The 56,128-nt window shown below is 69.4% G+C and carries 54 protein-coding genes, 2 tRNA genes and 1 riboswitch (1 of these 57 cut by a window edge); of the genes, 40 read left to right on the top strand and 16 right to left on the bottom strand.

All coding sequences use genetic code 11. The features are described 5' to 3' along the window. The 3 genes in view from RJQ01_RS00320 to RJQ01_RS00310 are tightly spaced (at most 20 nt apart) and all read left to right on the top strand, a layout consistent with a single transcriptional unit that may run on beyond the window. Positions 1–985 carry the 3' portion of a phosphoenolpyruvate hydrolase family protein gene (locus RJQ01_RS00320; protein WP_350474702.1) on the top strand. It extends 842 nt beyond the left edge of the window, so only the last 985 of its 1,827 coding nucleotides appear in the window; its start codon lies off the left edge, out of view; the stop codon is at positions 983–985. Between the two features lie 20 nt (positions 986–1,005). Next, a complete protein-coding gene (locus RJQ01_RS00315) occupies positions 1,006–2,052 on the top strand; it encodes an NAD(P)-dependent oxidoreductase (RefSeq protein ID WP_350474701.1) in 1,047 nt (348 codons plus the stop codon). Continuing rightward, the gene (locus tag RJQ01_RS00310) at positions 2,049–2,825 is read left to right on the top strand and encodes an HpcH/HpaI aldolase family protein (RefSeq protein ID WP_350474700.1); all 777 of its coding nucleotides are present in this window, start codon (positions 2,049–2,051) and stop codon (positions 2,823–2,825) included. Before RJQ01_RS00315 ends, RJQ01_RS00310 begins: the two co-directional genes overlap by 4 nt. Before the next feature lie 128 nt (positions 2,826–2,953). On the opposite strand, the gene RJQ01_RS00305 is transcribed toward RJQ01_RS00310, so the two are convergent. Further along, positions 2,954–3,391: a VOC family protein gene (locus tag RJQ01_RS00305; RefSeq protein ID WP_350474699.1), complete on the bottom strand. Its 438-nt coding sequence runs from the start codon at positions 3,389–3,391 to the stop codon at positions 2,954–2,956. A 189-nt stretch (positions 3,392–3,580) separates the two neighbouring features. Here RJQ01_RS00305 and RJQ01_RS00300 point away from each other — a divergent pair, with 189 nt between their 5' ends. The 7 genes from RJQ01_RS00300 (at position 3,581) to RJQ01_RS00270 (ending at position 13,013) form a co-directional block, all read left to right on the top strand. After that, positions 3,581–5,065, top strand: coding sequence for a sugar ABC transporter ATP-binding protein (locus RJQ01_RS00300; protein ID WP_350474698.1), 1,485 nt, complete (start codon positions 3,581–3,583; stop codon positions 5,063–5,065). After that, positions 5,058–6,101, top strand: a complete 1,044-nt coding sequence (locus RJQ01_RS00295) for an ABC transporter permease (protein ID WP_350474697.1) — start codon at positions 5,058–5,060, stop codon at positions 6,099–6,101. Before RJQ01_RS00300 ends, RJQ01_RS00295 begins: the two co-directional genes overlap by 8 nt. Before the next feature lie 101 nt (positions 6,102–6,202). Next, positions 6,203–7,285, top strand: coding sequence for a sugar ABC transporter substrate-binding protein (locus RJQ01_RS00290; RefSeq protein WP_350474696.1), 1,083 nt, complete (start codon positions 6,203–6,205; stop codon positions 7,283–7,285). 134 nt (positions 7,286–7,419) lie between these two features. Then, a complete protein-coding gene (locus RJQ01_RS00285) occupies positions 7,420–8,196 on the top strand; it encodes an SDR family NAD(P)-dependent oxidoreductase (protein ID WP_350474695.1) in 777 nt (258 codons plus the stop codon). A 41-nt stretch (positions 8,197–8,237) separates the two neighbouring features. Further along, entirely contained in the window at positions 8,238–10,028 is a 1,791-nt protein-coding gene (locus RJQ01_RS00280) for a D-apionate lactonase family protein (RefSeq protein ID WP_350474694.1), read from the top strand. 237 nt (positions 10,029–10,265) lie between these two features. Beyond that, positions 10,266–10,985 carry an alpha/beta hydrolase gene (locus RJQ01_RS00275; protein ID WP_350474693.1) on the top strand — a complete coding sequence of 240 codons (720 nt, stop codon included), beginning with the start codon at positions 10,266–10,268 and terminating at the stop codon, positions 10,983–10,985. Positions 10,986–11,099: 114 nt separating this feature from the next. Next, the gene (locus RJQ01_RS00270; RefSeq protein ID WP_350474692.1) at positions 11,100–13,013 is read left to right on the top strand and encodes a heavy metal translocating P-type ATPase; all 1,914 of its coding nucleotides are present in this window, start codon (positions 11,100–11,102) and stop codon (positions 13,011–13,013) included. A gap of 21 nt (positions 13,014–13,034) precedes the next feature. Here RJQ01_RS00270 and RJQ01_RS00265 read toward each other — a convergent pair whose 3' ends face one another. From RJQ01_RS00265 to purU, 6 genes are all read right to left on the bottom strand, one after another. Continuing rightward, positions 13,035–13,457 carry an Hsp20/alpha crystallin family protein gene (locus RJQ01_RS00265; RefSeq protein ID WP_350474691.1) on the bottom strand — a complete coding sequence of 141 codons (423 nt, stop codon included), beginning with the start codon at positions 13,455–13,457 and terminating at the stop codon, positions 13,035–13,037. Between the two features lie 167 nt (positions 13,458–13,624). Then, positions 13,625–15,082 carry an FAD-dependent oxidoreductase gene (locus RJQ01_RS00260; RefSeq protein ID WP_350474690.1) on the bottom strand — a complete coding sequence of 486 codons (1,458 nt, stop codon included), beginning with the start codon at positions 15,080–15,082 and terminating at the stop codon, positions 13,625–13,627. Beyond that, positions 15,079–15,990: an FAD:protein FMN transferase gene (locus RJQ01_RS00255; RefSeq protein ID WP_350474689.1), complete on the bottom strand. Its 912-nt coding sequence runs from the start codon at positions 15,988–15,990 to the stop codon at positions 15,079–15,081. Before RJQ01_RS00255 ends, RJQ01_RS00260 begins: the two co-directional genes overlap by 4 nt. Position 15,991: 1 nt before the next feature. Next, positions 15,992–16,426, bottom strand: coding sequence for an FMN-binding protein (locus RJQ01_RS00250; RefSeq protein ID WP_350474688.1), 435 nt, complete (start codon positions 16,424–16,426; stop codon positions 15,992–15,994). Positions 16,427–16,559: 133 nt separating this feature from the next. Next, positions 16,560–17,717: an N-acetylglucosamine-6-phosphate deacetylase gene (nagA, locus tag RJQ01_RS00245; protein ID WP_350474687.1), complete on the bottom strand. Its 1,158-nt coding sequence runs from the start codon at positions 17,715–17,717 to the stop codon at positions 16,560–16,562. Positions 17,718–17,745: 28 nt separating this feature from the next. Further along, complete coding sequence (gene purU / locus RJQ01_RS00240; RefSeq protein WP_350474686.1) at positions 17,746–18,603, bottom strand: formyltetrahydrofolate deformylase; 858 nt, start codon at positions 18,601–18,603, stop codon at positions 17,746–17,748. Positions 18,604–18,733: 130 nt separating this feature from the next. On the opposite strand from purU, the gene RJQ01_RS00235 reads away from it, so the two are divergent. From RJQ01_RS00235 to RJQ01_RS00220, 4 genes are all read left to right on the top strand, one after another. Then, positions 18,734–20,035, top strand: a complete 1,302-nt coding sequence (locus RJQ01_RS00235) for an MFS transporter (RefSeq protein WP_350474685.1) — start codon at positions 18,734–18,736, stop codon at positions 20,033–20,035. A 2-nt stretch (positions 20,036–20,037) separates the two neighbouring features. After that, positions 20,038–20,121: riboswitch (ZMP/ZTP riboswitch) on the top strand. A gap of 51 nt (positions 20,122–20,172) precedes the next feature. Continuing rightward, a complete protein-coding gene (glyA, locus tag RJQ01_RS00230) occupies positions 20,173–21,450 on the top strand; it encodes a serine hydroxymethyltransferase (RefSeq protein WP_350474684.1) in 1,278 nt (425 codons plus the stop codon). Positions 21,451–21,452: 2 nt separating this feature from the next. Next, complete coding sequence (locus RJQ01_RS00225) at positions 21,453–22,364, top strand: bifunctional methylenetetrahydrofolate dehydrogenase/methenyltetrahydrofolate cyclohydrolase (protein ID WP_350474683.1); 912 nt, start codon at positions 21,453–21,455, stop codon at positions 22,362–22,364. Positions 22,365–22,491: 127 nt separating this feature from the next. Next, a complete protein-coding gene (locus tag RJQ01_RS00220) occupies positions 22,492–24,117 on the top strand; it encodes an ABC-F family ATP-binding cassette domain-containing protein (RefSeq protein WP_350474682.1) in 1,626 nt (541 codons plus the stop codon). A 12-nt stretch (positions 24,118–24,129) separates the two neighbouring features. Here the strand turns inward: RJQ01_RS00220 and RJQ01_RS00215 are convergent, their stop codons facing one another. Genes RJQ01_RS00215 through RJQ01_RS00205 form a run of 3 tightly spaced genes read right to left on the bottom strand, consistent with a single transcriptional unit; the run spans position 24,130 to position 26,410 of the window. Further along, positions 24,130–25,044: a 5-oxoprolinase subunit C family protein gene (locus tag RJQ01_RS00215; protein WP_350474681.1), complete on the bottom strand. Its 915-nt coding sequence runs from the start codon at positions 25,042–25,044 to the stop codon at positions 24,130–24,132. After that, positions 25,041–25,661, bottom strand: coding sequence for a 5-oxoprolinase subunit B family protein (locus RJQ01_RS00210; RefSeq protein ID WP_350474680.1), 621 nt, complete (start codon positions 25,659–25,661; stop codon positions 25,041–25,043). Before RJQ01_RS00210 ends, RJQ01_RS00215 begins: the two co-directional genes overlap by 4 nt. After that, positions 25,658–26,410 carry a LamB/YcsF family protein gene (locus RJQ01_RS00205; RefSeq protein WP_350474679.1) on the bottom strand — a complete coding sequence of 251 codons (753 nt, stop codon included), beginning with the start codon at positions 26,408–26,410 and terminating at the stop codon, positions 25,658–25,660. Before RJQ01_RS00205 ends, RJQ01_RS00210 begins: the two co-directional genes overlap by 4 nt. A gap of 100 nt (positions 26,411–26,510) precedes the next feature. Between RJQ01_RS00205 and RJQ01_RS00200 the strand changes: the two genes are divergently transcribed. From RJQ01_RS00200 to RJQ01_RS00180, 5 genes are all read left to right on the top strand, one after another. Next, entirely contained in the window at positions 26,511–27,614 is a 1,104-nt protein-coding gene (locus tag RJQ01_RS00200; protein ID WP_350474678.1) for an Rv2578c family radical SAM protein, read from the top strand. 96 nt (positions 27,615–27,710) lie between these two features. Beyond that, positions 27,711–28,898 carry a sensor histidine kinase gene (locus RJQ01_RS00195; RefSeq protein WP_350474677.1) on the top strand — a complete coding sequence of 396 codons (1,188 nt, stop codon included), beginning with the start codon at positions 27,711–27,713 and terminating at the stop codon, positions 28,896–28,898. Continuing rightward, positions 28,895–30,112, top strand: coding sequence for a hypothetical protein (locus RJQ01_RS00190; RefSeq protein ID WP_350474676.1), 1,218 nt, complete (start codon positions 28,895–28,897; stop codon positions 30,110–30,112). Before RJQ01_RS00195 ends, RJQ01_RS00190 begins: the two co-directional genes overlap by 4 nt. Beyond that, complete coding sequence (locus RJQ01_RS00185; protein ID WP_350474675.1) at positions 30,102–30,764, top strand: response regulator transcription factor; 663 nt, start codon at positions 30,102–30,104, stop codon at positions 30,762–30,764. Before RJQ01_RS00190 ends, RJQ01_RS00185 begins: the two co-directional genes overlap by 11 nt. Then, complete coding sequence (locus RJQ01_RS00180; protein ID WP_350474674.1) at positions 30,764–31,423, top strand: thymidine kinase; 660 nt, start codon at positions 30,764–30,766, stop codon at positions 31,421–31,423. The genes RJQ01_RS00185 and RJQ01_RS00180 overlap by 1 nt, the downstream gene beginning before the upstream one ends. Positions 31,424–31,470: 47 nt before the next feature. Here the strand turns inward: RJQ01_RS00180 and RJQ01_RS00175 are convergent. From RJQ01_RS00175 to RJQ01_RS00165, 3 genes are all read right to left on the bottom strand, one after another. Further along, positions 31,471–31,544: transfer RNA gene (locus RJQ01_RS00175), tRNA-Pro, on the bottom strand. A gap of 26 nt (positions 31,545–31,570) precedes the next feature. Then, positions 31,571–32,521 (bottom strand): metallophosphoesterase, encoded by a 951-nt coding sequence (locus RJQ01_RS00170; RefSeq protein ID WP_350474673.1) that lies wholly within the window; start codon positions 32,519–32,521, stop codon positions 31,571–31,573. After that, entirely contained in the window at positions 32,518–35,061 is a 2,544-nt protein-coding gene (locus RJQ01_RS00165) for a transglycosylase domain-containing protein (protein ID WP_350474672.1), read from the bottom strand. Before RJQ01_RS00165 ends, RJQ01_RS00170 begins: the two co-directional genes overlap by 4 nt. A gap of 51 nt (positions 35,062–35,112) precedes the next feature. Between RJQ01_RS00165 and sp36 the strand changes: the two genes are divergently transcribed. Beyond that, entirely contained in the window at positions 35,113–35,277 is a 165-nt protein-coding gene (gene sp36, locus RJQ01_RS00160; RefSeq protein WP_350474671.1) for a Sp36 family protein, read from the top strand. Continuing rightward, positions 35,274–35,735 carry a RidA family protein gene (locus RJQ01_RS00155; protein ID WP_350474670.1) on the top strand — a complete coding sequence of 154 codons (462 nt, stop codon included), beginning with the start codon at positions 35,274–35,276 and terminating at the stop codon, positions 35,733–35,735. Before sp36 ends, RJQ01_RS00155 begins: the two co-directional genes overlap by 4 nt. An 87-nt stretch (positions 35,736–35,822) precedes the next feature. Here the strand turns inward: RJQ01_RS00155 and acs are convergent, their stop codons facing one another. After that, positions 35,823–37,775 (bottom strand): acetate--CoA ligase, encoded by a 1,953-nt coding sequence (gene acs / locus RJQ01_RS00150; protein ID WP_350474669.1) that lies wholly within the window; start codon positions 37,773–37,775, stop codon positions 35,823–35,825. 428 nt (positions 37,776–38,203) lie between these two features. Between acs and RJQ01_RS00145 the strand changes: the two genes are divergently transcribed. The 12 genes from RJQ01_RS00145 (at position 38,204) to RJQ01_RS00090 (ending at position 49,674) form a co-directional block, all read left to right on the top strand. After that, on the top strand, positions 38,204–39,196 hold the full coding sequence (locus RJQ01_RS00145; RefSeq protein ID WP_350474668.1) for a TadA family conjugal transfer-associated ATPase: 993 nt from the start codon (positions 38,204–38,206) through the stop codon (positions 39,194–39,196). Further along, positions 39,193–40,092, top strand: a complete 900-nt coding sequence (locus RJQ01_RS00140; protein ID WP_350474667.1) for a type II secretion system F family protein — start codon at positions 39,193–39,195, stop codon at positions 40,090–40,092. The genes RJQ01_RS00145 and RJQ01_RS00140 overlap by 4 nt, the downstream gene beginning before the upstream one ends. 121 nt (positions 40,093–40,213) lie before the next feature. Next, positions 40,214–40,447 (top strand): DUF4244 domain-containing protein, encoded by a 234-nt coding sequence (locus tag RJQ01_RS00135; protein WP_350474666.1) that lies wholly within the window; start codon positions 40,214–40,216, stop codon positions 40,445–40,447. After that, entirely contained in the window at positions 40,444–40,767 is a 324-nt protein-coding gene (locus tag RJQ01_RS00130) for a TadE family type IV pilus minor pilin (protein ID WP_350474665.1), read from the top strand. Before RJQ01_RS00135 ends, RJQ01_RS00130 begins: the two co-directional genes overlap by 4 nt. Then, positions 40,764–41,156, top strand: coding sequence for an Rv3654c family TadE-like protein (locus RJQ01_RS00125; protein WP_350474664.1), 393 nt, complete (start codon positions 40,764–40,766; stop codon positions 41,154–41,156). The genes RJQ01_RS00130 and RJQ01_RS00125 overlap by 4 nt, the downstream gene beginning before the upstream one ends. Positions 41,157–41,236: 80 nt before the next feature. Continuing rightward, positions 41,237–44,071, top strand: coding sequence for a type I DNA topoisomerase (gene topA, locus RJQ01_RS00120; RefSeq protein ID WP_350474663.1), 2,835 nt, complete (start codon positions 41,237–41,239; stop codon positions 44,069–44,071). Between the two features lie 10 nt (positions 44,072–44,081). Continuing rightward, on the top strand, positions 44,082–44,702 hold the full coding sequence (gene tmk / locus RJQ01_RS00115; RefSeq protein ID WP_350474662.1) for a dTMP kinase: 621 nt from the start codon (positions 44,082–44,084) through the stop codon (positions 44,700–44,702). Between the two features lie 9 nt (positions 44,703–44,711). After that, a complete protein-coding gene (locus RJQ01_RS00110; RefSeq protein ID WP_350474661.1) occupies positions 44,712–45,875 on the top strand; it encodes a DNA polymerase III subunit delta' in 1,164 nt (387 codons plus the stop codon). Beyond that, positions 45,872–47,413: an alpha/beta fold hydrolase gene (locus RJQ01_RS00105; RefSeq protein WP_350474660.1), complete on the top strand. Its 1,542-nt coding sequence runs from the start codon at positions 45,872–45,874 to the stop codon at positions 47,411–47,413. Before RJQ01_RS00110 ends, RJQ01_RS00105 begins: the two co-directional genes overlap by 4 nt. 66 nt (positions 47,414–47,479) lie before the next feature. Further along, positions 47,480–47,552: transfer RNA gene (locus tag RJQ01_RS00100), tRNA-Thr, on the top strand. Between the two features lie 358 nt (positions 47,553–47,910). Then, positions 47,911–48,615 carry a slipin family protein gene (locus RJQ01_RS00095; RefSeq protein ID WP_350474659.1) on the top strand — a complete coding sequence of 235 codons (705 nt, stop codon included), beginning with the start codon at positions 47,911–47,913 and terminating at the stop codon, positions 48,613–48,615. 51 nt (positions 48,616–48,666) lie between these two features. After that, positions 48,667–49,674 carry a DMT family transporter gene (locus RJQ01_RS00090; RefSeq protein WP_350474658.1) on the top strand — a complete coding sequence of 336 codons (1,008 nt, stop codon included), beginning with the start codon at positions 48,667–48,669 and terminating at the stop codon, positions 49,672–49,674. On the opposite strand, the gene msrB is transcribed toward RJQ01_RS00090, so the two are convergent. Further along, complete coding sequence (gene msrB / locus RJQ01_RS00085) at positions 49,655–50,089, bottom strand: peptide-methionine (R)-S-oxide reductase MsrB (RefSeq protein ID WP_350474657.1); 435 nt, start codon at positions 50,087–50,089, stop codon at positions 49,655–49,657. The genes RJQ01_RS00090 and msrB overlap by 20 nt on opposite strands. 61 nt (positions 50,090–50,150) lie before the next feature. Between msrB and RJQ01_RS00080 the strand changes: the two genes are divergently transcribed. The 3 genes from RJQ01_RS00080 to RJQ01_RS00070 all read left to right on the top strand — a co-directional run bounded on the left by RJQ01_RS00080 (position 50,151) and on the right by RJQ01_RS00070 (position 52,519). Continuing rightward, the gene (locus RJQ01_RS00080; RefSeq protein ID WP_350474656.1) at positions 50,151–50,618 is read left to right on the top strand and encodes a GNAT family N-acetyltransferase; all 468 of its coding nucleotides are present in this window, start codon (positions 50,151–50,153) and stop codon (positions 50,616–50,618) included. A gap of 114 nt (positions 50,619–50,732) precedes the next feature. Beyond that, entirely contained in the window at positions 50,733–51,527 is a 795-nt protein-coding gene (locus tag RJQ01_RS00075; protein ID WP_350474655.1) for an HtaA domain-containing protein, read from the top strand. Continuing rightward, positions 51,524–52,519 carry a DUF2332 family protein gene (locus tag RJQ01_RS00070; RefSeq protein WP_350474654.1) on the top strand — a complete coding sequence of 332 codons (996 nt, stop codon included), beginning with the start codon at positions 51,524–51,526 and terminating at the stop codon, positions 52,517–52,519. The genes RJQ01_RS00075 and RJQ01_RS00070 overlap by 4 nt, the downstream gene beginning before the upstream one ends. On the opposite strand, the gene RJQ01_RS00065 is transcribed toward RJQ01_RS00070, so the two are convergent. Continuing rightward, entirely contained in the window at positions 52,501–53,604 is a 1,104-nt protein-coding gene (locus RJQ01_RS00065) for a heme/hemin ABC transporter substrate-binding protein (RefSeq protein ID WP_350474653.1), read from the bottom strand. The genes RJQ01_RS00070 and RJQ01_RS00065 overlap by 19 nt on opposite strands. A 137-nt stretch (positions 53,605–53,741) precedes the next feature. Between RJQ01_RS00065 and RJQ01_RS00060 the strand changes: the two genes are divergently transcribed. From RJQ01_RS00060 to RJQ01_RS00045, 4 genes are all read left to right on the top strand, one after another. Continuing rightward, on the top strand, positions 53,742–54,014 hold the full coding sequence (locus tag RJQ01_RS00060) for a DUF3263 domain-containing protein (protein WP_350474652.1): 273 nt from the start codon (positions 53,742–53,744) through the stop codon (positions 54,012–54,014). A 33-nt stretch (positions 54,015–54,047) separates the two neighbouring features. Next, entirely contained in the window at positions 54,048–54,623 is a 576-nt protein-coding gene (locus RJQ01_RS00055; protein ID WP_350474651.1) for a LytR C-terminal domain-containing protein, read from the top strand. Between the two features lie 129 nt (positions 54,624–54,752). Then, positions 54,753–54,956, top strand: a complete 204-nt coding sequence (locus RJQ01_RS00050; RefSeq protein ID WP_350474650.1) for a cold-shock protein — start codon at positions 54,753–54,755, stop codon at positions 54,954–54,956. 58 nt (positions 54,957–55,014) lie between these two features. Continuing rightward, on the top strand, positions 55,015–56,055 hold the full coding sequence (locus RJQ01_RS00045) for a DUF3048 domain-containing protein (protein WP_350474649.1): 1,041 nt from the start codon (positions 55,015–55,017) through the stop codon (positions 56,053–56,055). The last annotated feature ends 73 nt before the right edge of the window (positions 56,056–56,128 follow it).

The following is a 56,128-nucleotide window of genomic DNA, read 5'->3' as shown; positions in this document are numbered from 1 at the left end:
TGAATTGACGCTGCCCGACTATCTCGAGTCGCGCGGCCTGGTCGCCGACCGTTCGACGTTGCGGATCGACGCGCTCGGCGGGGGCATTTCCAACCTGCTGGTGCGCTTCCAATCCTCTGATGCACTCGGAGTGCTCAAGCAATCCCTGCCGCAGCTCCAAGTAGAGCAAGTGTGGATGTGCGACGTGCGCCGTATCATCGTGGAACGGAACGCCATCGAGGTATTCACGCCGTTGCTGCCCGACGGCGCGGTGCCCAAGGTCACCTACTTCGACGACGAGAACTATCTCTTCGTGATGGAGTCGGCTCCCGAGGGAGCGACACTGTGGAAGACCGACCTCCTCGCTGGCACGATACTGCAACCGCTCTTCACTCAGGCGGGGTCGTACCTCGCCGCCATGCACGCGGGAACCCACGATGATGAGGCTCTACGGCGCGGTTTCGGTGTCGGCATGATGTTTGACCTGCGCGTCGAGCCGTACTTCCTGTCGGCAGCGGCGCGGCATCCGGAATTCGCGAGCGCCTTCGACGCGGCGATTCGCGCCATGCTCACGGACCGTCAGTGCCTCGTGCACGGCGACTTCGTGCCTAAGAACATGCTGGTGGTCGATCAAGAAGACCTCGTGCTTCTCGACTACGAGATCGTCCACTACGGCAACCCCGCTTACGACCTCGCGACCTTCATGAACCACATCCTGCTGAAGTCGTTCGCGCTCGTGGACCACGTGGACGCGCTGTGCGACGACGTCGGTGCCTTCCTGCGTAGCTATCGCGATCACGGGGGTCTCGATGTGCCCGACCGAGACGTGCTGCTGCTTCTGGGGTGTCTCATGCTCGCGCGAGTCGACAGCAAGTCGCCAGTCGAGTACCTCGTCGACGAGGACACGAAGGAGAGCGTTCGCGGACTTGCCCGGCGAATCCTGTCGGGCGAGTTCAGCTCGCTGAACGATGTGATAGACGCGCGCCGACGGCGCGCTGTGGGGTAGACGACGAAAGGAGCTCGACGATGAGCACATTCAGAGTGGGAGTCGGACGTGATTTCCTCGACAAAGATGGAAAAGTGTCTTTTGGCGACATCGGGTTGGACAGACTCGATGCGGCGGGAGTGGAGTGGAGCTTCCTCGACACGGAGGAGCGGATTCTGACGCCGGGCGATATCGCCGAGTTCGATGCACTCTTTCTTCTGCTGAACGAGGTGACGGCGGAGACTCTGGTCGGCAATACGCGGCTGGCGCTCATCGCCCGCTTCGGAGTCGGCACCGACTCGATCGATCTGGCAGCCTGCACGGAAGCCGGTGTGGCCGTGTCGGTCACCCCGGATGGAGTACGCCGAGGCGTCGCGACGGCTCTGCTTACGGCCGTGCTCGCTCTCGCACATCGCCTTCGCGAGCGCGATCTGCTCGTGCGCGAGTCGCGGTGGTCCGAGAAGATGAACTACATCGGCACGGGACTCACGGGGCGCACGCTGGGCATCGCGGGAGTGGGCAACATCGGCGCGGACTTCTCCCGACTGGCGCAGCCCCTCGAGATGAGACACCTCGCCTATGACCCCTACGCCTCGGAGGACATGGCGCGGAAGGCAGGTGTCACTCTCGTCGACTTTGACACACTGCTGGCCGAGAGCGATTTCCTGTGCTTGTCGCTGCCGCTGACGGACGAGACGCATCACCTCGTGAACGCACGCGCATTCGCAGCCATGAAGCCCACGTCGTACCTGATCAACGCTGCGCGCGGCCCGATCGTCAACGAGGTCGAGCTCATCGAGGCTCTGCGCTCCGGCCAGATCGCGGGGGCGGCGCTCGATGTGTTCGACCCCGAGCCGCCCGCAGCAGACAACCCGCTGTTCACCATGGACAACGTTCTGCTCACCCCCCATGCGATTGCTCACACCGACGAGACGTTCACACGCACGGGCCACAGCGCCGTCGACAGCATCCTCGCGGTCATGAACGGGCAGGCTCCCAGCTTCGTAGCCAATCGTCAGGTCGTCGATTCGCCCGCTTTCGCGGCGCGCATCGCGGCACGACACACAACTAAAGGAGAGAAGCGATGAGAGACAACCCGGTCAAGAAGAGCATGCTGGCGGGTGAGATGACCATCGGCACCATGCTCATCGAGTTCAACACCAGTGGCATAGCGCAGCTCGCCGCGAATGCGGGAGCCGAGTGGGTTCTGTACGACATGGAGCACTCGGGGTGGAGCGTGAGCGATATCCGTCAGAGCATGAGCCATGCTCGCGCTTCGGGCGTCGTGCCGCTCATCCGACCGCCCGCCACTCAATACCACCTGCTCTCCGGCCCCCTCGATGTTGGTGCCATGGGGGTGATGGTGCCCATGGTCGAATCCGCGGAGCAGGCGCGCGCCATCGTCGAGTCGTGCAAGTACCCGCCTCTTGGCAAGCGAGGGGCAGTCTTCGGCGTCGCGCATGACGACTACTCCGCCGCAGACATCGGGGCGACCATTCGCTCGGTCAATTCAGAAGTGCTGTGCATCGCGCAGATCGAGACGCCAGACGGCGTCGCCAACGCGCACGAGATCGCTGCCGTCGACGGCATCGACGCGCTCTGGGTGGGGCACTTCGATCTGAGCAACTTTCTCGGTATTCCGGGCCAGTTCGACCACCCCGACTTCTTGGACGCCATCGCGACCGTCATCGAGGCCGCGCGCGCGAGCGGAAAGGTCGTCGGCATCCTTGCCGGCTCGGTCGATGAGGCACGCCTGCGCGTCTCGCAGGGGTTCGGCGCCCTCCTCTACGGGCTCGACAGCGCGGTGTACGGCGCCGCTCTTCAGTCCGGCATCTCGTCGTTGAAGGAATCGCTCTCATAGACACTGCACTCCGACAAGCGAAGAACCCGCCGGCAGTCGTCTGCCGGCGGGTTCTTCGCTTAGTACCGAGGCCGTGAACTGCTCGCTCGCCTGTGAGTGCAGCGACTGTCGGCTCCTCTCAGGGGAGGTCAGCGACGGGGCGCACCTTCTGCGAGCTCAATCGGCACTCCATTGGGCTTTTCCGCCAAATAGAAGGTGCGCCGCCCGAGGCCCCCGGGAAAGATGCGCTCGGCGTCTTCGTCGAGTGCATCGATCACGGGCTCGAGCTCGTGCACTCGGAAGCACAGGTGATGCAGTCCCTCGCCCTTGTCGTCGAGGTGGTCCTGCAAGGGGCCTGGGCCGGTCGGCTCGACGAGTTGAACGTCGATCGTGGAGGTCGAGATGCCGACGAGCCGAACGTTGAGGTGCTCGAGCACCTCGTCGGAGGTGACGGCCAGCCCGAAGCGCTCCCGATAATTCTCCGCAGTCGCGGTGGCATCGCGAACGATGATCGCGACATGATCGACCCCGCATCCCTCGAGCGCGCGCGGCGCGGACTGTGGGGTGGTGCTTTCTACAGAACTCATTTCCTCTTCCTTCGAGTCTCCGGGAAAAATGTGTATTGGCTTACCGGTGGACCAATTGCTACGCTAGTGCTCAGAATCGCGCCTGACAACCCATCAGTGGGGAAGAAGAGTGGGGCGCACGGTCAGTCCACAACGACGTGATAGAGGTGCTGTATGTCGCAAAACTCGACGGTATTGGCCGTTCGGGACATGTCGAAGTCGTACGAGAGCATTCGTGCGCTCGACGGCGCGACCATCGAGGTCCATGCCGGTGAAGTCACGGCTCTTGTCGGCCAGAACGGCGCAGGGAAGTCGACCTTGATGAAGATTCTGGCTGGGTCGGAGCACCCCGACGCGGGGGTCATCGAAATCGACGGCAAGCCCGTGACCCTGCACGATGCGCGGGCGGCTGCCGAGCTCGGAATCGGCATCGTGTACCAGGAGCTGACCGTCTATCCCGACCTGGATGTGCTCTCGAACCTCTTCCTCCAGCGCGAATCGGTGAAGTGGGGACTCGTCGATCGGCGCCCCATGGAGCGCAGGGCTCAAGTGGTGCTCGACGAGCTCGGGCTGCACGTGCCGCTTGACGCGCTCGTGTCGACTCTGACTCTCGGGCAGCGCCAGACGATCGAGATCGCGCGCGCACTGCTGCAGGATTCTCGAATCCTCATTCTCGATGAGCCGAACTCGGCTCTCAACGCCGAGGAGACTGAGCGCCTGCTGACGATCGTGAGCGAGCTCGCAGAGCGCGGAGTCGCGGTGATCTACATCTCCCACCGGCTCGAAGAGGTGTTCCGCATCGCTCATCGCGTGATCGTCATGGGTGACGGTGTCGTACGCAGCGAGCGCCTCATCTCGGAGACGACGATCAAGCAGGTCGTGCTGGAGATGACGGGTAAGGAGCAAGGAGAGGTGACTCTCAGCCCGCGCCGCCCACAGCCCGACCCGACTCGAAATCTCGAGTTCATCGACGTGTCAGTGCCCGACGAGTTGAACGATGTCTCGTTCACCGCCGAGCCGGGAGAGATCGTGGGACTCGTCGGCCTGGAGGGTTCGGGTCTCATGAGTGTCTACGATGTCGTCTTCGGACTCACGAAGCCCTCGACCGGTCGTTTTCGCCTCGGCGGTGAGGAGCGAGCGGGGTGGCACTCGATCGGGGCCGCCGTGCGGGCCGGCATCGCCCGCGTTCCCTCCGATCGCCGCAAGCTCGGCGCCATGCTCTCCCAGACCATCTGGGAGAACGTGTCGCTCATCAGCGGCGCTGTGGATCGCGCCAAGAGCACACCCCTCATGCGTGAATCGTTGTTGCGTCGACGGGCCGCCGAGCGCGCGACCGCGGTCGGCGTGAAGGCGGATTCTGTCGACACAGAGGTGCATCAGCTCTCGGGTGGAAATCAGCAGAAGGTCGTGCTCGCCAAGTGGCTCGAGGGCTCGCCGCACCTCATCCTGCTCGATGACCCGACCCGGGGAGTCGACATCGGCGCCAAGGACGAGATCTATCGACTGCTGGATCAGTTCGCGCGTCAGGGGCGCATCGTGCTCTTCAGCTCGAGCGAACTGCTGGAGTACGAGCTCGTGTGCGACCGGGTGATCGTGTTCTACAAGGGAAGCATCGTCATGGAGCTCGGTGAGGGCCAAATATCTGAAGCCCACCTGCTCGAAGCAATCAATACAGGAGGTCAGAAGAATGAGTAGCCCCACCCAGCAGCAGAGTCCCCAGGTGAGCGGTACGGGAGCAGGCAAGGTCGGCGAGGTGCGCGCTCGTGCGCCCAAGAGGCCGCTCTATCGCAGGGTGTTCGGCGCGAGCGAATTCGGCATCATCGCGACATTCCTCTTTCTCATCGCCGTGATCAGCGTGTTCAACCCGTCGTTCTTCCGCCTCAATGCGCTCACCAATATTGGCGAGCAGGCGGCCTTCTACGGGATCATCGCACTCGGCATGGTCTTCCTCTTGTCCATGAGGGAGATCGACCTGTCGGTCGGTTCTCTCTACGGGCTGTCCGTGGTCGTGGCCGCCGTCTCCATCCGAGCGGGGCTCGACCCCTGGCTGGCCGCGATCGTCTGCATTCTCGTCGGCATTGCAGGGGGCGCGCTCAACGGGATTCTGAGCAACCTGCTGCGCATTCCCAGCATCATCATCACGCTCGGTACCCTGTCGGTGTTCAAGGGCCTGACTCTCGTGATCTCGGGCAGCCAGACGGTCTCGGGTATGCCGCGGGAGCACCCGTTCTTCACCATCCTGGGAGCGGACTTCCTCGAGATTCCGATGATCATCTGGGCGTTCGCTCTGTTGACCGCGATCATGGCGATCGTCTATAAGCGCACGCGGTTCGGATTCATTGTGCGCGCGATCGGGTCGAACCCCGATGCTGCCCGCCTGACAGGCATCTCGCTGGAGAAGACGCGTCTGTTCGCGCTCATGCTCATCGGCGGGCTCGCGGGAGTATGCGGTGTCTTCACGCTCGCGTTCTTCGAGTCTGCCGACCCGGGCCTCGGCGGAGGGTTCGAGATTCTCGTGATCGCAGCCGCGATCATCGGTGGCACGACTCTCGCCGGTGGTGTCGGCAGCGTGGTGGGCGCCGCATTCGGAGCGCTCACCATCGGCGCGATCCGCAGCGGGCTCGTGCAGTTCGGCATCACCTCAGAGTGGACGCAATTCGCTACGGGCGTGGTCATCATCGGCGCTGTGGCGCTCGATACCTTCATCCGCATTCGCAACAAGCGTTCCTAGCCGGGACCGCGAAACAGGGGTTGACACCGCATCACGCGGCCCCTAATCTGAAATTGGTCGACCGGTCGACCATACTCATGCCCAACGAAGGGAATGCACACATGATTCATGCACAGCGTCGCGGCCGAGCAGCACTCGCTCTGGTCGCGGCATCATCTCTTGCAGTACTCGCTGGCTGCGCCACGGACGGCGATGGCGCCGATCCCGGTGACGGCACCGACCCCGTGAACGTCGCGATCGTCGTGCACTACTCGGGCCCCGCTCCCGAGGACAACAAGCGAGGCGGCCTGGCCGCAGGCGAGCAGCTGGGCGCCAACGTTCAAACGGCTTCTCCGCAGAACTTCGACGCTACCGAGCAGATCCAGCTCTTCAATGACGCCCTGGTCGCCGGGGCTGAGGGGATCGCGGTCGTGCCGTACCCGGAGGATGTCTGGCAGAAGACGATCAACGACACGATCGACGATGGAGTGCTCGTTGCCGGCTTCAACGTCGACGCGCTCACGACCAACATCCCGCTCTACGTCGGGGTCAACGAAAACGACTTCGGTCAGGCTCTGGGAGAGGTTACCCTCGAGCTGCTCGGTGGACCGGACGCTGAGGGTGAGATCGTCGTCGGCTCCTGCGCTCCCGGCGTCGGCGTTCTCGAGCGTCGCGTCGAGGGTGTTCAGGACTACATGGCCGCGAACGCCCCCGGCATTGAGGTGCTGGGTCAGTTCTCGACCGCAGGCGACCCCACGGCGAGCTTCGCTGCGTGGCAGGACCTCCGTACGAAGTACCCCGCCGCTGTGGCGCTTGTCGGCGTCTGCGCCGGTGATGGACCGAGCATCGCGCGCGTCCAGGCCAACGAGGGCGCAGGATCGTTCGTCGGAGTCACCTCCGACACCGGTCCCGACATCTACGAGGCGTTCCGTGAGGGAACGATCCAGGCGGCCGTCAGCCAGTCGCCGTGGCTACAGGGCTACCTGCCCGTGCGTGCCATCATCGAGTCGCTTCAGAACGACGCTCCCCTGCCCGAGGGCTGGATCGACTCCGGCATCTACACCTGGACCGCGGACAACTTCGAGGAGGACGCGGCCTGCAACGTGGACACCGCGGCTCAGTCGGCGTGCTACATCCCAGTCGGGGACTCGATTTTCGATGACCTCGACAATTACATTCGCCCCATGACGGATGTTCTCGAGTAACTAGGTACGACAGTCGACGCACTGCGTCGAACGCTGCGAGCCTTGGACCGGTTAAAACCTATCGGGACAAGGCTCGCAGCCGTCGATTCGAAGCGACGTGCGTGCACAGACGACGAGCGAGAAGGTGGATTCAGATGGCAGAGACGCGATCGGGCAGGCTTCAGGGCAAGCGGGCGCTGGTAACGGGAGCAGGTTCCGGAATCGGGCGCGCCACGGCGTTGAGGTTCGCGGAGGAAGGCGCTTTCGTAGCCCTCCTTGATGTGAATTCAACGAGCATCGAGGATGCGCGTCACTCCTTTCCTGACCCGGACAAGGCCTTGGCCCTCGAGGCGGACATCACCGATGAGGCGGCCATGGCCGCTGTTGTCGACACGGTGGTTTCCGCATGGGGCGGTCTCGATATCGCCATCGTCAATGCGGGCGTGCAGGACTTCGCCTCTGACGGCCCTGCCCACGAGCTCTCCATGGAGACGTGGCACCGCACGATCAACATCAACTTGACCGGTTCCTTCATCACGGCTCGCGCGTGCGTCTCCGCGATGCTTGCGACGGGTGGCGGAAGCATCGTTTTCACCCTGTCTCCGACGGGCAGCTACGGCATGGCCAAGGGCTTCGATGCGTATAGCGCGAGCAAGGGAGGCGTTGGCGCCTTGATGAGAGTGATGGCCAATGACTACGCCGAGCACGGCATCAGGGTCAACGGTGTCATGCCAGGTTTCACGGATACGCCGCTTGTCGCTGACATGACGAGCCAACCTGCCTCTACCGAGGCGTTCTTGGCCGGCAATCCCATCAAGCGGCCCGGGCGCGCATCCGAAGTGGCGAGCGCCATGGTCTTCCTGGCGAGTGATGAATCGAGCTACTCTGCCGGATCGGTCCTCGTGGTCGATGGTGGGCTCACCGCGGTCTGAGCGACGGCGACATGCGCGAGCACAGAGTAAGGAGAGACGAAATGACCGAGTCATTGACGCTGACCGCAGGTGACCTGACGATGGAATGGGACGGCTTCGCCCTGAGGCGGATTCGTCGCGGTGACGCCGAGCTCGTGCGTCGTGTCACGGTCGCTGTCCGAAATCTGGACTGGGCCACGATCGCCCCCTCGATCGAGGGGCTGCACGTGGAGAGCGAGGCAGACTCGTTCTCCATCACCTTCACAGCGACGCACGAGCTCGAATCGACGCGCTTCACCTGGCGTGGAACAGTCACGGGCACGAACGACGGCTCGCTCAGCTACGACATGAGGGGCGGGGCGCCCGACAGTTTCGAGTACAACAGGATCGGGCTCGTCGTCTCGCTCCCTGCTGATCACGCGGGCTACCCATATCGCGCCTCGTGGGAGGGGGCGGAATCTTCAGCAGGCTCCCTGCCGTCTCTCGTGGCGCCTCAGCTGTGGATCGACGGAACGGTGTACGGCGCGATCACCCATTTCGATGCTTTCGAGGTGAGTGCTGCGACGGGCGACACCTACCGCTTGTCGTTCGAGGGCGAGGAATTCGAGCTGGAAGACCAGCGCAATTGGGCGGATGGTTCCTTCAAGATCTACTCGACACCACTCCAGCTGGGTTGGCCCCATACCGCCGAGCCCGGCCAAGAGTTTCATCAACGGGTCACCGTGAACGTGACATCGCCCGGCCGCGATGCGTCTGACGCGCGACCTGCAGAGGCCGCGGCACGCGCTGAACGCCGTGGGTGGAGGGCCGGGGAGGACTTCGAGATGCCCGCCATCGGTGTTCGAGCCGGCGGGCTTGAGGGTGATCGGCCCTCCGAGGCGCAGTTCAGCCCGCAGTATGTGCGGGTCGACGTCGATTGCACGGCGTCGCCTTTCCACGCACCCGCGCTGCCGCAGGTGGCCGAGGGTCGTGGTGTGGAACTCGCCATGGTCGTGGATGCTCAGTCGCTCGCGCACTGCGAGAGCGTCATCTCGCAACTGCAGGCAGAGACCGCCCTCGCCCGGATTATCGTCATCGTCGACGGTCTCGACATTCCGAGCCGCGACCTCATCGAGAGCATCGCCGGGATGGCCTCGGGTGTGCCTGTGTTCGCCTCTACCAGGGGCAACTTCGCCGAGCTCAATCGCCGCGCCCCCGACCTGGGGGCGGGTGCCGGCGTCGCGATACCGTTCACTCCCACCTTCCACGACGTGGACGAGCAGTCGATTCTCGAGGGCCTGGAGGCTCTCAGCGCCGTCGTTCACTCGGGGCGCGACATCTCGTCCGGCAGGGTGTCGATCGGCGCGTTGAGTCTTCGTCCGTACTCCCACCTCCTCGCGCGCGAATGGAGCGTCGAGGATCAGACCGACGACCGCATTGATTCGCTCTTCGCCGCGGCGTGGTTCGTCGCCGCTGTCGCGCGACTCGGGGAGGCGGGAGCAGAGTCGGTCACGGCCTTCTCTGTGACGGGACCGCACGGACTGTGGGGTGAGGACGGCGAGGCCCGACGCATCGCGGCTGTGCACGGCACTCTCTCGTCCCTCGCAGGTAGACGCGCGGTGCGCATCTCGACGGCGTCTGCGCCTGTCGACGGAATCGAGGTGGCCACCGAAGAAGGATCGGTAGTCGTTCTCGTGAATCTCAGCCCCAGCGCCGTCGAGGTGCCCTGGGAGCGAGGAGAATTCGCGGAATGGCGCCTCAGCTCGACGCCGCGCGGCCCCGGGGGGATGGTGGACGGCGATGGAAGCGTCGTCGTCGCCGATCGCTTGCTGCTCGAGCCGTGGGAGACCATCGTGCTGCGCGAACGCGGCTGACGGTCCAGGGGCACTGCACCGATGCCCAGGGCTGCTCTCGACTCCGAGCTCGCAGCGGCGCTAGCCTCCCGCCGGCCCGTGCCCTTCACGACGGGGATTACTCCCGACAGCCTCGCGGCTGTTCGAGCCCGGCACCTCGCGATTCAACCGAGCATCCATCAGACGGTGGCGGCTCGGGCGGTGCGCTCGAGTCTCTCGACGACCTCCTCAGGACGCCGAGTGAGGGTTCTGAGACCGATGTCGAACCCGACCGCGACGATCGTGTTCCTGCACGGAGGAGGCCTCATACTCGGCAATCAGGACACGGGCATCGGGGAAGCGATCGACTGGGTGGAGAAGCTCGCCGTCGTGGTCGTGTCGATCGACTACCGGCTCGCGCCAGGTGCGCGGTACGCAGAGATCGTGGACGACTGCCTGGAAGGACTCGTCTGGACGGCGCAGCACGCCCGGGATTGGGGAGCGCAGCGCAAGCCGCTCGTGCTCGCCGGGATGAGCGCAGGCGGCGGCCTTGCCGTGGCGACGGCGATCCGAGCCCTCGAGGTGGGCGCGCCTCCGGTTGCTGGCCAGCTCCTGCTGTCTCCCATGCTCGACGATAGAACCGATGCCACCGTGCAGCCGCACGGTGGCGAGCTGCCGATCTGGGATGGCATCAGCAACGAGACGGGGTGGTCGGCCGCACTCGGCGCGCGCCGTCGTGTCAAGCGCGAGGTGACGCCCGCGCGCGCAACCGATCTGGAGGGGCTGCCGTCGACCTACCTCGAGGTCGGCTCTGTCGATCTCTTCCTGCGGGAGGATCTGCTGTTTGCGCAGCGACTCATCGACTCAGGCGTCTCGGTGGAGTGCCACGTGTGGCCAGGGGCTATGCACGGCTTCTCGACGATAGCTCCCGACGCTCGACTCTCTCGCCGAGCGCGGGAAGCGCGGCGGACGTGGCTGGAGCATCTCGTGTCGCGCTGATGCCGCGAGGACGCAGGGCGACGAGAGTGCCGGTCTGCTGTATTCCGGCGCGATACGGTGAGGCAAGCCTCGGCTTGCTGGCGCCGGGCCCTTCCGGGGAGTAGACCTGTCACCATGAGCAGAATTCTCGTGGCGGCGCGGCGCTACCCGCTCGTGGGGCTCGCGGTGCTCGTCGGCGCCGCGGGGCTCGCGCTGCTCGCCGCCGATCTTGAGCCTGTCGCTCGCTGGGGAGTGTCGGTCTTCGCGCTCGCAGTCGCCCTCAAGGAGGGCATCGGCATGGTGCGCAGCCTGCTCTCCGGCCAGTTCGGTCTCGACGTGCTCGCGATCATGGCGATCGTGAGCACCGTCGCCGTGGGCGAGTACTGGGCGAGCCTCGTGATCGTCATCATGCTCGCGGGTGGCGAAGCGCTCGAAGATGTCGCGGCGGGCCGTGCCCAGCGCGAGCTGCGGTCACTGCTGGGAAAGGTGCCGCAGCAGGCCCATCGACTGTCCGCCGAGGGCGATGTCGCGGATGTCGCGGTCGACGAGGTCTCGCCGGGTGATCGGTTGCTCGTGCGCCCCTCCGAGGTCGTTCCCGTCGACGGAGAGCTCGAGAGTGCCGCCGCGACCTTCGACGAGTCTTCCCTGACGGGGGAGAGCATGCCCGTCGAGCGGCAGCGCGGCGACGCGGTGCTCAGCGGCTCGCTCGCCGGCGCCGACGCGGTCGAGATCGTCGCCACGGCACGCGCCGCGGACAGTCAGTACCAGCGCATCGTGGCGCTCGTGCAGGAGGCCTCCCAGTCGCGCGCCCCCATCGTGCGCCTTGCCGACCGCTACGCCCTGCCCTTCACGGTCGTGTCGCTCGTCATCGCCGGCGTCGCTTGGGCGCTCAGCGGGGACCCCGTGCGCTTCGCCGAAGTGCTCGTCGTGGCGACGCCGTGCCCCCTGCTCATCGCTGCGCCGGTCGCGTTCATGGGCGGCATGTCGAGTGCGGCGAAGCACGGCATCGTCGTCAAGAACGCGGCCGCACTCGAGCGGCTCGCGCGAACACGCACGGTCGCCTTAGACAAGACGGGCACGCTCACGCAGGGGCATCCGCAGGTCGTCGCGGTGCACCCGGCGGGTGGTCTCGGTGAGGATGACCTGCTGCGGCTCGTCGGCTCGGCCGAGCTGTATTCCTCGCACGTGCTCGCCGCGGCGCTCGTCGAGGCCGAGACCGACCGCGGCCTCGCCCTCGGCAGCTCGGAGGATGCGCGCGAGGTGGCCACGCACGGTGTCGCGGCGACGGTCGACGGCCGCGTCGTCGTCGTGGGCAAGCCGGCCTTCGTGGCCGAGCATGCCTCCGACGTGGAGAGGCGGCAGTTGGCGAGCGGCGAATCCGCCGTCTACGTCGCGGTCGACGGGAGCTTCGCCGGCATCGTCGTGCTGCGCGACGAAGTGCGTGCGGATGCCGCGGCGACGCTGCGCGTGCTGGGCGAGCTGGGCATCCAGCGCACCCTCATGGTGACCGGCGACGTCGAGGCGACCGCGCGACCCATCGCCGCCGGGCTCGGCATTGACGAACTGCACGCGGAGTGCCTGCCGGAGGACAAGGTGCGCATCGTGCGCGACCTGCAGCCGCGGCCCGTCGTGATGGTGGGCGACGGCGTCAATGACGCTCCCGTGCTCGCGGTGTCGGATGTGGGCATCGCGATGGGTGCGCGCGGTTCGACCGCTGCCTCCGAGTCGGCCGACGTCGTCATCATGCTCGACGATGTCGCCCGCGTGGCGCGAGCCGTGAGCATCGGGCAGCGAACGGTGCGCGTCGCCCTGCAGAGCATCTGGATGGGCATCATCATCTCCGTCGCGCTCATGCTTATCGCCGCGGTAGGACTACTGCCGGCGATTGCTGGTGCGGCGCTGCAGGAGGTTGTGGACCTCGTGGCGATCCTCGGCGCCCTTCGCGCCGTGCGCGCGGGGGAGGCGAGGCTGCCGGGGCTCGATCGTGCCGGGCGCACGAGAACGGGCCCCGCATCCGACGATGCGAGGTCCGCGACTGTGGGCGCCTGAGCCGGCGGCCACGAGTCGTCGTTACGCAGAGACCTTCTTGCGGTCGCCCGCCGTGGCCACCGAGATCTTGCGCGGCTTGGCCTTCTCGGCCACGGGGATCATGACGCTCAGAACGCCGTTCTCGTAGTGGGCCGAGATGTTCTCGGTGTCGATGTCTTTGCCGAGCGTGAGCTGGCGCAGGTAGCTGCCGGTGCCGCGCTCGCGGGCGAGCCACTGCACGCCCTCCTCGGTGCGGGCCGAGCGCTCGGCGCGGATGGTGAGCAACTGACCGTCCACGTCCACGTCGACCGAGCCGGGGTCGACGCCCGGCAGGTCAGCGGTGAGCACGTAGTGGTCGCCGTCACGGAAAAGGTCCATGGGCATGAGACGCGGGCTCTGGCGCTGGTCGAGCAGGCTCGAGGCAACGCGGTCGAGCTCGCGGAACGGGTCGAAGAACATCGTCATCGCGGTACTCCTTGTCACGTCGCCCGCCGGGTGGCGGGAGGGTGGTCAAAACCTGAGTCGGGGTGACTCAAGTACTGCGATATTAGCACTCGGCAGGGGAGAGTGCCAAGTGTTCGCGCACGGCGAAAACCCTGGTGAGAGCCGCTTCTCACCGGGAGGAGGGGCGTTCAGTAGCCGACGAAGTAGTCGGTCTGCACGCGCCTCGCGCCCGCGGCGCGCAAGGCCGCGCGGCCGGCGGAGACCACCGCCGGGGCCCCCGAGACGAATCCTCGTCGAGAGGCGAGATCGGGCACGAGCTCGAGCAGGGCATCCCGCGTCAGTCTCTCGAGCGGCACCTCCACCACGCGCGCGCCCGACGCCTCGAGAACGTCTCGGTACAGCACCTCGCCGGGGTTCGACGGCACCACGAGCACGACAACGTCGCGCTTCTCACCACGGGCCGCGAGATCGGCGAGCTGGCTCGCGAAGGGCGTCACGCCGATCCCGCCGGCGAGCATCACGAGCGGGATGCCCGCGTCGCGAGGCAGCAGGAAGTCGCCGGCGACGAGTGTCGTCGCCACGCGGGCACCCGGCTCGAGCTCGCGCAGCGCCCGCTTGAGAGTGGAACCCGGCTCGGGCATCCGCATGCCGAGGCGCACGACCGGATCGCTCGGTGCCGACGCGATCGTGAAGCTGCGACGCATGCCGCGCTGGTCCGCCGCGTGCGGCACGTGCAGCTCGAGGTACTGGCCCGCCTCGAAGCGCAGCTGTCGCGAGGGCTCGAAACGCAGCTCCGTCGCGTGCGGCGAGAGCGGCGCCGACCCCACGAGCCGCAGAGTCACGCCGGGGCGCCGCGAGACGGCGAACGCCACGATGTTGCCCACCACGAGAGCGAGCTCGGGGGAGGTGTAGAGCGGACCGAGGCTGAACGGCACCGAGAACACGACGGCGACGACCGCCGCGGTGAGCCACTGCTGCCAGCGCCGGGGCGGCAGGGTGAGCGGCTCGGTGAGCATGAACCCAGCGAGGAAGACGATCGGGAACAGCAGCAGCACCGAGCTGTAGGCGTCGAACGGTGCCGCGCCCGTCAGGGTGATGCGAGTGCCGATGATGACGACCGTGAGCACGATCGCGATGAGCCCCACGTCGAGTCGGCGGGTGCGGTCGAGCAGCAGGAGCGCACCGAGCGCGACGACAGGCAGCATCGCGGGCGTCGCGATCCACCACGCACCGATCGTCAGCCCCGCGAGGCCCGCGACGAGCACGCCTGTCGCCGCGGGGTTGAGGATGTGCCGGCCTCGCCAGACGATCAGGTACTTCGAGAGGGCGGCGAAGATGCCCGCCGCCGCGGCTCCGACAAGCGCCATGGTGGCCAGGCTCGGCGGCACAAGGCACACGACGATGAGTGCGGTGATGACGCTCGATTCGCGGTGCGGCACGACGCGGGCGAGCCGAGCGGCGACCTCGTTCGCACCGAGGGTGGCCACGAGAACCACGCCCGCCGTGCCGAGGATCGCATAGGGGTCGGGACCGATGACGTCGAGGAAGGCGAGCACGAGCCCGAGCGTGAGCACTGCGACGAGGCTCAGCGTCGCCAATCGGTACATGCTCACGCGGCCGGTGACGGCGTCGATGGTCGCTCTCATGCGAACAGCTCTCCTGACAGGTCGGGGCTGCCCTCCAGGCGGCCGTCGTCGAACAATCGAACCCACTGGAAGGCGAAGCGCTCGGCGAGGCGCGCCGGTTCGGTGAGAAACAGCGCCGTCGCGAGACCGTCGGCGAGCAAAGCCGTCTCCGCGATCGCCCACGCCGCGATGACGCCGCCGACCGGTCGGCCCGTCGTGGCGTCGACGATGTGGTGCAGGCCGTCGCCCCACGCGCGCCGGTTCGTCGCCGACCCGCACAGGGCCTCGCCGCGCACCTCGACGACGCCGACCGCCTTCGCGGGGTTCGCGGGATTCTCGAGGGCGACGCGGATGCCGCGCCCACCCCATGCGCGCAGGTCGCCGCTCGCATCCACGATCGTCTCGATCGCACCGCGGGCCCGCAGCAGCTCTCCCACGAGGTCCACAAGATAGCCCTTGCCGGCCGCACCCACATCGAGCAGTACGGGGGCGGGGCACTCGAGCTCGAGCCCGGCAGCGGTCTCTCGCAGGCTCAGCGCATCCCCCCAGCGCGGCGCGGCGCGCGGGACTCCGCGCGGTTCGAGCCGATAGGCGGCGTCGTAGCCGAGCTGCTCGAGCGCGGCGCCGGCGAGCGGGCTGAGACGGCCGTCGGTGGGATCGTGAAGCTCGCGGTAGAGGTCGAGCAGGGGCGCAGCATCCTCGGGCAAAGGCCAGGTGCCCGCCTCGCGCGCCATCCGGCTCACGAGCGAGTCGTCGCGGAACCGCGACCAGTCCCGGTCGAACTGGTCGATGCGCGCGTGCACCGCCGCGAGGTCGTCGGCGCGAAGCTCGGCGCCGGCGTCAGCGTCGAGACCGCCTTCCACGGCGCCCCCACCATCCACGATGATGTGCCACGGCACGCCGATCGCGTCGAAGCGGCTCGCCGCCACGTCAGCCCTCGAGCGCGTCGGCCTTGATGCTCGCGATCGCCTCGCGGAATCCACCGCTCGTGAGGGACGAGCCGGAGACGACGGTCACGTCGAGCAGATCGAGGTCGACGCCCACTGCCTCGGCGGCGATGCCCTCGGCGAAGGCCGATTGGTAGAACTCCGTGGTCGGGTTGTTGGGGTTGGTCGTCACGGCGACATCCGTCACGACGTCGTCCTCGAGCGTCACGGCGACGATGATGTTCTCGCTGCCGTTCGGCGAGGTGTAGGTGCCGTTCGCCTGGTACGTGCCGTCGGCATAGCTCGCCGAGGTGTCACCGGGAGCCGGGCCATCCTCGGTCGCCCCGGCGTCGGCGCAGCCGGCGAGCGTGCCGAGCAGGGTAAGGCCGGCGGCCGACGCGTAGAGGGGCATGGCGGCGGGTCGTGTGCTGCGGTTCATGGGTCTCCTCGGGGGCTGCGGTGAGGGGCACGCGCTCAGACTCGAGCGCTCAGCGTGCATTCGGCACCCTGTCAGCCTGGTGCCTCTGCGTGAGTATTCGCTGTGGTGGCGCCGTGCGATTGCCCCCGCCGCGCTACGCGCAGACCTCGACGCCGTTCGCCCACACGCGCTCGGTGCGCCACTCCTCGTCGAGCACCACGATGTCGGCGGCGAAGCCGGCCGCGAGCGAGCCCCACTCGTCGTCGCGGCCCAGCACGCACGCGGGGGTGCGGGTGAGGGCCTCGACGGCACGTGCCTCATCGATTCCGGCGACAGTCACGGCCGTGCGCAGCGCGACATCCTGGGTGAGCGTGGAGCCGGCGATCGTCTGCGTGCCGTTGAGCACGGCGAGACCGTTCTGCACGGTGACGTTCAGCGACCCGAGCTGGTAGTAGCCGTCCTGCCCGCCCGCGGCCGCCATCGCATCGGTCACGAGCGCGACGCGGTGCGGTGCCGCGCGGAAGATCATCTGCGCCACGGAGGGGTGCACGTGCACGCCGTCGAGCACGAGCTCGAGGGTCACACTGTCGTTGTCGAAGCCGGCCACGATCGGGCCGGGATCGCGGTGGTGGATGCCCGGCATCGCGTTGAAGATGTGCGTCACGAGCGTGGCCCCCGCCTCGAAGGCCGCGCGCGCGAGGTACTCGTCGGCCTCCGTGTGCCCGACCGCGACGACGACGCCCGCGGCGACGAACTGCCGCACCGCGTCCAGCGCGCCGGGCAGCTCGGGCGCGATCGTGACCTGCCGAATGCAGCCGTCGCCGGCCTCGAGCAACGTCGCCACGGTGGCCTCGTCGGGGTCGCGGAGGAACTCCGGGGAGTGCGCGCCTCGTCGGCCGATCGCGAGGAACGGACCCTCGAGGTGCGCGCCGACGACGGTCGGGTCGCTCTCGCAGAGCGCAGCCACCACGCCGAGGCTCGCCACGACGTCGTCGAGCGGGTTGGCGACGAGCGAGATCACCGAGCGACTCGTGCCGTGCGCCCGGTGCGTGCCGAGCGCCTGGCGTATCTCGTCCGGCCCGTTGTCATACGCGGCACCGCCGCCGCCATGGCCGTGCAGGTCGATGAACCCGGGCGTCACGGTGCGGCCGGTGAGGTCGATCGTGGTCGCGGCCGGAGGCGGAGCATCCGAGCCGGAGGGAGCGACACCGAGGCCTGTCGCCGCGATGCGATCCCCCTCCAGCAGCACCCAGCCGTGCCGGGAGCCGTCGGCGTCGAGGAGGCGGCCGCCAGAGAGCAGTGTCGTGGTCATGCGAGCCCTTCGGGTGGGGAGCGTGCGACTACTGGAAGATGATGGTGCGCTGGCCGTCGAGCAGCACGCGGTCCTCCGCGAACCAGGTGACCGCCTGGCTGAGGGTGCGGCTCTCCTCGTCCTGACCGATCGCGACGAGCTCGGCGGGCGAGCGGGAGTGATCGACCCGCACCACGTTCTGCTCGATGATCGGGCCCTCATCGAGGTCGCTCGTGACGAAGTGCGCCGTCGCGCCGATGAGCTTCACGCCCCGCTGATGGGCCTGCCGGTAGGGGTTCGCCCCCTTGAAGCCCGGCAGGAACGAGTGGTGGATGTTGATGATGCGGCCCTCGAGCGCGGCGCACAGCTCGGGGGAGAGGATCTGCATGTAGCGGGCGAGCACGACGAGCTCAATGTCGTGCTGCTGCACCGCCTCCAGCACGCGCTGCTCGAACGCCGTCTTCTCTTCGGGGGTGGTCACGGGCCGAGACTCGAAGGGCACGTCGTAGAAGCTCGCGAGCTCGGCCAGGTCGGGATGGTTGCCGAGCACGAGCGGGATCTCCACCGGCAGCTGACCGCTGCGCTGGCGGAACAGTAAGTCGTTGAGGCAGTGGGCTGCCTTCGAGACCAGCACGAGCGTGCGCAGGGGCCGGCCTACGCGGTCGACGCGGCACTCCATGCCGTAGTTCTCGATCACCGGCTGCAGAGCGGCGAGAAGCCCATCGTGGTCGGTCGCCGTCTCGGTCTGCAGGCGCAGGAAGAACCGCCCGCTCTCGAGCCCCGAGAACTGCTGCAGCTCGGTGATGTTGCCCTGGGCCTCGACGATCGCTCCCGTCACGGCATGCACGATGCCGGGCCGGTCGTCGCAGACGATGGTCACGATCCAGTGGTGGAGGGGGCTGGTCACGCCTCCAGCCTACGGTTGCCGTCGCCCGCGAGTGGTCACCCAACGCGGGTAGAGTGGCGCGCGGCCCGTCGTCACGGCGCGCCCCGGGACAGTCGGCCCGTCGCGCCGACCGCGAAAGCTCTTGCCACACATGACTCATCCTTCGCCGCCCTTTCCCTGGGTCGGGCTCCTCACTCTCTCCACCGCCATCTTCGTCATGGTCACGAGCGAGTTCCTTCCCACCGGCCTGCTGCCGCAGATCGCCTCTGACCTCGATGTCAGCGAGGCCCAGGTGGGTCTGCTCATCACGATCTTCGCCGGCACCGTCGTGCTCACGACGGCACCGCTGGCCGCCCTCACCCGGCGCTTCGAGCGCAAGCAGCTGCTGCTGGCCGTGCTCGTTCTCTTTGCGGTCGCGAACGTCGGCGCGGCGATCGCCCCCGACTACGCGCTCCTCGTCGTCGCCCGTGTGCTTGGCGGACTCGCGCACGGTCTGTTCTGGGCGATCGCCGGCGCCTACTCGGGTCACCTCGTGCCGAAGCACCAGATCGCCCGGGCCGTCGCGGTCACGAGCGGCGGCGGCACGGCGGCCTTCGTCCTCGGCGTGCCGGCCGGCACGGCACTGGGCACCGCACTCGGGTGGCGCGCCGCGTTCGGTGTCATCGCCGCTATCGTGCTCGTGCTGCTGGTGCTCGTCGTGCGCTTCCTGCCGGCGGTTCAGCACCGCCCTACTCTCGCGACGGGCGAGATCACCGTGCCCGCCAGACGGGATCCCACGTTCCCCGCCGTCCTGTTCATCTGCCTTCTCGTGCTCATCGTCGTCGGCGGTCAGAACGTCTTCTACACCTACATCGCGCCCTACCTCATCGACTCGGCGGGCTTCGCGGAGACGAGCGTCGGCGCCCTCCTGTTCGTCTACGGAGGCGCGGGGGCCATCGGGTTGGTCCTCGCCGGATTCCTCGGATCGCGATACCCCCGCGGGGGGCTCTACGGGATGCTCGGCGTCGTCGCTGCGGCGGTGACCGGCATCGGCCTCTCGGCAGGAGTGCCGCTGCTCGTCATCGCGCTGCTCTTCGTGTGGGGCGCCGCCTTCGGCGGTATCCCGACCCTCCTGCAGACGCGCCTGCTGCACACGGCGTCGGCACGCGTGCGCGACGTGGGTGCCGCGCTGCTGACGACGGCGTTCAACGTGGGCATCGGCGGCGGCGCCGCGATCGGCGGTGCACTCTTCGTCGTGCTGCCGACGCCGGCACTCGCACTCGCCCAGGCCGCGATCATCGCATTCGGCCTCGCATTGCTCATCATCGTCGATCTGGTGCGTTCTCGTCGCGCGCCCGCCGCCGTCGCCGACGACGACGAGGCGGACGAGTCGAGCGTGCCGCTCATCACGGGGTCGATCGTGCTGCCCGAGCACCCTGCGCGCACTCAGCACGAGCCCCGCGACCCGCGATAGACTGACCTCGTCGCAACTGGCGTTCAGATGGGTCACCATCAGGAAGCGACTGACACGGCGAGGGGCCGTTCGCCTGGGCCCTCAGCACACCACCCGACGGGGCAGCGTGCCCCGAGATCGCGTACAAGGAGCCAACCGTGTCAGATTCCCTGCCATCGACCTTCAACGAGCCGCTCGAGACGGTGGACCCGGAGATCGCCGCCGTACTCGACCAGGAGCTCAGCCGCCAGCGCCACACCCTCGAGATGATCGCGAGCGAGAACTTCGTGCCGCGCGCGATCCTCGAAGCGCAGGGCTCGGTGCTCACCAACAAGTACGCCGAGGGCTACCCCGGCAAGCGCTACTACGGCGGCTGCGAGTTCGTCGACATCGCCGAGAACCTCGCCATCGAGCGCGCCAAGAGCCTCTTCGGCGCCGAGTTCGCCAACGTGCAACCCCACTCGGGCGCCTCCGCGAGCGCGGCCGTGCTGCACGCCCTCGCGACGCCCGGCGACACGATCCTCGGTCTCGAGCTCGCCCACGGCGGCCACCTCACGCACGGCATGAAGCTCAACTTCTCCGGCAAGGTGTACAACGCCACGGCCTACGGCGTGGACCCCGAGACGATGCTCATCGACATGGATGCCGTGCGCGCGAAGGCGCTCGAGGTCAAGCCGGCGGTCATCATCGCCGGCTGGTCGGCCTACTCGCGCCAGCTCGACTTCGCCGCCTTCCGAGCCATCGCCGACGAGGTCGGGGCCAAGCTCTGGGTCGACATGGCTCACTTCGCCGGCCTCGTGGCCGCAGGCCTGCACCCCTCGCCCCTGCCGCACGCGCACGTCGTCAGCTCGACCGTGCACAAGACCCTCGCCGGCCCGCGCTCGGGCATCATCCTCAGCAACGACGAGTCGCTGTTCAAGAAGCTCAACTCGGCGGTCTTCCCCGGGCAGCAGGGCGGCCCACTCATGCACGTCATCGCGGCGAAGGCCGTGGCGTTCAAGCTCGCCGCCACCCCCGAGTTCGTGTCGCGGCAGGAGCGCACCATCCAGGGTGCGCGCATCCTCGCCGAGCGCCTCACCCGGCCGGACGCGATCGAGGCGGGCGTCAACGTGCTCACCGGCGGCACCGACGTGCACCTCGCGCTCGTCGACCTGCGCACCTCCCCGCTCGACGGCAAGCAGGCAGAGGACCTCCTGCACGAGGTCGGCATCACCGTCAACCGCAACGGCGTGCCCTTCGACCCGCGACCGCCGATGGTCACGAGCGGCGTGCGCATCGGAACCCCCGCCCTCGCGACGCGCGGCTTCGCCGACGAGCAGTTCACCGAGGTCGCCGACATCATCGCGCACACGCTCATGCCGAGCCCCGACATCAGCGCACTGCGCGGGCGGGTGACCGAGCTCACCGAGGCGTTCCCGCTCTACCCGGGGCTGTAGGCGTGGGGGAGCCCGTGCCCGACGGCGCCGACGCGACGGCGCGCGTCCTCGACGGCACCGCCTCCGCGGGGAGCATCAAGGCCGAGCTGACCGAGCGCGTCGCCTCGCTGGCGGCGCGCGGCATCGTGCCGGGCCTGGCGACCGTACTCGTCGGGGATGATCCCGGGTCGCGCTGGTACGTCGGCGGCAAGCATCGGGACTGCGCCGAAGTCGGCATCGCATCGATCCGCCGCGACCTGCCCGAGTCGACGACGCAGGCCGAGCTCGAGGCCGTCATCGACGAGCTCAACGCCGACGACGCCGTCACGGGGTTCATCGTGCAACTGCCCCTGCCGGCCCACATCGACACCGACGCGATACTCGAGCGCGTGCATCCCGACAAGGACGCCGACGGGCTGCACCCCACCAACCTCGGCCGCCTCATGCTGCGCGTCACGCGCGAGATCGACTCGCCGCTGCCGTGCACGCCTCGCGGCGTCATCGAGCTGGTCGAGCGCCACGGGCTGTCATGGGCGGGCAAAAACGTCGTCGTGGTCGGCCGCGGAGTGACCGTCGGCCGCTCGCTGGGCGCGCTGCTCACCCGCCGCGAGTACAACGCGACCGTCACCCTCACCCACACCGGCACACGCGACCTCTCTTCGCACCTGCGCCGAGCCGACGTGATCGTCGCCGCGGCCGGCGTGCCCGGCATCGTCTCGGCCGCGGACGTCACGCCCGGTGCGATCGTGCTCGACGTCGGGGTCTCCCGTGTGGAGGATCCTGAGTCGGGTCGCTCGCGCATCGCCGGAGACGTCGCCGCCGACGTTGCGAGGGTCGCCGGATGGGTGTCGCCGAATCCCGGCGGCGTGGGCCCCATGACGCGCGCGCTCCTCCTCGCCAACGTCGTCGAGACCGCCGAGCGCGCTGCCGGCTGACCAGCCGCTCGCGGTCTGCAGGAGCGGTGGGGTATTCTCGACCCCATCATGAAGAGATGACGCAGTCCGTCCCGCGCCCGAGGCTTCGCCCGGCGGGAGACCTGCGAGCCGAAACGGCACCCCTCTCGTGTCATCTCCGACTGCTCTGCGCGCGCATGGCGTCGCGCGCACGTACGCCGCCCACCGCATCCTCGACGGCGTCTACCTCGTCGCGCCCCCGGGAGCGCGGCTCGGCCTGATCGGCGAGAACGGCGCAGGCAAGTCCACCCTGCTGCGCATCATCGCGGGGGTCGACGAGCCCGACGCCGGTCGGGTGGAGCGCCCCGCGAGCATCGGGTACCTCCCGCAACAGGTGGATCGCGACCCGAGCGAGCCGATCTCGGTGATTCTCGAGGATGCCGTCGCCCCGCTGCGCGCGATCGAGCGTGCTCTCGAGAGCGCGGCTCGCGACCTCGGCTCGCGGCCCGCCGCGGAGGACGAGTACGCCGCCGCGCTCGACGCGGCCGAGCAGGTCGAGCTGTGGAGCCTCGACGCGCGTCGGGATGCCCTGCTCGACGGGCTCGGCGTGGAGGGCATCCCGCTCAGCACCCCGATCGGCGCCGTATCGGGCGGCCAGCGCAGCCGCCTCGCGCTCGCCGCCCTTCTGATGGGTCGACCGCGGGCCCTCGTGCTCGACGAGCCGACCAACCACCTCGACGATGCGGGCGTCGCCGTCGTGACCTCGGAGCTGCGGGCGTGGCGCGGACCCGTCGTCTTCGCGAGCCACGACCGCGCGTTCCTCGACGAGGTGGCCACCGAGATCGTCGACCTGGACCCGAGTCGCCGCGCTGCGATGGGCGAGAACGGCGGTGGAATGGCCGTGCGGTACGGCGGCGGGTTCAGCGACTATCTGGTCGAGCGCGAGCGCGAGCGGCGGCGGTGGGAGCACCGGCATGCGGAGCAGCAGCGCGAGCGTGCCGCACTGCGTGAGGCGCGTGCAACCACCGCGCGCGCTCTCGGCTCGGCGGACCGCCGCGCGCGCGACAACGACAAGGTCGTGCGCAACTTCAAGGCCGCCCGCACTCAGACGGGCACGAGTCGGCGCGTGCGCAGCGCCGAGGCACGGCTCGCTCAGCTCGAGTCGACGCAGGTGCGGCGCCCGCCCGAGCCGCTGAGCTTCGCGGGAATCCCCGCGGGTGCCACCGCGCCGAACGACGCCGTGCTCGTGCAGCTCGAGTCCGCGGCCGTGCGCGATCGACTGCGTGCGACGAGCGTGCGGCTCGGCGCACAGGACCGGCTGCTCGTGACGGGAGCCAACGGCGCGGGCAAGTCGACGCTGCTCGCCGCACTCGCCGGAGAGCTGCCGCTCGACGAGGGCCGGCGCATGGTTCGGCGCGGCCTGCGTGTCGCGCTCCTCGAGCAGGACGTGCGGTTCGGCCACCCCGAGCGCTCGCCGCGGGTGGTCTACGAGCGGGCGCTCGGCGCGCGCCGCTCCGAGGCGGTGCCTCTGGCCGACCTCGGTCTTCTCGCGCCGCGCGACCTCGAGCGGCCGGTCGGCGTCCTGTCGATCGGTCAGAAGCGGCGCCTGGCGCTCGCCCTCGTGGTGGCGCGGCCGCCGCACCTGCTTCTGCTCGACGAGCCCACCAATCACCTCTCACTGCGCCTCGCCGGCGAGCTCGAGGACGCGTTGGGCACCTATCCGGGCGCCGTCGTCGTCGCGAGCCACGACCGCTGGCTGCGGACGCGGTGGGACGGCCGAGTCCTCGCCCTCTGATCGACGCGAGGGTCAGGGGCGGCCAGCGACGAGGCGGAGGCGCAGCGGTTGCCCGGGGCGCAGCTGGGCAAAGCGGTCCAGCGACGACTCCGTCACGACGAGCGCGACGGGGTACCCGCCCGTCACGGGGTGGTCAGGCCCGAGAACCGTCGGGGCGCCGTCGGGCGAGATCTGGATGCTCCCGCGCAGCATCCCCTCGCTGGCCAGCTCCTCGTGCCGCGCGCGCTCGAGCGTCGGCCCCTCGAGCCGCACACCGGTGCGGTCGCTGCGCGTCGACACCCGCCACTCGGCACCCAGCAGCAGCTCGCGGGCGCCTGTCGAGAGCCAGTCGAGTCGCGGGCCGGGGCGCACCTCTACCTCGACGACGCCGAGCGTCGGCGGGTCGACGGGCACGAGGTCGGCAGGCGGTACAGGCTGCTCGGGCTCGGGCCCGAGCGGCAGCACGTCACCCGTGGTGAGCGGGGCCGGCCCGAGCGCCGCGAGCGTATCCCGTGAGCGCGAGCCGAGCGTCTCAGGCACGAGGATGCCGCCTCGCAGCGCGAGTGTGTAGCGCACGCCGTGCGTGGCTGTTCCGAGCGCGAGCTCCGCCGCGCGGTCGGTGCGCACCGAGGTGTGCGGCTCGAGCGGCGCGCCGTCGAGGGTCACCGGCCCCCACGCGCCCGTCACGGAGAGCCAGCAGCCGGCGGGCAGGGCGAGGCGCACGCCGCCGAGCGCGATCTCGAGCGTCGCGGCGCTCTCGGCGTTGCCGACGAGCCGGTTGGCGAGTCGGTGCGCGGCGCGGTCGAAGGCGCCCGAGCCGCTCACGCCGAGGTGGGCGAGGCCCTCGCGGCCGAGATCCTGCACGAGGGCGCGGCCGTCGGCGGCGAGCACTCGCACGACGGCGCGTCCGCGGGTGGAGGTCTCGCGGCCGGCGGGCGCGGGTGTCACGGCACGGCCCGGGAGAAGCGCACGCGCGTGCCGGGGGTCACGAGGGCCGGCCCGGCGCGATCCGCATCCCACAGCACCGCATCGGTGGTGCCGATCAGCTGCCAGCCGCCGGGCGAACTGCGCGGGTAGATGCCGCAGTACTCGGCCGCGAGAGCGACAGCGCCGGCGGGAACGGCCGTGCGCGATGTCGCCCGCCGCGCCACGGGAGGCAGCGACGATTCGCCATCGACGGGCACGAGGTACGGAAAGCCGGGGGCGAATCCCACGAACACGCACACCCACTCGCGAGCGCGGTGCCGCTCGATCACGTCGTCGGGCGAGCACTGCCAGGCCTGCGCGACCGCGGCGAGATCCTGCCCGTCATAGCGCACCGGGATCGTCACCGAGTCGGCAACGGGGAGGCTGGCGTCGATTCGCGGCGTCGACCTCAGCCAGTGCTTGAGATGTCCAAGACCGAGCGCGCCCGGGTCGATGCGCACGAGCACCGTTCGTGCGGCTGGCACGAGCTCGAGCACTCCGGGCGGTGCATCCCGCCAGGCGACGAGAGCACCGAGAACGCCCTCCTGCGTGGGGAACTCGGCGAGCAGTGCACGATCCCCGTACGGCAGCAGTCTCATGCGAACGCGGTGATCGTGACGCCAGCGCGCGTCAGCGCGCCCCGCACCGCTTGCGCGAGCTGCACCGCTCCGCGAGTGTCGCCGTGCACGCAGAGTGACTCGGCGCGCACACTCACCGTGGAGCCGTCGAGCGCCGTCACCTCGCCATCGGTGACCAGCCTCTCCGCCCGCTCGGCGACCTCCGCCACCTCGGTGATCACGGCACCGGGCAGGCCTCGCGCGGCGAGCGTGCCGTCGGCCAGGTAGGCGCGGTCGGCGAAGGCCTCTCGCACGAAGGTCACGCCGGCGCGCGCGCAGGCCGTCTCGACAGCGGAGAGCGGAGGGCCGAGAACGGGCAGGGCGAGTATGGCCGCGGCCTCGGCCACGACGTCGGCGACGACCGGGTCGACAGCCATGCGCGTGTAGAGGGCACCGTGCGGCTTGACGTAGGCGACGCGCGCGCCGATGCTCTCGGCGATGCCGGCGAGTCCCCCCACCTGGTACACGATCTCCGCGGTGAGCTCGTCGGGTGCGACCTCCATGTCGCGCCGACCGAATCCGACTCGATCACGGTACGAGGGATGCGCGCCGATGGTCACCCCGTGGGCGAGAGCGGTGCGGCACGCCGTGAGCATGCCCAGCGGATCCCCGGCGTGGAACCCGCACGCCAGGTTCGCGCTCGAGACGAGCGGGAGCATCGCCGCGTCGTCGCCCATCGTCCAGGCACCGAAGGATTCGCCGAGGTCGCTGTTGAGGTCGACATGCGGCATCCCCTGAGCCTACGACTGCGAGGTCGCCTCGTCACGGGCCGATGGTCCCGAACTTGACGGACGGTCGAACACATATTCGAATAACGTCGGGAGGTGCTGCATGAGATGGAGCGGTCAGAAGCCGACGGCCCTCGCCGCCGACGCTCTGCCCGGCTTCGACTCGCCCGACAGCGCGCTCGCGCTCAGCGGTCTCGTGCGCACGGTGCGCCCTCCCGAGTTCGCCGGGCTGACGTTTCACGAGGTGCTCGCCAAGTCGGCGCTCAACCGGGTGCCCGGCGGGGGAGGGCCCCTGCCGTTCGGGTGGACCATCAACCCGTACCGCGGGTGCAGCCATGCGTGCGTCTACTGCTTCGCCCGGCCCACGCACGAGTACCTCGATCTGGACGCCGGTCGTGACTTCGACGCGCAGGTGGTCGTCAAGCTCAACGTCGCCGAGGTGCTCGCGCGCGAGCTCTCCCGACCCACCTGGCGGCGCGACCCGGTGGCTCTGGGCACCAACACCGACCCCTACCAGCGGGCCGAGGGCCGCTACGCGCTCATGCCCGGCATCATCGAGGCTCTCGCCGCGAGCGGCACGCCCCTGAGCATCCTCACGAAGGGAACCCTGCTGCGCCGCGACCTGCCTCTGCTGCAGCGCGCGGCTCACAGCGCGCCCGTCGACCTGAGCATGTCGATCGCGATCTACGATCACGAGCTGCAGCAGTCGATCGAGCCCGGCACGCCCTCGACGGATGCTCGGCTCGCGACTATCCGCGCCGCGGTCGAGGCGGGCTTCACCCCGAGCGTGTTCCTCATGCCTCTCTTGCCCGACCTCACCGATTCGCGCGCGCACCTCAATGAGGCGTTCGCGCGCATCCGCGAGGCGGGGGCACGCTCGGCGGTGCACTCGACGTTGCGGCTCGGCCCTGGGGTGCGCGAGTGGTTCTTCGCGTGGCTGGAGCGCGAGCATCCGGATCGCGTCGCGCGGTACCGCGCGCTGTACAGCGACGGGCCCCAGCCGCCGAAGGCCTATCGCGCGTGGCTTGCCGCGCGCGTCGACGAGGTGCGTCGCGCGCACGGCCTGCGCGCACCGGCCCTCGATTCGGCTACGGGCACCGTTCGGTCGGCCGCCCTCGCCGGGCCGCGGCAGCGTGTCGCGCGGAGGAGCGTTGCCGTCACCGAGACCGTGCCGCCTGCGCGCCGGGTGGAGGCGACGCTCTTCTGACGCCCCCCGGATGCGGACTGGTCGCAGCGCCTCGGGCGGGAGATAATTCCTCCGGGGGCGGTGGGCGCCTTGCCTGGTGTGCGGGAGGGGGAGGCGATGCCGCTGGGTCTGCCCAGTCATCTTGCCGCGCGCACGACGAGCACCGCCGTCGCTCGCGCCGGGCACGCGGTCGCGGCGGTCAGTCTTGTCTCGGTCGGCGTGGTCGGGCTCTCCGTCGACATCTCGATGCCCGAGGTCACCCTGTGGCCCGCGCTTCTTGCTCTCCTGCCCTTGCTCGCACTCCTCGTGATGCTCGACCTCACGCCGTCGCGCTTCGTCGCGGTCTGCTACGTGGTGATCGGCGGTCTCTGCGTCTTCCTGGCGACCCTCATTGTGTCGACGGCGCTGAGCGAGCCGATCGCCTTCGATGACTACACGGTGCAACTGCTCAAGCTCGCCCTCATGATGGTCGGCGGCATCAGCCCGAAGGCCCGCAACGCGATCAGCTGGACCACCGCCGGCTATCTCGTCGGCGAGCTCGCGACGTTCGGCGCGCTCACGGCGGCAGGTGCTGTCTGGAGCTTCGATGCGACCCCGTTCGTGACCTACCTCGCCGTGGTCGGGATCCATGCGATCGTCGGTGCCGATCGGCTCACGACCCGCGCCTCGCAATCGACCTTCTTCCGTGCGGCGAGGGACGAGCAGCTGGCCGATGTGCGCGCCGTGTTCGAGTCGCGCGCGACGGCCCTGTTGCACGACACGGTGCTGAATCAGCTGGCCACCGTCACGTCGACGGTGGATGCTCGGCTCTCGCGCGAGATGCGCGCGTCGATCGAGGCCGACCTGGCGACGATCGTCGGAGAAGAGTGGTTCGCCGTCGAGACGCCTGGGGCGGGACCGGAGCGTGCCCAGCGGGGCGCGCTGCTGCGCCGGGCCGTCGCCGAGGCGGGACCCGAGCTCGACGTGACGCTGGAGGGCGACCTCGACGCGCTCGAGACCCTCCCGCAGGAGACGGCGAACGAGCTCATCAGGGCGGTCGCGCAGTGCGTCTCGAACATTCGACGGCACGCGCAGACGTCGAGGGCGGAGATTGTGGTCGGTGCCGCGCCCGACGAGCTGTCGGTCATGGTCATCGACGCGGGTGTGGGGTTCGAGGTCGCGGCCGTGACCGGGGTTCGGCTCGGGGTCGGGTCGAGTATCGTCGGCCGGCTCGACTCCATCGGCGGAACGGCGACCGTGTGGTCGAGACCGGGCGCGGGCACGTCCGTCTTGCTTCGCGTGCCCATGGGGGAGGAGCTGCTATGACCGCTCGCGCTGCGGTCGAGCATCGAGAGCTCGCACGGTTCCCCTGGGGAGTGTCGGTGCACGAGTCGCAGGCTGGTCGCGCGTCCACGGAGCGCATCGACCCTCTCTCCGCGGTCGCCGCGCGGCCGGTTACCGGGGGCATCCTCGTGCTGGCAGTGGCGCTGCCCCTGCTCACCCTCCTCACGCGAGCCGACGAGATCACCGTCGGAGCCGGGCTCGTCGGCGCGCTCGGGCTCGTCGTCATCTCCTGTCTGCTCATCCTCGACCGCACGCGGGCGCACCGACCGGTGTTCTCGGTGACGCTGGGCCTCGTCGTCTACCTGCTGCAGGCGGGAGTTCTCGCTCTCGCCGTCGCCTCCACCTACGGCGCCAACGATCTGCTCCGCGACGACTGGGCTCCGATCGTCGTGGGGCTCGTCCTGTTCTCGCTCGCGCCCTACCGTCCCGCTGTCGAGTTGGCGGCCGCGACTGCGGGCCTCACAGCGCTCTCGGCGGGCTTCGCCGTGCTGCAAGCGCCCTTTGCCACCACCGATGTCCCCCTTGCCACCTTCGCCGTGGCGGGGTCCAGCTCGCTCGCCTGTCTCGGGTTCGCCTCCGCGGCCTACGCGCTCTCGATGAACGGCTCGATCCTCGCCTGGCTGGAGCAGGCCTGGCGCTCCGCCGCGGCGGCCGCCGTCGAGCAGCGCGGTGGAGTCGCACGCTCCGTGCAGCAGCAACGGGTGAGCCTCGTGAATCGCAAGGTCGTGCCGTACTTCACGCGCATCAGCGCGGCCGAGACTCTGACTGCGGAGGATCGCGAGGAGGCCCGAGAACTCGCGGTGAGCATCCGTGCGCTCCTCGTCGCCGACATCGAGCGAGGCTGGGCCCAGGCGCTGCTCGATGAGCTCTGCTCCCGGGCGCCGGGTGCGCCCATACCGGGCGTTGCCGACGACCCCGATGACGTGGGTCGCTCCCTCACGACCGCTCAACGCACCCTTCTGCGCGCCATCGGGATGGAGGCCGTCGAGCGCGTGGGAGTCTCCTCCGTCGAGTTGCGCATTCGCGAGACAGCGACCAGCGTGAGCGTCCGGTGGTGGCTGGCGACCCCCGGAGGCGGCGCACGTGCCGCGCGACAGCTCACCGCGACCCTGCATCTCGTGCGCGGTCTCACCCATCGTTCGCGCGTCGACACCCAGGCGGACGCCGTGACTCTAGAGTTTGAGTATGGACGCTGACGCGAGGCTGGGCCGCCGGGTTCGCCTCGCGATTCTCGACGACCATGAACTTCTGCTCGACAGCCTGTCGAGCTGGATCGAGGGCAACGCGCCCGACTTCGAGCTCGTGCTCACGGCGCCGACCTGGTTCGAGCTCGTGCAGAGCGACCAGTTTCCCACCGACCTCGTGCTCCTCGACTTCCAGCTGCAAGAGCCCGTCTCGATCGAGGCACGCGTGCGCACCTGCCGCGCCGCCGGTGCCAAGGTCATCGTGCTCACGAGCCTCGACACGGACGAGGCGCGCGACCGCGCGCTCGCCGCAGGTGCAGCCGCTTTCCTCTCGAAGGCCTTGCCGCTGGGCGAGGTCATGGAGGCCGCGCGCAGCGTGATGGGCATGGAGTCCTCCGGCGAAGCCGTGCGCGATTGGAGGCCCCTGCCCCGGGGAGCCGTGCATCCAGCGCGACCGAAGCTCAGCATCAGCGAGCGCGAGGCCCTCGTGCTCTACGCGAGCGGGTACAGCATGAGCGAGGTGGCGTCCAACATGAACGTGCAGTACGAGACCGCCAAGACCTATGTGCGCCGTGTGCGCGAGAAGTACGCCAAAGCCGGGCGCCCCGCGGGCAGCAAGGCCGAACTGATCCGCCGAGCGGCGGAGGATGGACACCTGCAGTAATGGCCAAGCTGTACTTCCGCTACGGCGCCATGAACAGCGGCAAGAGCACCGCGCTGCTCCAGGCCGCGTACAACTACGAGGAGCGAGACCAGTCCGTCGTGCTCGCGAAACCGCGCATCGACACGAAGGGCGATCAGACGATCGTCTCGCGTCTCGGCGTCACCCGGGCTGTCGACTTCACCATTGACGAGAACGACGACGTCTACACGCGCTTCCAGGCGCACCGAGCCTCCCTGCTGCGGGTGCGCGGGCGGGATGTCTCGTGCCTCCTCGTCGACGAGGCGCAGTTCCTCACCCCGCCCCAAGTGGACGATCTCCTGCGCATCGCGATCCGGGAGGACATCCCGGTGCTCGCGTACGGCATCCGCACCGACTTCCAGACCGTCGCGTTCCCCGGAAGCCGTCGGCTCCTCGAGATCGCGCACTCCCTCGAAGAGCTCAAGACCATCTGCCGCTGCGGGCGCAAGGCCGTCTTCAACGCTCGCTCCATCGACGGGGACTTCGTCTTCGACGGTGATCAGGTCGCCATCGATGGAGTCGATGTGACCTACGAGAGCCTGTGCGGGGCGTGCTATCTCGACGAGTCGGGAGAGTCGCTCGCCTCCGGGTGGAAGGCACCGGTCGGTCTCGATCTCGAGCCAGACGCCGACTTCAGCTAGGAGACAGGCGAAAGGGGCCGCTCGACCGGCGACCCCTTGCGCTTCTGTCGGGGTAACAGGATTTGAACCTGCGACCTCGTCGTCCCGAACGACGCGCGCTACCAAGCTGCGCCATACCCCGATGCACCCCCGTGCGGGGGCAACTCGTCAAGAATAGCCGATGTCGTCACCGATGAGAGTCACAAGAACCGCCTCGGGCGGGCACGCCAGGCGCACCGGCGCGTAGATCGACGTGCCCACGCCCGCCGACACATTCAGGTAAGCCGCTGAGAGTGCGTGATGCCAGACGTGCAAGCCCCGCGCGAACTCGCGCGGAAGGTCGCAGTTCGTGACGAGCGCACCGACACCGGGCACGCACACCTGGCCGCCATGCGTGTGCCCGGCGAAGATGACATCGGCGCCCTGCGTCGTGAAGGAGTCGAGCACGCGCTGGTAGGGGGCGTGCGTGACGCCGATGGTGACCGCCGGGTCGTCCGTCGGGTCGTCGTCGAGCTCGCGCAGAGCATCCATGAGCGCCGGCAGCACGTCGAGGCGGTCCCAGCCGCGGTGCGCGTCGTTGGTGCCGAGCAGTTCGAGGCGCGATCGCTTGAGGGTCAGCTGATTCACGTCGTTGTTGAGGTTCAGCCACCCCAAGCGGTCTTCGAAGAAGCTCTCGAGGGCGTCAGTGTCCAGCCGTGACGCGTCCTCAGGCCGATGCTGCGAGGGGCCGGTGAGATACCTCAGCGGATTCTTCGGAGTGGGCGAGAAGTAGTCGTTGGAGCCGTGCACGAAAGCACCGGGAGTGCCCGAGAACGGCTCCAGTGCGCGGCGGAGGGCGGGCAGGGCCTCCCGATGGCCCAGGCTGTCGCCGGTGAGGACGACCAGATCAGGGTGCAGCTCGGCCAGGCTCCGCACCCAATCGATCTTGTCGCGCTGCCATGGGGCGAGATGCAGGTCGCTTAAGTGCAGCACCCGGATCGGGTCTGCACCCGGGGAGAGGACGGGTACGACCTCCCGGCGCACGCGGAACGCGCGGCGCTCCACGAGCGTCGCATAGACGGCGACGGCCGCCGCTATCCCGAGGGATGCGGCGGCCGCTCCGCGAACGAGTGCGCTCACGAACAGTCGAGGCGCGCGACCGTCAGCGTGATCGACTTCTCGTACTTCACCTTCGAGCCTCCGCTCGGATTCTGCGCCGTGACGAGGCCGTCCAAGAGCGGATCGCCGCCTTCTTCGACGGGCGGGATCTCGGCGCAGGATTCGGAGACGTTCGTGAAGCCGGCAGCGACGAGCACGTCGCGAGCCTCCTCGAAGGTGTAGCCGCTCGAGGCGACGTCCGGCAACTCGATGAGGTTGCCGCGACTCGTCTCCACCTTGACGATCACGCCTCGCGCCAGCAGCGTGCCCGGTGCGATCGACATCGAGGCGACGCGGCCCTCCTCAAGGTCGGAGTCGACCCGACCCGAGACCTCGAAGCCGAAGCCGAGACCTTCGAGCAGCGCGCGAGCGTTCTCCTCCGTCTCACCGCGCACGTCGGGCAGTTCGACACCCGAGCCCGTGAGGAGTCGGCCCGGGGGATCCGGGAACCCGCCTCCCCCGTACTGCCCGTTCACGGCAGTCATGAGGGGCTTGAAGATGAGGTGGCGCAGGCTTCCCCCGCTCGGGTAGTTGCGCATCGGGAAGTCTCCGAGGATGTTGCCGACCCACACCGCCGTGGCGACCTCGCGCGTGGAGCCGACGACCCAGGTCTGCTTTGAGCGGTCTGTGGTTCCCGTCTTTCCGATGATCGGCACGCCGTCCCGCGGGTTCGAGGCGACACCGGTACCGCCGGTCATCACCCCTTGCATCGCGTATGCGGCTGCCGCGGCGACCTCCGGGTCGATACCCTGGCGGCACTCCCGTGCCTGACCGGGCAGCTCTTCGCCATCGCGCGTCACGAAACGGTCAACCGCGACGGGCTCGCAGTAGCGGCCGTCGTTCGCGATCGCGGCGAAGGCCGCAGCCATCGTCATGGGTGCGATGTTGTTCGTGCCCAGCACGGAGGATGGGTTCGTCTCGAGCGGTGCGCCGTCGGCGCGGTGCACGCCGATGCTCTCCGCCGTCTGGCGAATGCCGCACAGGTCGAGCTGCTGCGCGATCGCCACGAAGGCGGTGTTCACCGAGTCGGTCGTGGCGCGGTACGCGCTCATCGCCGGAGCCGCGGGCGCGTCGTTCTTGGGCGTCCACGGGCCGCCCCAGCCGCCCTGGCAGGTGTCGGTGAAGGAGGCCTGGTTGAACGTGCGTACCGAGGAGTCCACGTACTCGTTCAGGCCGTGACCCTGCTTGAGCCACTCGAGGAGGGCGAAGACCTTGTAGGTCGACCCGGTCTGGAAGCCGCCCGAGCCGCCGTACGGCTGGTCGGTGTTGAAGTTGACCGCGGTCGTGCCCAGGCCGCCGCCCTCGAGCGTGTTGTCGAAGACCTTGTTCTGCGCCATCGTGATGATGCGACCGGTGTCGGTCTCCACCGAGACGGCGGTGCCACCGAGCTCGAGTGCGGTCTCCTTACGGGGCACGTAGTTCCACACCTCGTCCTGCGCGACCTTCTGCAGCGACATGTTCAGACTGGTGTAGACGTCGAGCCCGCCGAGTCGCCACGCGTTGCGGCGCTCCTCGACGGTCGCGCCGAGCGACTCGAAGTTGTCGACGTTCTCGACGACGAAGTCGCAGAAGAACTTGGCGTAGCGGTGACCCGCCATGCATCCGTTCGACGGGGGGCTCGGGTTGACGAACTCTTCGTCGACCGGCTGCTCGATGGCCTCGCGGTGCTCCGTGGCCGTGATGTAGCCCTCATCCAGCATCGCATCGAGGATGAAGTCGCGGCGAGCCTGGTTGGCGGGGAAGTTCTCCGGCGACTTGAGCGAGCGGGCTCCCGGCTGCTGCACGATCGCGATGAGGCTCGCCGCCTGCGCGATCGTGACGTCGGAGGCGGGTACGCCGAAGTACTCCTGCGCCGCGGCCTCGATGCCGTAGGTGTTGCCGCCGAACCCGGCGATGTTCAGGTAGGAGAGCAGAATCTCGTTCTTCGTGTACTGCTTCTCGAGCCCGATGGCGAGCTTGGCCTCCTTGAGCTTGCGCTCGAGGCTCGTCTCCTGTGCGGCGCGGATCGCCTCGAGCTGCTCCTCCTCGGTCTCGAGCTGCAGAGCCTCGTTGATGAAGAGGTTCTTCACGAGCTGCATGGTGAGCGTCGACGCGCCCGACTCGATGTCGCCGGAGGCGACGTTGCCGATCGCGGCGCGCACGATGGACTGCACGTCCACTCCGTTGTGCTCGTAGAACCGGCGGTCCTCACCGGCGAGCACGGCATCCTTGATGTACTGGGAGACATCCTCCCAGCCGGCTTCCTCGCGGTTCTGGTAGTAGACCGTGGCGATGCGGGTGTAGCCGTCCTCGGGGTTCGACGTCCTCTGAGCCCACAGCGTGTTGCGCTGCGCCTGCTCGTCGATGCGGATGTACTCGGGCAGACCCTCGAAGATGCCGATCGTGTTGGAGGCGGCCATTCCGGTGACCGCGAGCGCCGGAGTGACCATGACGGTCACGAGAACACCGGCGAGTGCGCTGAGGCCGACCATGCCGGCGAGTGCGCCGATGATGCCGGAGGCCTTCTGATTCTGGGCAGACATATGCTTGAGGGTACGGCAACTCGCCCCCCTTAACCCTGAACGGAGACCGAGATGACGCAATGGGAGTACCTCACGACTCCGCTCATGATCCACACCACCCAGGCGATCCTCAACAACTGGGGTTCGGAAGGCTGGGAGCTGGTGCAGATCGTCCCCGGTCCGGAGGGCGGGCTCGTCGCGTACTTCAAGCGTCCCCTCGCCAGCGGCGCGGCGTGAGCGGCATCGACGCGCGCCTGGCCGAGCTCGGCATCAGCATCCCGCAGCTGGCGAAGCCCGTCGCTGCTTACGTGCCCGCCGTCGTGACCGGCCACCTCGTGCACACGGCGGGGCAGTTGCCGTTCGTCGACGGCGCCCTGCAGGCGACCGGCAAGGTCGGTGCGGACGTGAGCGCGGAGGACGCCGCCGGCTATGCACGCACCTGCGTGCTCAACGCTCTCGCGGCCGCACAGAGCGTCATCGGCTCGCTTGATCGAGTGACGCGCATCGTCAAGGTGACCGGCTTCGTCGCGTCGGCGCCCGACTTCACAGGCCAGCCGACCGTGCTCAACGGAGCCTCCGTCGTTCTTGGCGAGATCTTCGGCGAGGCGGGGCAGCATGCGCGCAGCGCGGTCGGCGTCGCCGTCCTGCCGCTGGATGCCCCGGTCGAGGTCGAGCTCATCCTCGAGTTCGCCTAGCCCCGCCGAGGGGTCGCCCTCCTCGCACCGCTTCAGACACCTCGCACGACTCTTCTCGTGAGGAGTGTCTGAACCGGTGCGAGCCGACTACTTCATGGTGTCGGAGATGATGCGGATGACGCTCGTGTCGGTGAGCGTGGTGGTGTCGCCCACCTCGCGCCCCTCCGCGACATCCTGCAGCAGCCGCCGCATGATCTTGCCTGAGCGGGTCTTGGGCAGCTCCTCGACGACGAACACCTGACGCGGTCGCGCGATCGCGCCGATCTGCTCGGCGACGTGCGCCCGCAGCAGGTCGCTCGCCTCTTGCGGCGTAACGGTGCTCGCCAGGCGTTTCTTGAGGATCACGAAGGCGACGACCGCCTGACCGGTCGTATCGTCGTGCGCTCCGACGACGGCGGCCTCGGCAGTGAGCTCGTGGGAGACGAGCGCCGACTCGATCTCCATCGTCGACAGTCGGTGCCCGGAGATGTTCATGACGTCGTCGACGCGCCCCAGCAGCCAGACGTCGCCGTCCTCGTCGAGGTGGGCGCCATCGCCAGCGAAGTAGACGTTCTCGAACTTCGACCAGTACGTGTCCCGGTAGCGCTGCTCGTCGCCCCAGATGCCGCGCAGCATGCTCGGCCACGGCTGGGTGAGCACGAGTAGCCCTCCGGCCTCCTTGCCGACGTGCGCGCCCTCCTCGTCGAGAACGTCCACCGAGATCCCCGGCAAAGGCACCTGGGCCGCGCCGGGCTTGGTCGTGGTGATGCCGGGCAGCGCGCTGATCATGATCGCGCCCGTCTCGGTCTGCCACCACGTGTCAACGATGGGTGCGGTGCCTCCGCCGATGATCTCGCGGTACCAGACCCACGCCTCGGGGTTGATGGGCTCGCCGACCGAGCCGAGCAGGCGCAGGCTCGACAGGTCGAACTTCCGCGGAATCTCGCGGCCGAGCTTCATGAATGACCGAATCGCCGTCGGGGCGGTATAGAAGATGCTCACGCGGTACTTCTCGATGAGCTCCCACCACCGGCCAGGGTGGGGCGTGTCGGGTGTTCCTTCGTACAGCAGCTGGGTAGCGCCGTTCGCGAGTGGGCCATAGACGACATAGCTGTGCCCCGTGATCCAACCGACGTCGGCGGTGCACCAGTAGACATCGCTCTCGGGCTTGAGGTCGAACACGTTCCTGTGCGTGAAGGCGACCTGCGTGAGGTAGCCCCCGGAGGTGTGCAGAATGCCCTTGGGCTTGCCGGTCGTTCCCGAGGTGTAGAGGATGAACAGCGGGTTCTCGGCCTCGAAACCGCGCGCGTCGTGCTCGTCGCTCATGGGCGCGATCTCGTCGTGCCACCACAGGTCGCGCCCCGCCGACCAGTCGATGTCGTTCTCGCCGCGTCGCACGACGAGCACCTTCTCCACGGTCGACTCGCCGGTCGCGAGGGCGGCGTCGACGGCGGGCTTGAGCGGCAGCACCTTGCCTTTGCGGTGGGCGCCGTCGGCAGTGATGACCAGCTTGGCGCCCGCGTCGTCGATACGGGCGCGCAGGCTCTCGGCCGCGAAGCCACCGAAGACGACCGAGTGCACGGCGCCGAGCCGCGCGACCGCGAGCATGGCGATGACGGCCTCCGGAATCACCGGAAGGTAGATGGCCACTCGATCGCCCTGGCGCACGCCGAGGCTCGCGAGCAGGTTGGCGGCGCGCTTCACCTCGACAGTCAGCTCGGTGTAGGTCAGGCTGCGCGTGTCGCCGGGCTCGCCTTCCCAGTGGATCGCCACGCGGTCGCCGTGGCCGGCGAGCACGTGCCGATCGAGGCAGTTGTAGGCCACGTTGAGCTCACCGTCGGCGAACCAGCGGGCGACGGGGGCGTTCGACCAGTCGAGCGTCTCCGTGAAGGGCTTGTGCCAGTGCACGAGGTCGCGCGCCTGCTCGGCCCAGAAGGCGAGCCGATCGTCGGCGGCGCGCTCGTAGAGTTCGGGTCTGGCGACCGCGTTCGCGGCGAAAGCGGGGTCGGGGGCGAAGCGGCGCTTCTCGTGCAGAAGGCTGTCGATCGAGGTGCTGGACATCATCATCCTTGAGGGTCGATAGTCTGCGGACTGGCCTGGTCTGCCGCACCGGTGAGGAACACCGGCCATCATACGAGGATGCTCGAGGTGCGCGAGAGAGCGCGTCACGAACCGACGCGAGGAAGGTTTTCGTACCCCGTCGGGGGACATTTCTGAATGTCCGCCCTTTGGAGGACACATAAGTGCCCCGAAACGCTTGACCGTTCGATGCGCTGGCATACACTGGGCTCTGTCAGTAGCAAGCCTGACCTCGCAACGCGATCGATTCCCCCCAATCCCGTGTTGCTGTGGCGGCGCCCGCTTCCCCCCATTGTGGGCGCCGCCCCCGAACCACCCGAAGGCCCCTCCCCACGGAGGGGCCTTCGGCCTTTCTCCCCGTCGCATCGTTCGCGCGGGCATCCTCGATGACCGCAGTCCACGATTCCCCGGTGACCTCGTTCGTGCCCCGCGATCCCCGCCGCGAGGGTGAGGGCGCTGACATCCGCTCACTGCCGCCGAACCTCGCCGGCGCCCTCGGGCCGCTCGCCGCGGCCGCCGCCGACGCGCGCGCGACCGACGTGTTCGTCACGGGTGATGGCACGGTGTGGCGCGACGACGGCTCCGGCAGCACACGTGTGCCGGGGGTACGCCTAGCACCGTCCGAAGCGCGAGATCTTGCTGTGCGCCTCATCGCCCTCGGCGGCCGGCACGTGGACGAGGCGACTCCGACGGCCGACGTGCGGCTGGGCGAGGGTATGCGCGTGCACGTCGTGCTGCCACCGATCGCCCGAGCCGGCACGGCGATATCGCTGCGCCTGCCGCGGGTGCGTCGCGTCACACTGGATGGCTGCGGCTTACCAGCGGAGGTCATCTCGACCCTGCGCGCGGCCCTCGAGCAGCGCCACACGCTGCTCATCACGGGCGCCACCGGCAGCGGCAAGACAACGCTCATGGCTGCCTGGCTCTCGGAGGCCCCGCCGCACGACCGCATCGTGCTCATCGAGGACGTCGCCGAGGCTCCTGTGGAGCATCCGCACCTGGTCGCCCTGGAATGCCGGCAGGCCAATCTGGAGGGGGCGGGCGAAGTCGATCTTGCTCGACTCGTCAGGGAGGCGCTGCGGATGCGGCCCGACAGGCTCGCCGTGGGCGAGTGCCGCGGGGCCGAGGTGCGCGAGTTCCTCGCCGCGCTCAACACCGGTCATCGAGGGGGAGCCGGAACCCTGCACGCCAACTCCCTCGCCGACGTGCCCAGCCGCCTCGAGGCGATCGGCATGATCGCGGGGCTCGCGCCCGAGCCTCTCGCCCGGCAGGTGTGCAGCGGCATCGACGTGGCCGTGCACGTGCGCCGCGCTGCCACGGGTGAGCGCACGGCAGCTCTGGGCAGGTTCACGCTCGACGCACGCGAGCGGCTGGCGATCGTCCCGCTGGAGGATGCCGGGTGACTGCGTCATCGCCCGCGAGTCTCGCCGCGCACGTGCACCGTCTTGCGGTGCTGATGTCCGCGGGAATCTCGCCGGTCTCCGCGTGGCGCCATGTGGCAGCAGAGAGTCACGACGAGACCCTCGACCGCGTGGTCGTCGAGCTCGAGCGAGCTCCGGATGCGGCGCTCGCCCTCCAGCGCGCGGCACCGGAGGAGGACGCGTCCTGGGCCGGAATTCTGGCCGCGTGGCGGGTGGCGACCGCGAGCGGCGCGGCGCTCGCACCGGCGCTCACGGCGTTCGCGGGATCGATCCGCGATCGGCAAGAGGCGGTCCGCGATATCGAGATCGCTCTCGCCGGACCTCGGGCCACGGCGCGCATCGTGCTCGCACTGCCTGCCTGCGCGATCATGCTCGCCCTCCTGCTCGGCGTCGACCTGCTCGGTACCCTCGCCCAGCCGCTCGGCCTCGCGAGCACCGTGCTGGGGATGGGCCTCCTGGTGCTGGCACGGCAGTGGATGCGCCGGCTGCTGAGGGCGGCTGCGCCACCGCCGCCCACGGCGGGGCTCGCTCTCGACCTCCTCGTCGTCGCTGCCGGCGGTGGGGGCTCCCCCGAGTCGGCCTTCGCGCTCGTGACCGCTGAGCTCGACCGAGCCTCGCTCGCGGTCGATGAGGCGGAGACGAGCGCCGCGAGGTCGCTCGTGCGGCTCTCACGGTCGTCAGGGGCGCCCCTGGGTGCGCTGTGCCGCGCGGAGGCCGTGGAGCGTCGCGCCGATGCGCGCGCGAGTGCACGCAGGGGCGCGGAGACGCTCGCCGTGCGCCTCATGCTTCCGCTGGGGGCGTGCATCCTGCCGTCGTTCGTGCTGCTCGGCATCGTGCCGCTCCTGCTCGGGCTGCTCTCCTCCACAGCGTCGTCGTGACGATGGCTCTGCCCTGACGGGTGCTGGCGGTGCAGGCTGCGCGTCCGGCGCCGCAGACTGAGCGGGTTCGTGCCACTGGAACGCCCGCCTTCGGCGGGCACGATCGCCCAAGGAGCACACCATGAGCACGACCCTCCCGTTCCCGCGACTGCGCGCCGAGCACCGCATACCGCAGCCGACTCGTCGCGTCCGTCTCCCGCGGTTCGCCGATGATCGGGGAGCCGCGACTGCCGAGTACGCGATCGCCACCATGGCCGCTGTCGCCTTCGCCAGCCTGCTCGTCGTGATCATGCAGAGCGACGAGGTTCGCGGCATCCTCACCGACCTCGTGCGCACCGCGCTGACCGTCGGGTGAGAGACGACCGCGGGGCCGTCACAGCGGAGGTCGCGGTCGCCCTTCCCGTCGTGGCCCTGGTGCTCGTCGCCTGCCTCGGGGGCCTTCTCGCCGCGACCGAGCTCGTGCGCCTGCAGTCGGCGGCAGCGGAGACCGCGCGACTGCTGGGCCGGGGCGAGCAGCTGGGGCAGCCGTACGTGCAGCAGGCGGTGCCCGGCGCGACGATGGCCGTCACTCGACGCAGCGGGCTGGTCTGCGTCGAGGCCCGCTCCACCCCCCGGGTTCTGGGCGTGCCGATCGAGATCAGCGCCTCCTCGTGCGCGCTGGACGGAGGGTGGTGAGGCGCTGGACGGGGCGTGCGGCAGACCGAGGCGCGGGTACGCCGCTCGTGGTCGGCGTTCTCGCCGCTGTGGTGATCGCGGGGCTCACCCTCGTCGGAGCCGCGAGCGCCGTCGTCGGAGCTCAGCGTGCGGGGGCCGCCGCGGATGCCGCCGCTCTCGCGGCGGCGGACGTCATGCTCGGGTGGATCTCGGGTGATCCGTGCGCGACCGCCGAGCGCGTCGCGCGGGCGCACGGCGCGGAGCTCGCGGCCTGCCGCCCCCAGGGATTCAGCATGGTCGTCACGGTGCGGGTGCCCGTATTCGGCCTCGCGGTCGAGCGGTCGGCACGAGCAGGGCCTCCCGGTGCTCGTGAGGTGCGCACTCGCGCACCCTGTGTATGGTGTGCCTGACCGCGGCGTCTCGCCGCGCGGCCCGCCGCGGCGCGGAACCCATCCCCGCGGCATCGAGAGCGACAGTAAAGAGGAGCACCGTGTCAGGAGCCAAGAAGCTGGTCATCGTCGAGTCGCCCGCCAAGGCGAAGACGATCGGCAAGTACCTCGGCGACGACTACGAGGTGCAGGCCTCGGTCGGGCACATCCGCGACCTCATCGAGCCCAAGAACCTGCCGCCCGAGCTCAAGAAGGGCCCACTCGGCAAGTTCTCGATCGACGTCGAGAACGGCTTCGAGCCCTACTACGTGGTCTCCGACGCGAAGAAGAAGACCGTCGCCGATCTGAAGCGGGCGCTCAAGGGCGCCGACGAGCTGTGGCTCGCCACGGATGAGGACCGCGAAGGGGAGGCCATCGCGTGGCATCTGCTCGAAGTGCTCAAGCCGAAGGTTCCCGTCAAGCGCATGGTCTTCCACGAGATCACCTCCGAAGCGATCCAGCGCGCCGTCGACGCCACGCGCGATCTCGACACCGCCCTCGTCGACGCCCAGGAGACCCGGCGCATCCTCGACCGCCTCTACGGCTACGAGGTCAGCCCCGTACTGTGGCGCAAGGTCGGCCCCGGGCTCAGCGCGGGACGAGTGCAGTCAGCGGCAACCCGGCTCGTGGTCGACCGCGAACGCGAGCGCCTCGCCTTCGTCACCGCGAACTACTGGGATCTCGACACGACTCTGGCTCCCTCCGGCGGTGATACACCCTTCACGGCCCGGCTCGGCAGGCTCGACGGCAAGAAGGTCGCGACGGGTCGCGACTTCACCGACCGCGGCGAGCTCAAGTCGGCCGACACCGTCGCCCTCGACGAGGCCACGACAACCTCGCTCGCAGCCGCTCTGCGCGACCCGGACCTCGCCGTCACCGTGGCGAACGTCGAGTCGAAGCCGTACACGAGGCGGCCGGCTGCGCCCTTCACCACCTCGACGCTGCAGCAGGAAGCCGGCCGCAAGCTGCGGTTCACCGCCCGCCAGACGATGTCGGTCGCGCAGTCGCTCTATGAGAACGGCTACATCACCTACATGCGCACCGACTCGGTGACGCTCTCCCAGCAGGCCGTCGACGCGGCGCGCGCGCAGGCCACGCAGCTGTACGGCGCCGACAGCATCCCCGAGAAGCCCCGCACCTACGCTGGCAAGTCGAAGAACGCCCAGGAGGCCCACGAGGCCGTGCGGCCCGCCGGCGACGTCTTCCGCACGCCCAGCGAGCTCGAGGGCACCCTGCGCGGCAATGACTGGAAGCTCTACGACCTCATCTGGAAGCGCACCGTCGCGAGCCAGATGGCGGATGCGCGCGGGCAGACCGCCTCCGTCACCATCCACGCGGGACCCACGCCGCAGAGCGCGACCCCCGCTGGCGTCATCGCCGAGTTCGCGGCGAGCGGCACGGTCATCACCTTTCGCGGCTTCCTCGCCGCTTATGAGGAGAGCCGCGACGAGGAGCGCAACGCTGACGAGCGCACCGAGCCGACGGAGTCGAAGCTTCCGCCGCTCGAGGTCGGCCAGTCGCTCAGCGTCGTGGACGTCGAGCCCAAGGGGCACGAGACGAGCCCGCCCCCGCGATACACCGAGGCGAGCCTCGTCAAGGCGCTCGAGGAGCGCGGCATCGGCCGCCCGTCGACCTACGCCGCCATCATCTCCACGATCGTCGACCGCGGCTACGTCACCCCTCGCGGCTCGGCCCTCGTGCCCAATTGGATAGCCTTCTCGGTCGTGCGACTGCTCGAGGAGAACTTCGCCGACCTCGTCGAGTACGACTTCACCGCTGAGATGGAGGCCGACCTCGACCGCATCGCCAACGGCGAGGCCGACCGCACAGAGTGGCTCAAGGGCTTCTATTTCGGTGACGACCACCAGCCCGGCCTCCGACCCGTCATCGACAACCTCGGCGAGATCGACGCCAAGGCGCTGAACTCGATGCCGCTCACCGACACCATCACCCTGCGCATCGGCAAGTACGGCCCCTACCTCGAGCTCGACGAGGGCGGCGAGGCGCCCCGCCGCGTCAACATTCCCGAGGAGCTCGCCCCCGACGAGCTCACCGCTGCGAAAGCCCAGGAACTCGCCGACGCACCCGTGATCGGCGATCGCGTGCTCGGTCTGAACCCTGAGACGGGCAAGAACGTCGTCGCCAAGACGGGTCGATTCGGCCCTTACGTCACCGAGGTCGACCCCGAGCCGGAGGAGTCCGCCGAGTCCGCGCCCGCGGAGCCCGCCGTCGACCCCGCCACCGGCGAAGTACTCGAGGCTGCTCCGAAGAGGAAGGCGGCACCCAAGAAGAAGGCGGCCGAGAAGCCGCGCACCGCATCCCTCTTCAAGGACATGGACCCCGAGACAGTCGACCTCGCCACCGCCCTGCGCCTGCTCGACCTGCCGCGGGTCGTGGGGGAGGACCCGGAGAGCGGCGAGCCCATCACGGCGCAGAACGGCCGCTACGGCCCGTACCTCAAGAAGGGCACCGACTCGCGCTCGCTCGACGAGGAGGCCCAGATTTTCGACATCGACCTCGCCGGAGCCCTCGCCAAGTTCGCTGAGCCGAAGTACGGCGCCCGTAAGGCCTCCAGCGCGCTCAAGGAGTTCGACGCCGACCCGGTCAGCGGCAAGCCGATCAAACTCAAGGACGGCCGCTTCGGACCCTACGTGACCGACGGCGAGACCAACGCGACCGTGCCGCGCGGCGAGGACCCGATGGAGGTCGACTTCGACCGCGCCGTGCAGCTCATCGCCGACAAGCGCGCCAAGGGTCCCACCAAGAAGCCCGCCAAGCGCGGCTCGGCCGCGACGAAGAAGACCGCGGCAAGGAAGACATCGGCAAAGAAGACCCCGGCCACGAAGACCTCGGCGGCGAAGACCTCGGCGCCGAAGAGTGCACCGAAGAAGAAGTGAGCCGCATCGCATGACCGGGCTCTTCCTGACACTCGAAGGCGGTGACGGCTCCGGCAAGAGCACCCAGATGGGTGCCCTCACCGCGTGGCTCGAGCAGCAGGGGCGCACGGTCGTGCAGTCCCGCGAACCCGGGGGAACCGACCTGGGTCTCGAGTTGCGCGAGATCGTGCTGCACCGCCGGGGGTTCATCGCGCCGCGCGCCGAAGCGCTGCTCTACGCCGCAGACCGGGCGCACCACATCGCCACCGTCGTGCGCCCTGCGCTCGACCGCGGTGACGTCGTCATCCAAGACCGATACCTCGACTCCTCCGTCGCCTACCAGGGCGCGGGGCGGGTGCTCGCCGCGCACGAGGTGCGCGATCTCTCCCTGTGGGCCACCGAAGGGCTGCTGCCCGACCTCACGGTGCTGCTCGACCTCGACCCGGCCGTCGGCCGCGCCCGCCTCACCGAGAGCCGCACCCGCTACGACCGCCTCGAGGCGGAAGAGGCCGACTTCCACGAGCGGGTGCGGGCCGCATACCTCGGGCTCGCCGAGGCCGAGCCCGAGCGGTTCCTCGTGCTCGATGCGACCCGCCCGGTCGACGAGCTGCAGCAGAGCATCCGCGACCGGGTGTCGTCCCTGCTCGCCTAGAGTGGCCGCATGAGCGCCTGGGACGAGCTGACCGGCCAGGAGGCGGCGATCCGGGCCCTCCAGGAGGCCGCCGCCGACCCCGAGTCGATGACGCACTCGTGGCTCATCACCGGGCCCCCCGGCTCGGGGCGCTCCAATCTCGCCTACGCCTTCGCGACGGCGCTGCTCAGCGGGCTCTCGCCCGACCCGACCGCGATCGCGGCGACCGAGGCGCAGGTGGCCGCGCGCACCCACCCCGACCTCGCCGTACTGGCCACCGAGCGTGTGATCATCTCGATCGAGGAGGTGCGGCAGCTCGTCGCGCAGAGCCAGTTCTCGCCCTCCGTCGCCTCCTACCGCGTGATCGTCATCGAGGACGCCGACCGCATGACCGAGCGCACCTCCAATGTGCTCCTGAAAGCCCTTGAGGAGCCGCCGCCGCGCACCGTGTGGATCCTCTGCGCCCCGAGTGCCGCCGACCTCATCCCCACCATCCGCTCGCGCGTGCGCACCGTGCGCCTGCGGGTGCCGAGCGTCGCCGAGGTCGCCGATCTGCTCGTGCGGCGCGACGGCGTCGCCGCCCCGCTCGCCGAGCAGGCAGCCCGTGAGGCGCAGACCCACATCGGCATGGCGCTGCGCCTGGCGACCGATCCGGATGCCCGTGCCCGCCGCACCCGCAGCCTCGAGCTCGCCCTTGGCGTGACCTCGGTGAGCGGGGCCGTGCTCGCTGCCGAGCAACTCGTCGCGATCGCCACGGAGGATGCGAAGGCCTTCACGGTCGAGCGGGAGGCCCAGGAGCGCGAGACAGCACTCCGGCAGCTCGGCGTCGAGCCGGGCGGCACCGTGCCGCCCGCCCTGCGCTCGACCCTCAAGAACCTCGAGGAGGACCAGAAGCGGCGCGCGACGCGCTCGGTGCGCGACGGTGTCGACCGTGTGCTCGTCGACCTGCTCTCGCTCTACCGCGACATCCTGCTCGTGCAGCTGGGCGCGGGGCTCGAGCTCGTCAACGAGTCCCTGCGGCCTGCAGTGGAGCGCGCGGCGCAGACTCTCAGCCCCCCGGCGGCCCTCGGCGCGATGGACGCGATCGCCCTCGCACGTCGTCGCGTCGCCGCCAACACGCCGCCCGCTCTCGCGCTCGAAGCCATGATGGTCGCGGCCAGCGGCAGGGTTCCCGCACTAGGCTCGCACCCGTGACGCGACGCCCCCTTCTCGCCAGCCTCGTTCTCATCCCCGTGCTGCTGCTCAGCGGCTGCGTGCCGCCGTGGCTCGCGACCGTGCTCGGGGGTGGCGACACCTCGACGCCCACGGGAGAGCAGGTCGCCGACGAGCTGCGCCCGTACTACACGCAGATCCTCGCCTGGCGGGATTGCGGCGGCGGCGCGCAGTGCTCCACGGCGCTCGCCCCCCTCGACTGGCAGAACCCGGGGGAGGGGGAGGACGTCGAGCTCGCCCTCGTTCGCCATCCGGCGACGAGCGGCTCTGCGCAGGCGTCGCTGTTCCTCAACCCGGGAGGGCCCGGTGCCTCCGGATTCGACTTCGTGCGCGACAGCGTCGACTTCGCGGTGAGCGCCGAGCTGCGCGAGCAGTTCGACATCGTCGGCTGGGACCCTCGGGGGGTGGGCCGGTCGAGCGCCGTGACCTGCTACACCGAGACGAGCGAGCAGGACGACTTCATCTACGGAATCCCCGACTACGAGCCGGGAACACCCGAATGGGAGGACGAGGTCGTCGCCGCGTCCCTCGACTTCATCGCGGCGTGCGAGCAGAACACCGGGCCGCTCCTCGAATTCGTCGACACCGAGAGCACGGTGCAGGATCTGGACCTCCTGCGCGCCATCGTCGGCGACGAGACGCTCCACTACTTCGGCTACTCCTACGGCACCGAGATCGGCGCGCGCTACGCCGATCGATACCCGCAGAAGGTCGGTCGCCTCGTTCTCGACGGCGCCACCGATCCGACCACGACGACCTTCGAGGTCGTCCTCGCGCAGTCTGAGGGGTTCGAGGAGGCCCTGAAGGCCTACCTCGCTGCGTGCCCGGGCCTCGGCGAGTGCCCGTTCACGGGCGGCGTCGACGAGAGCCTCCAGCTCATCCGAGAGCTGTACGACCGTCTGGACGAGTCGCCGATCGAGGCGGAGGACGGCCGCTTCTTCGACGGAGCTGTGCTCGACATCGCGATCGCGACAGCTCTCTACGACGAAGGCTCATGGAGCTTCCTGAGCGAGATGTTCAGCGAGCTGCGCACCGGTGAGGTCGCCACGGGATTCCTGCTCGCCGACTTCTACTACGGCCGCGAGGGTGGGCGCTACGTCGACAACTCGCTCGAAGCGTTCATCGCCATCAACTGCCTCGACTACCCGGTCGAGACCGACCGCGACGTCATCGCCGCGCAGAACGAGCGAATCCGCGAGGTCGCGCCGACCACGGCCGACCCGTCACCGCTCGGCGACGTCATCTGCGCCAACTGGCCGTACCCCTTCGACGGAGACCTGGAGCCGGTGCGTGGCGTCGGTGCACCCCCGATCCTCGTCATCGGCACGACGGGAGACCCTGCGACCCCGTACGCATGGGCGGAGGCGCTCGCCGAGCAGCTCGAGAGCGGCGTGCTCATCACCTACGTCGGGGAGGGCCACATCGCCTACGACGAGGGCGACCCGTGCATCAACAGCCTCGTCGATAGGTACCTGCTGACCGGCGAGGTGCCCACGAGCGACCCCGTCTGCAACGGCTGACGCGTGTGCGCGGTCGCCCGCGCGATGGGATAAACTCGTGAGCCGTGCCCGGTGGAACCGGGTCACGCCGCCTTAGCTCAGTCGGCAGAGCGATTCACTCGTAATGAATAGGTCCCGGGTTCGATTCCCGGAGGCGGCCCGTAAGCCAGTTCTTCCACAGTGGTCGATCCTGGTGCGCCGATGCTGACGCATCGCGGGGTTCGATTCCCGAGGCGCAGGCTGTGTTGACCCGGGGTGCGGAGCACCTTACGCTGTGACGGTCGCTCTCACACAAGCCGGCTAGGGGCAGTTGCTCTGAGGTTCCGGCGAGCAGCTCGTGTCTGAGGAACACACCATTTGGTCAAGCGGTTCGAGTCCGTATAGGCGTGTCCGCGCCGGCTCTCTTCGGAGAAGAATCGCGGTGGCTCTGCGGTTGCATCGTCGGTTCGCCTGCGAGAGCAGCCCCGCCCCCGCGAGGTCGCCGAGCGCGGGCACGTCGTCCAGGAGAAGAGGTCCCCATGTCGTGGAGTTTTCAGTCTCACGACCCCTCCATCGTCGCGCGCGGCCGCTGGGTGGACGTCGCGCCCTGGGCGACCGCGGTGGTGATCCGAGACGGGGTGCACACCGCTACTGTCGGGCCGGGGCGTCATCGCCGTGCTCGGCGCTCGACGTGGCATGTGCTGGATCTGCGGCCCCGGTTGCTCACCATCCCCCCGCAGGAAGTCTTGACCGCCGACGGCGTCCAGGTGAGGCTCTCGCTCGTGGCGACCGCACAGATCGCCGACCCGCGTGCGTGGTTGTTCGCGTCGGCGTCGCCCTACGAGTCGATTTACTCGGAGCTTCAGGTCGCCTTGCGCGATCGAGTGGCGAGCCGGGAGCTCGCCTCGATCGCGGGAAGCCGCAGCACGTTGCTCGAGGGAGTCGACGAGGAGTTGGCTGAAGGCATCAGCACGCTGGGAGCCACGGTGACAGGCATCAGGCTCAAGGACATCACTCTGCCCGCAGAGGTGCGAGAGGCGATCGCTGAGACCGCTCTCGCGCGTCAACGCGGTCTGGCCGAGCTCGAGCGCGCCCGCACCGAGGCCGCGGCAATGCGGAGTCTGGCGAACACCGCCAAGCTGCTTGCCGAGCATCCGACTCTTCTGGAGCTGCGCACGCTGCAGGCGGCGGCAGACGGTGCGAACGTCATCATCCACCGAGATGGAGTGGTCAGGCAGGACTAGCGGAGGCGGACGCGCACGTCGACGGCCGACGTTCGTGGCATGCTGTGGCCGATGACTGAGCAACCTTCCTCGCGATGGCGCACGGCGCTCGCCGTCGCCGCCACGGTGCTCGCCGGCGTGGGCGTCGCAACGCAGTCGCGCGTCAACGGCGAGCTCGGGCAGCGCTTCGACGACGGCTTCACCGCGGCGCTCGTCTCCTTCTCCTCCGGCTGGGTGCTGCTCCTCGTGATCGTGCTGTCGACCCGGCGCGGTCGTGATGCGGTGCGGCGCATCCCTACGGCGTTGCGCGCCGGCGAGCTGCCCTGGTGGATGCTGCTCGGCGGTGCGGCCGGTGGCTTCTTCGTGCTCTCGCAGGGCCTCGTGGCGGGCATCCTCGGGGTGGCGATCTTCACCGTCGCGCTCGTCTCGGGCCAGACGGTGACGGGAATGGTCGCAGATGCCCGGGGTTTCGCCGGCGCGCGCGTGACACCTCCGACGCTCGCGCGCCTGGGCGGCGCGGCACTCACGGTGCTCGCCGTAGTCGTTGCCGTGGCGGGCGACCTGGGCGGGAGCATCCCGTGGCCGGCGCTCATCCTTCCGCTGCTCGCAGGAGTCGGCGCGGGTATGCAGCAGGCGATGAACGGCCGTGTGCGGCAGGTGAGCGGCTCGCCGCTCGCGGCGACGCTCGTGAACTTTACGGTCGGTACGGCCGCGCTCCTCGTCGTGACCGTCATCAGCCTCGCCGTTAACGGTCTGCCCCAGCAGCCGCCGACCGAGGCGTACCTCTACGCGGGAGGCGCTGTCGGCGTCGTGTTCATCGCGATCCAGGCGGCCGCGGTCGCACGCGTCGGCGTTCTGTTGCTCGGCATGTGCCTCGTGCTCGGCCAGCTCATGGCGGCGGTCGTGTTCGACTCCGTCGCCGCGATCGGCCCGGCGCTGCAGCCTCAGACGATCGCGGCCGTCGTGCTCACCGCGGTGGGCATCGTCGTGGCGACGCTCGACCGCTGGCGGCGGCCGCGCACTCTGCTCGCGACGTCACCCGCGCCGGGCCCTGCTGGGCCTACTCCTCGTCGGCCGTGAAGCCGAGCGCGAGCGAGTTCATGCAGTAGCGGTCGCCCGTCGGGGTGCCGAAGCCGTCGGGGAACACGTGGCCCAGGTGCGAGCCGCAGGCCGCGCAGCGCACCTCGGTGCGGGTCATGCCCAGTGACGTGTCTTCGAGCAGCTCGACCGCGTCGGGCCGCACCGACTCGTAGAAGCTCGGCCAGCCGCAGCCCGAGTCGAACTTCGTGCCTGCCTGGAAGAGCTCGGCGCCGCAGGCGCCGCATGTGTAGATGCCGCTGCGGCTCTCGTCGAGCAGCTCTCCCGTCCACGCACGCTCGGTGCCGGCCTGGCGCAGCACCTGGTAGCGCTCCTCACCCAGCTCAGCGCGCCACTCGTCCTCAGTCTTCTGCACGGCGTAGGTCTGCTCGTCGTGCGCGCTCGTGTCGTCGCTCATGGGTTCCCCGCTTCTCGCCCTCCCTCGGGCGGTTGGTCTGCACCCCATTAAACTCGCATTCGTGCCCGACTCCTCCCCGATCCAGCGAACATGGGGCGAGCTGAGCCGCGACGAGTTCTTCGAGATCGCTCGGCTGCGCACCGAGGTGTTCTTCCTCGAGCAGCGCATCGACGAGGAGGAACTCGACGAGCGGGACCGTGAGGAGACCACCGAGCACGTCTGGATCTCCGATGATCGCGGTGCGGCCGCCTACCTGCGCGTCATCGTCGACGCGCAGCCGCAGGAGGGCAATCGGGATGCGCGGCGCCTCATCGGCCGCGTCGTCACCCGCGCCGACCGCCGCGGGCACGGGCTGGCGCGCCGCCTGATCGAGCACGTCATCGAGCGCCACGGCCACGAGCCGTTGGCGCTTCACGCGCAGAGCTACATCCAGCCGCTGTACGCCGGGTTCGGCTTCGAGCCGTACGGCGACGAGTACGTCGAGGCGGGCATCCCGCACGTGTCCATGTACCGTGCGGCGACCGCATAGCCGCCTCGTAGGTGCGACGGCTAGCCTGGCCCGTGGCGTGCCGTTCGGTCACGCGCCCGCAACGCTCGCCGTCGTCATACGCGCACCTCTGCCAACCGCCCAGAAGGGTCACCCGTGCTCCGTCCCGTCCGCCGCCGATTCGCCACTGCCGCACTGGCCTTCGTCGCGACCGTGGGCCTGGCCTGCGCTGTGGTCGGTGCGGTGGTCGGTGCCGGTGCATCCAGCGCCACCGCTGCCACCCTGGACCAGTGCGCGGTGCAGGATGCTCGGCTCGAGTGGGGCTTCAAGGAGAGCTTTCGCGCCTACGTGAGCGGCTCGATCGCCAACGGTCAGTGGCAGGTGGCCGACGGTGCATCCTACGAGACGCCCTCGTTCACGTTCGGCGGGGGCTCGGGGGCGGTTGCCTCGGGCGCGGCGGCGGAGCTGGCCTTCGCCGGAAGCGCTCGCTTCACGGGTCACGGCGGCATCCTCGACACGACCGTCAGCACGCCCCGTGTGGTGCTTGCGGACGCCACGACGGGGATGCTCGTGCTGGATGTCGTCGGCACCACCCAGGACGGCGTCGAGGTCGCGGCGCAGGGAGTCGAATTCGCGGCGCTCGACCCGACGTCGGCGACCAGGACGCTGGAGGACGGCGTGCTGACCCTCCAGGGCATCGATGCCGCTCTCACCGAGGACGGCGCGGAGGCCTTCGGCACCTACCCGGCGGGGGAGCCGCTGGACCCGATCACGATTGTCGCCCCGCTCGACGCTGCGTGCGCGGCGGAAGTCGAGGCCGATCTCGCCGCGATCGACGGCCCGCCGTGGGTCGGCATCGCCCTGAGCGCCGGGGGCATCCTCCTCGCCGTCGCCGGTCTCACAACGGCGGGGATTCTGCTGTCGCGTCGCCGTCGCGGCCGCACGGCGTGAGCACGACCGCCGAGCGCTTCCGGCGCTTCGCCCAGGAGGCGGCACCCCGATCGCCGGTCTACGCGGCCTGGGCGCAGGCGCTCGCCGATGACGAGGCGAGCCTGGCACTCATCGACGAGCTGCCGGTGGCGAGCCGTCAACCTGTTCTCGTGCTCACCGCCGCGCGTTTCGCGGGCCTGCTGCCGCACGAGAGCGTGGTGCCGTGGCTGCGAGAGAACGGGGCAGCGGTCGCCCGCATCGCTCGAGAGCGCACGACGCAGACCAACGACCCCCGTCGCACCGGCCCGCTCGTCGCGGCTCTGCAGGGCATCCCGGGGCCGGTGGCGCTCCTCGAGGTCGGAGCGTCGGCGGGCCTCACGCTCCTGCCCGACCGCTACAGTCACGTCTTCGAGCGGGCGGGCGAGCTGCACCGCCTCGACCCGGAGGACGGCCCGGCCGAACTCGAGCTGCGGTGCGCTCTCGGGCAGGGTGTACCCGTGCCCTCGCACCTGCCCCGCATCGTGTGGCGTGCGGGACTCGACCGCCAGCCGCTGCGCTGGGGCGACGTGGAGGCGGAGCGCTGGCTGCGCACGCTCGTCTGGCCGGAGGAGCGCGACCGCGCGCGGCAGCTCGACCAGGCCATGGCGATCGCGCACCGCGAGCCGCCTCGGCTTGTCGCGGGCGACGCTCTCGACGGTCTGCCGGCGCTCGCCGCGCAGGCACCGGGTGACGCGACGCTCGTCGTCTGGAGCCCTGCCGTGCTCGTCTACCTCGACCCGGGGCGCCGAGAGCGGTTCCACGATCTCGTGACCGCGATGCCGGGGCACTGGATCTCGCTCGACGGCCGTCGGGTTCTGGAGCGGATAGGCAGGAGCGCCGACGCGCTCCTGCCAGGATCCGAGAACGACTTCATCCTCAGCGTCGACGGCCGCGCCGCGGCCATCGTGTCACCGCACGGCCAGCGCATCGATCGCTGGGCTGGCGGAGTGCGGCCTCAGGACTCAGGGGCGTAGATCGCCCGCGCGAGGGCATCCAGCATGAGGGGCGTGCGTGGCCCGAAGCTCAGGATCTCGCCGTCCGCCATGTCGACGAAGCGGCGGTTCTCACCCGCTCGCGTCAGAGCGATCGCGGGCTTCGTCGCGAGGAGGCCGTCGACCCCGCCGACGCTCTCGAGCCCGTCGGTCATAACGAGGATGAGGTCGGGGTCGGCAGCGATGAGCGCCTCGTCGGTCATGGGCCGCAACCCCTGCCATCCAATCTCACCGGCGACGTCGATGCCTCCGACCCCCTCGATGAGCTCGTCGGCTCCCGACTCCTCGCCGAACAGGTAGTAGATGCGCGAGGCGCCGCGAAGGTACAGGAAGAGGATGCGCACTCGATCGGCAGTCGCCACCGGCGCCAGAGCAGCGATCTCGTCGACGACTGCCGCGATCTCGGCATCGAGCTGGCCGGCGAGCAGCTCACCCACCTCGGGCGCGCCGAGCGCGGCGGCGACCTGCCGGGCGAGCTCGGCAGGGGCGCCGAGCCCCGGCTCAGCATCCACGTAGACGACCGTGACCCCCGCGTCGCGCAGCTGCACGACGACGTCGGTCGGACCGATCGTGCCGTCGGTGATCACGACGCTGGGGCGCAGCGCGAGCACCGACTCGCTGTTGATCGCGTGGCCGCTGCTCGTGACCACGGGGAGATTCGCGGCCTCGGGGAAGGTCGTGGAGATGTCTCGCCCGATCACCGAGTCGCCGAATCCGAGCGCGAACACGGTCGACGCGATCGAGCCCGCAATGTCGAGCGGCAGGATGCGGCTCGTGTCGTCCACCGTCACCTCGACATCGCCCGCCAGATCACGAGACACCACGGTCGCCGGCAGCTGCTGAGCAGGCGCGTCGGTGACGGGTGTGATCGCTGCGGTCTCGAGCACTGCGGTGGACGGCCCTCGGTAGTCCCGGGGGTTCTCGAGCGCGTCCAGCTCGGAGAGGGCAACTCGTGGAGGAGCCGACGTCGGGGACTCGGCCGTGGGGTCCGCCGCCCCGGTCGTGCAGGCCGTGAGCACCGCGAGACACAGCAGGGGCGCGAGCGCACGAGCAAGCAGGGAGGCCATGGGAGTCCGAAACGGGGCTGGGGCGCGCTGAGGGCGACGCCGATCGAGTGAGGTAACCCTAACCGTGTTGGCTGAGCGCCTGCCCGACCGCGGGCGTGCCGTCGCTGCATCCATAAGGAGGCTCCTAGGCTGGCGATATGGATGCCCGATCCGACGCCCTCGACGAGCCCGCGCGCCGCGTACTCGAGTTCGAGCGCGAGTGGTGGGGGCACAGCGGCGCGAAGGAGTTGCGCATCCGGCGCGACTTCGGTTGGAGCGCGGCCCGCTACTATCAGGTGCTGAACGCCGTGATCGACACCGACCTCGCCGCGCGCTACGACCCCGTGCTGGTCGGTCGGCTGCGGGAGGTGCGGCAGCAGCGCTCCCTGCAGCGCCGCACGCGGCGCACCTCGTCAACCGGCGCCGCCTGACCCGCCCCCCCACCTCAGCCGAAAGGCTTCACGATGGCCGAGTACGACCCCGATCGCTTCGATGACGTGCCTGCATCCTTCGGGCGAGTCGGCGCGCACCGGGCACCGCGTCGCCCTGGTCGCGGCTGGATCGCCGTGGCCTGGGCTCTGCTCGCGAGCGGCGCGCTCGTCGTCGCCGGCCTGTACAGCCTGTCCCTCGTGAGCGACAGCGTGACGTTCGAGATTCCCGGCTTCACCGAGCCGGAGGCTACGCCGACCCCAGAGCCGACGCCCACGGCCACTCCCACAGCGGAGCCTGTGCTGGACCCGACGACCGTTGAGCTGCCGAGTGGCTTCACCATCACCATCCTCAACGCAACCCCCGTCGCGGGCCTCGCCGCCCAGGGCGGCACCGAACTCTCCGATGCGGGCTGGCCCGTCGGCACGACGACCAACGCCGCGCAGGACGACATTCCCGAGACCGTCGTCTACTACTCCGACCCGGCCAACGAGGGCCTGGCTCGCGGCATCGCCCAGCTGTTGGGCGTGGCGGACATCGAGCTCTCCGACGCCTTCCCCGGTGCCGCGGTCACTGTGGTGCTCGGCGCGGACTACGCCGAGCGCGGCTGAAGCCCGGCCCTGGGCATCCCGAGGCGGCGTTACGCCGACGTTTCGGCTCTGTGAAGAGTGCGCGCGTGCTCTGGTGACGCCGGCGCTGGCGTGGTTACCATCTGGTCACGCACACCAAGGAGTCACCGCATGACCAAGGGAACCGTCAAGTGGTTCAACGCCGAGAAGGGCTTCGGCTTCATCACGATCGAGGGAGGCGAGCAGGACGTCTTCGTTCACTATTCCGCGATCGACATGCCCGGCTACAAGGTTCTCGAAGAGGGCCAGGTGGTGAGCTTCGAGGTCGGCACGGGCTCGAAGGGCCCGCAGGCTGAAGGCGTCACCGTCCTCTGACGGCGCGTCAGGAGGGAGCCTGCGTCGGCCTCTCCGCACCCACGGTTACGCTGTCGCCATGAGGATGCGCGCCCGCGGTCGCTGGACGGCCAGTGTCGGCGTGCTCGCGGCGTTCGTGCTCGTCAGCGGATGCGCCGTCGAGCGCGGGCTTCCCGTACCGTCCGCTGAGCCCGAGTACGTGCCGGTCTTCGAGGAGCCGGAGCCTTACGCGCTCGCCCCGCTCACCGGCGAGCAGATCGAGGTCGGCGCACTCACGGCACCCTCGCTCGCCGCCAAGGTCGACAATCACCCGGCGGCGCGCCCGCAGGTCGGGCTGGAGCGCACCGATATCGTGTTTGAGGAACTCGTGGAGGGCGGCCTGACCCGCTATGTGGCGGTGTGGCACTCCGATGTTCCCGACACGATCGGGCCCGTGCGGTCGATCCGCCCGATGGACCCCGACATCATCTCGCCCCTGGGCGGCATCGTCGCCTACTCGGGCGGGCAGTTCCGCTTCGTGCAGATGATGCTCGACACTCCCGTCTACAACGCGATCCACGGGCAGGCGGATACGGAGGACACGTTCTTCCGCGGAGACAACGCGATCTCCCCCCACAACGTGCTCGTCCGCGCTCCGCAGGTGATTGCGCAGCACCGCGATCGCGCAGCACCCCCGCAGCTGTTCGCCTTCGCGGAGAGCATCGCGGGCGCCACCGCGACGAAGGAGGGGGCCCCGACGGAGCGGATTTCGCTGCGATTCGGCTCCGCGTCGAGCCCGGCCTGGTCGTGGAACGCCGACTCGGAGCGCTGGCTGCGCTACATGACCGGCGGTGCGCTCGATACCGACAGCAGCGGCGCGCCGCTCAGCGCCGTGAACGTGGTGACCCTGCGCGTGCCCGTGCAGGTCATCCAGGACATTCCCACGACGCAGCTCATCGGCTCCGGCGAGGGCTGGGTCTCCACGGGGGGCGCGACGATCCCGGTGACGTGGTCGAAGGCGTCGATGACGGCGCCGATCCGCCTGCTCGACGAGCACGGGGTCACGGTGCGCCTCGCGCCGGGCAACTCGTGGGTCGAGCTCGTGCCGCTCGCGGGCGACGTCTCCTTCACTCGCCCCTAGCCCCTTTTCGGCCAGATCTGGCGCATAAGGGCGCTCTCCCCGCTAAGAGCGCCCTTATGCGCCAGAACTGGCA

Origin of the sequence: Microcella sp. (genome assembly GCF_040286215.1) — a bacterium.
Taxonomy (GTDB): Bacteria; Actinomycetota; Actinomycetes; order Actinomycetales; family Microbacteriaceae; genus Microcella.
The sequence above is the reverse complement of the archived record's forward strand: the minus strand, read 5'-3'. Positions and strand labels throughout refer to the sequence as shown.

Coding starts and splice junctions, on each gene's coding strand:
- acs (WP_350474669.1), bottom strand. CDS start 37,775: ATGTCCAGCACCTCGATCGACAGCCTTCTGCACGAGAAGCGCCGCTTC.
- RJQ01_RS00180 (WP_350474674.1), top strand. CDS start 30,764: ATGGCCAAGCTGTACTTCCGCTACGGCGCCATGAACAGCGGCAAGAGC.
- RJQ01_RS00270 (WP_350474692.1), top strand. CDS start 11,100: ATGAGCAGAATTCTCGTGGCGGCGCGGCGCTACCCGCTCGTGGGGCTC.
- RJQ01_RS00090 (WP_350474658.1), top strand. CDS start 48,667: ATGACTGAGCAACCTTCCTCGCGATGGCGCACGGCGCTCGCCGTCGCC.
- RJQ01_RS00205 (WP_350474679.1), bottom strand. CDS start 26,410: ATGCCGCATGTCGACCTCAACAGCGACCTCGGCGAATCCTTCGGTGCC.
- sp36 (WP_350474671.1), top strand. CDS start 35,113: ATGACGCAATGGGAGTACCTCACGACTCCGCTCATGATCCACACCACC.
- RJQ01_RS00290 (WP_350474696.1), top strand. CDS start 6,203: ATGATTCATGCACAGCGTCGCGGCCGAGCAGCACTCGCTCTGGTCGCG.
- RJQ01_RS00250 (WP_350474688.1), bottom strand. CDS start 16,426: ATGAACCGCAGCACACGACCCGCCGCCATGCCCCTCTACGCGTCGGCC.
- nagA (WP_350474687.1), bottom strand. CDS start 17,717: ATGACCACGACACTGCTCTCTGGCGGCCGCCTCCTCGACGCCGACGGC.
- RJQ01_RS00285 (WP_350474695.1), top strand. CDS start 7,420: ATGGCAGAGACGCGATCGGGCAGGCTTCAGGGCAAGCGGGCGCTGGTA.
- RJQ01_RS00265 (WP_350474691.1), bottom strand. CDS start 13,457: ATGACGATGTTCTTCGACCCGTTCCGCGAGCTCGACCGCGTTGCCTCG.
- RJQ01_RS00190 (WP_350474676.1), top strand. CDS start 28,895: ATGACCGCTCGCGCTGCGGTCGAGCATCGAGAGCTCGCACGGTTCCCC.
- RJQ01_RS00275 (WP_350474693.1), top strand. CDS start 10,266: ATGTCGAACCCGACCGCGACGATCGTGTTCCTGCACGGAGGAGGCCTC.
- tmk (WP_350474662.1), top strand. CDS start 44,082: ATGACCGGGCTCTTCCTGACACTCGAAGGCGGTGACGGCTCCGGCAAG.
- RJQ01_RS00295 (WP_350474697.1), top strand. CDS start 5,058: ATGAGTAGCCCCACCCAGCAGCAGAGTCCCCAGGTGAGCGGTACGGGA.
- RJQ01_RS00300 (WP_350474698.1), top strand. CDS start 3,581: ATGTCGAAGTCGTACGAGAGCATTCGTGCGCTCGACGGCGCGACCATC.
- RJQ01_RS00305 (WP_350474699.1), bottom strand. CDS start 3,391: ATGAGTTCTGTAGAAAGCACCACCCCACAGTCCGCGCCGCGCGCGCTC.
- RJQ01_RS00095 (WP_350474659.1), top strand. CDS start 47,911: ATGTCGTGGAGTTTTCAGTCTCACGACCCCTCCATCGTCGCGCGCGGC.
- RJQ01_RS00165 (WP_350474672.1), bottom strand. CDS start 35,061: ATGTCTGCCCAGAATCAGAAGGCCTCCGGCATCATCGGCGCACTCGCC.
- RJQ01_RS00195 (WP_350474677.1), top strand. CDS start 27,711: ATGCCGCTGGGTCTGCCCAGTCATCTTGCCGCGCGCACGACGAGCACC.
- RJQ01_RS00185 (WP_350474675.1), top strand. CDS start 30,102: ATGGACGCTGACGCGAGGCTGGGCCGCCGGGTTCGCCTCGCGATTCTC.
- RJQ01_RS00315 (WP_350474701.1), top strand. CDS start 1,006: ATGAGCACATTCAGAGTGGGAGTCGGACGTGATTTCCTCGACAAAGAT.
- RJQ01_RS00200 (WP_350474678.1), top strand. CDS start 26,511: ATGAGATGGAGCGGTCAGAAGCCGACGGCCCTCGCCGCCGACGCTCTG.
- RJQ01_RS00065 (WP_350474653.1), bottom strand. CDS start 53,604: ATGGCCTCCCTGCTTGCTCGTGCGCTCGCGCCCCTGCTGTGTCTCGCG.
- RJQ01_RS00280 (WP_350474694.1), top strand. CDS start 8,238: ATGACCGAGTCATTGACGCTGACCGCAGGTGACCTGACGATGGAATGG.
- RJQ01_RS00110 (WP_350474661.1), top strand. CDS start 44,712: ATGAGCGCCTGGGACGAGCTGACCGGCCAGGAGGCGGCGATCCGGGCC.
- RJQ01_RS00050 (WP_350474650.1), top strand. CDS start 54,753: ATGACCAAGGGAACCGTCAAGTGGTTCAACGCCGAGAAGGGCTTCGGC.
- RJQ01_RS00210 (WP_350474680.1), bottom strand. CDS start 25,661: ATGAGACTGCTGCCGTACGGGGATCGTGCACTGCTCGCCGAGTTCCCC.
- RJQ01_RS00060 (WP_350474652.1), top strand. CDS start 53,742: ATGGATGCCCGATCCGACGCCCTCGACGAGCCCGCGCGCCGCGTACTC.
- msrB (WP_350474657.1), bottom strand. CDS start 50,089: ATGAGCGACGACACGAGCGCGCACGACGAGCAGACCTACGCCGTGCAG.
- RJQ01_RS00310 (WP_350474700.1), top strand. CDS start 2,049: ATGAGAGACAACCCGGTCAAGAAGAGCATGCTGGCGGGTGAGATGACC.
- RJQ01_RS00045 (WP_350474649.1), top strand. CDS start 55,015: ATGAGGATGCGCGCCCGCGGTCGCTGGACGGCCAGTGTCGGCGTGCTC.
- RJQ01_RS00260 (WP_350474690.1), bottom strand. CDS start 15,082: ATGAGAGCGACCATCGACGCCGTCACCGGCCGCGTGAGCATGTACCGA.
- RJQ01_RS00055 (WP_350474651.1), top strand. CDS start 54,048: ATGGCCGAGTACGACCCCGATCGCTTCGATGACGTGCCTGCATCCTTC.
- RJQ01_RS00235 (WP_350474685.1), top strand. CDS start 18,734: ATGACTCATCCTTCGCCGCCCTTTCCCTGGGTCGGGCTCCTCACTCTC.
- RJQ01_RS00135 (WP_350474666.1), top strand. CDS start 40,214: ATGAGCACGACCCTCCCGTTCCCGCGACTGCGCGCCGAGCACCGCATA.